This is a genomic window from Serinicoccus sp. CUA-874, assembly GCF_001942225.1.
Lineage (GTDB): Bacteria > Actinomycetota > Actinomycetes > Actinomycetales > Dermatophilaceae > Ornithinicoccus > Ornithinicoccus marinus.
Window position 1 is genome coordinate 1 of record NZ_MKJZ01000001.1, and the last position, 56,478, is coordinate 56,478.

At 72.7% G+C, this 56,478-nt stretch carries 45 protein-coding genes, 2 tRNA genes and 8 pseudogenes (1 of these 55 only partly in view); 32 read left to right on the forward strand and 23 right to left on the reverse strand.

The features are described 5' to 3' along the window. The first annotated feature begins 830 nt into the window (after positions 1-830). On the forward strand, positions 831-1,472 hold the full coding sequence (locus tag BJF80_RS00005; protein ID WP_143553911.1) for a transposase: 642 nt from the start codon (positions 831-833) through the stop codon (positions 1,470-1,472). A gap of 237 nt (positions 1,473-1,709) precedes the next feature. On the opposite strand, the gene BJF80_RS00010 is transcribed toward BJF80_RS00005, so the two are convergent. Together BJF80_RS00010 and BJF80_RS00015 are read right to left on the reverse strand one after the other, a co-directional pair. Next, positions 1,710-1,788 (reverse strand) — tRNA-Gln (locus BJF80_RS00010). 36 nt (positions 1,789-1,824) lie between these two features. Continuing rightward, complete coding sequence (locus BJF80_RS00015; protein WP_075810741.1) at positions 1,825-2,433, reverse strand: TetR/AcrR family transcriptional regulator; 609 nt, start codon at positions 2,431-2,433, stop codon at positions 1,825-1,827. A gap of 91 nt (positions 2,434-2,524) precedes the next feature. Between BJF80_RS00015 and glmU the strand changes: the two are divergent. The 4 genes and pseudogenes from glmU (at position 2,525) to pth (ending at position 6,651) form a co-directional block, all read left to right on the forward strand. Continuing rightward, positions 2,525-4,029: pseudogene (gene glmU / locus BJF80_RS00020) on the forward strand (bifunctional UDP-N-acetylglucosamine diphosphorylase/glucosamine-1-phosphate N-acetyltransferase GlmU). Next, positions 4,029-5,008, forward strand: a pseudogene (locus BJF80_RS00025) (ribose-phosphate diphosphokinase). The pseudogenes glmU and BJF80_RS00025 overlap by 1 nt, the downstream one beginning before the upstream one ends. A gap of 242 nt (positions 5,009-5,250) precedes the next feature. Then, positions 5,251-5,973: a 50S ribosomal protein L25/general stress protein Ctc gene (locus BJF80_RS00030; protein WP_321166324.1), complete on the forward strand. Its 723-nt coding sequence runs from the start codon at positions 5,251-5,253 to the stop codon at positions 5,971-5,973. A 78-nt stretch (positions 5,974-6,051) separates the two neighbouring features. Further along, a complete protein-coding gene (pth, locus tag BJF80_RS00035; RefSeq protein ID WP_075810742.1) occupies positions 6,052-6,651 on the forward strand; it encodes an aminoacyl-tRNA hydrolase in 600 nt (199 codons plus the stop codon). 33 nt (positions 6,652-6,684) lie between these two features. Here the strand turns inward: pth and BJF80_RS00040 are convergent. After that, positions 6,685-7,399: pseudogene (locus BJF80_RS00040) on the reverse strand (PspA/IM30 family protein). Positions 7,400-7,503: 104 nt separating this feature from the next. Continuing rightward, positions 7,504-9,594: a TPM domain-containing protein gene (locus tag BJF80_RS18635; protein WP_075810807.1), complete on the reverse strand. Its 2,091-nt coding sequence runs from the start codon at positions 9,592-9,594 to the stop codon at positions 7,504-7,506. A 189-nt stretch (positions 9,595-9,783) separates the two neighbouring features. Here BJF80_RS18635 and mfd point away from each other — a divergent pair. After that, positions 9,784-13,433: pseudogene (gene mfd, locus BJF80_RS00050) on the forward strand (transcription-repair coupling factor). Between the two features lie 174 nt (positions 13,434-13,607). On the opposite strand, the gene BJF80_RS00055 reads toward mfd, so the two are convergent. Continuing rightward, on the reverse strand, positions 13,608-14,054 hold the full coding sequence (locus BJF80_RS00055; protein WP_075810743.1) for a DUF6918 family protein: 447 nt from the start codon (positions 14,052-14,054) through the stop codon (positions 13,608-13,610). 54 nt (positions 14,055-14,108) lie between these two features. Here BJF80_RS00055 and BJF80_RS00060 point away from each other — a divergent pair, with 54 nt between their 5' ends. The 7 genes and pseudogenes from BJF80_RS00060 to BJF80_RS18990 all read left to right on the forward strand — a co-directional run bounded on the left by BJF80_RS00060 (position 14,109) and on the right by BJF80_RS18990 (position 19,642). Next, positions 14,109-14,648 carry a hypothetical protein gene (locus tag BJF80_RS00060; RefSeq protein WP_075810744.1) on the forward strand — a complete coding sequence of 180 codons (540 nt, stop codon included), beginning with the start codon at positions 14,109-14,111 and terminating at the stop codon, positions 14,646-14,648. A gap of 61 nt (positions 14,649-14,709) precedes the next feature. Further along, the gene (locus BJF80_RS00065; RefSeq protein ID WP_237767352.1) at positions 14,710-15,672 is read left to right on the forward strand and encodes a nucleoside triphosphate pyrophosphohydrolase; all 963 of its coding nucleotides are present in this window, start codon (positions 14,710-14,712) and stop codon (positions 15,670-15,672) included. A gap of 66 nt (positions 15,673-15,738) precedes the next feature. Beyond that, positions 15,739-17,019: a phosphopyruvate hydratase gene (eno, locus tag BJF80_RS00070; RefSeq protein ID WP_075810745.1), complete on the forward strand. Its 1,281-nt coding sequence runs from the start codon at positions 15,739-15,741 to the stop codon at positions 17,017-17,019. A 130-nt stretch (positions 17,020-17,149) separates the two neighbouring features. After that, entirely contained in the window at positions 17,150-17,689 is a 540-nt protein-coding gene (locus BJF80_RS00075; protein WP_075810746.1) for an FtsB family cell division protein, read from the forward strand. Between the two features lie 23 nt (positions 17,690-17,712). Beyond that, positions 17,713-18,363, forward strand: coding sequence for a DUF501 domain-containing protein (locus BJF80_RS00080; RefSeq protein WP_022924471.1), 651 nt, complete (start codon positions 17,713-17,715; stop codon positions 18,361-18,363). Continuing rightward, positions 18,360-19,317: pseudogene (locus BJF80_RS00085) on the forward strand (Ppx/GppA phosphatase family protein). The gene BJF80_RS00080 and the pseudogene BJF80_RS00085 overlap by 4 nt, the downstream one beginning before the upstream one ends. Positions 19,318-19,483: 166 nt before the next feature. Next, positions 19,484-19,642 (forward strand): hypothetical protein, encoded by a 159-nt coding sequence (locus tag BJF80_RS18990; protein ID WP_022924469.1) that lies wholly within the window; start codon positions 19,484-19,486, stop codon positions 19,640-19,642. 9 nt (positions 19,643-19,651) lie between these two features. Here the strand turns inward: BJF80_RS18990 and BJF80_RS00090 are convergent, their stop codons facing one another. The 3 genes from BJF80_RS00090 to BJF80_RS00100 all read right to left on the reverse strand — a co-directional run bounded on the left by BJF80_RS00090 (position 19,652) and on the right by BJF80_RS00100 (position 23,151). Next, positions 19,652-20,479 carry a uracil-DNA glycosylase gene (locus BJF80_RS00090; protein ID WP_075810747.1) on the reverse strand — a complete coding sequence of 276 codons (828 nt, stop codon included), beginning with the start codon at positions 20,477-20,479 and terminating at the stop codon, positions 19,652-19,654. 68 nt (positions 20,480-20,547) lie between these two features. Continuing rightward, positions 20,548-20,621, reverse strand: a tRNA-Leu gene (locus BJF80_RS00095). A 40-nt stretch (positions 20,622-20,661) separates the two neighbouring features. Further along, positions 20,662-23,151, reverse strand: coding sequence for a M14 family zinc carboxypeptidase (locus BJF80_RS00100; RefSeq protein WP_075810748.1), 2,490 nt, complete (start codon positions 23,149-23,151; stop codon positions 20,662-20,664). A 171-nt stretch (positions 23,152-23,322) separates the two neighbouring features. On the opposite strand from BJF80_RS00100, the gene BJF80_RS00105 reads away from it, so the two are divergent. Then, complete coding sequence (locus BJF80_RS00105) at positions 23,323-24,216, forward strand: Bax inhibitor-1/YccA family protein (protein ID WP_075810749.1); 894 nt, start codon at positions 23,323-23,325, stop codon at positions 24,214-24,216. A 26-nt stretch (positions 24,217-24,242) separates the two neighbouring features. After that, complete coding sequence (locus BJF80_RS00110; protein WP_075810750.1) at positions 24,243-24,566, forward strand: hypothetical protein; 324 nt, start codon at positions 24,243-24,245, stop codon at positions 24,564-24,566. A gap of 13 nt (positions 24,567-24,579) precedes the next feature. Here the strand turns inward: BJF80_RS00110 and BJF80_RS00115 are convergent, their stop codons facing one another. From BJF80_RS00115 to BJF80_RS00135, 5 genes are all read right to left on the reverse strand, one after another. After that, on the reverse strand, positions 24,580-25,569 hold the full coding sequence (locus BJF80_RS00115) for a DUF808 domain-containing protein (RefSeq protein WP_075810751.1): 990 nt from the start codon (positions 25,567-25,569) through the stop codon (positions 24,580-24,582). 132 nt (positions 25,570-25,701) lie between these two features. Next, on the reverse strand, positions 25,702-26,925 hold the full coding sequence (locus BJF80_RS00120) for an acetyl-CoA C-acetyltransferase (RefSeq protein ID WP_075810752.1): 1,224 nt from the start codon (positions 26,923-26,925) through the stop codon (positions 25,702-25,704). Between the two features lie 161 nt (positions 26,926-27,086). Further along, positions 27,087-28,058 carry an NAD-dependent epimerase/dehydratase family protein gene (locus BJF80_RS00125; RefSeq protein WP_075810753.1) on the reverse strand — a complete coding sequence of 324 codons (972 nt, stop codon included), beginning with the start codon at positions 28,056-28,058 and terminating at the stop codon, positions 27,087-27,089. Next, a complete protein-coding gene (locus BJF80_RS00130) occupies positions 28,058-30,775 on the reverse strand; it encodes an alpha/beta fold hydrolase (protein ID WP_075810754.1) in 2,718 nt (905 codons plus the stop codon). Before BJF80_RS00130 ends, BJF80_RS00125 begins: the two co-directional genes overlap by 1 nt. Before the next feature lie 22 nt (positions 30,776-30,797). Continuing rightward, on the reverse strand, positions 30,798-31,820 hold the full coding sequence (locus BJF80_RS00135; protein ID WP_075810755.1) for a 3-oxoacyl-ACP synthase III: 1,023 nt from the start codon (positions 31,818-31,820) through the stop codon (positions 30,798-30,800). A 158-nt stretch (positions 31,821-31,978) separates the two neighbouring features. On the opposite strand from BJF80_RS00135, the gene BJF80_RS00140 reads away from it, so the two are divergent. Both BJF80_RS00140 and BJF80_RS00145 read left to right on the forward strand, forming a co-directional pair. Then, on the forward strand, positions 31,979-32,878 hold the full coding sequence (locus BJF80_RS00140; protein WP_075810756.1) for a hypothetical protein: 900 nt from the start codon (positions 31,979-31,981) through the stop codon (positions 32,876-32,878). A gap of 189 nt (positions 32,879-33,067) precedes the next feature. Beyond that, positions 33,068-33,271, forward strand: a complete 204-nt coding sequence (locus BJF80_RS00145) for a hypothetical protein (RefSeq protein ID WP_075810757.1) — start codon at positions 33,068-33,070, stop codon at positions 33,269-33,271. On the opposite strand, the gene BJF80_RS18035 is transcribed toward BJF80_RS00145, so the two are convergent. Together BJF80_RS18035 and BJF80_RS00155 are read right to left on the reverse strand one after the other, a co-directional pair. Next, positions 33,268-35,760 carry a CDP-glycerol glycerophosphotransferase family protein gene (locus BJF80_RS18035; RefSeq protein WP_143553914.1) on the reverse strand — a complete coding sequence of 831 codons (2,493 nt, stop codon included), beginning with the start codon at positions 35,758-35,760 and terminating at the stop codon, positions 33,268-33,270. The two genes, BJF80_RS00145 and BJF80_RS18035, sit on opposite strands and share 4 nt — an antisense overlap. A 229-nt stretch (positions 35,761-35,989) precedes the next feature. After that, positions 35,990-37,324: a Gfo/Idh/MocA family oxidoreductase gene (locus BJF80_RS00155; protein WP_075810758.1), complete on the reverse strand. Its 1,335-nt coding sequence runs from the start codon at positions 37,322-37,324 to the stop codon at positions 35,990-35,992. A gap of 27 nt (positions 37,325-37,351) precedes the next feature. On the opposite strand from BJF80_RS00155, the gene BJF80_RS00160 reads away from it, so the two are divergent. Continuing rightward, positions 37,352-37,777 carry a hypothetical protein gene (locus tag BJF80_RS00160; RefSeq protein ID WP_143553915.1) on the forward strand — a complete coding sequence of 142 codons (426 nt, stop codon included), beginning with the start codon at positions 37,352-37,354 and terminating at the stop codon, positions 37,775-37,777. A 58-nt stretch (positions 37,778-37,835) separates the two neighbouring features. Continuing rightward, complete coding sequence (locus BJF80_RS00165; RefSeq protein ID WP_075810760.1) at positions 37,836-39,065, forward strand: glycosyltransferase; 1,230 nt, start codon at positions 37,836-37,838, stop codon at positions 39,063-39,065. Here BJF80_RS00165 and BJF80_RS00170 read toward each other — a convergent pair. The 3 genes and pseudogenes from BJF80_RS00170 to msrA all read right to left on the reverse strand — a co-directional run bounded on the left by BJF80_RS00170 (position 39,055) and on the right by msrA (position 41,577). Continuing rightward, a pseudogene (locus tag BJF80_RS00170) lies at positions 39,055-39,959 on the reverse strand (glycosyltransferase family 2 protein). The gene BJF80_RS00165 and the pseudogene BJF80_RS00170 overlap by 11 nt on opposite strands. Then, positions 39,956-40,813, reverse strand: coding sequence for a CDP-alcohol phosphatidyltransferase family protein (locus BJF80_RS00175; RefSeq protein ID WP_075810761.1), 858 nt, complete (start codon positions 40,811-40,813; stop codon positions 39,956-39,958). The pseudogene BJF80_RS00170 and the gene BJF80_RS00175 overlap by 4 nt, the downstream one beginning before the upstream one ends. A gap of 92 nt (positions 40,814-40,905) precedes the next feature. Beyond that, on the reverse strand, positions 40,906-41,577 hold the full coding sequence (msrA, locus tag BJF80_RS00180) for a peptide-methionine (S)-S-oxide reductase MsrA (protein WP_033418706.1): 672 nt from the start codon (positions 41,575-41,577) through the stop codon (positions 40,906-40,908). A 290-nt stretch (positions 41,578-41,867) separates the two neighbouring features. Here msrA and greA point away from each other — a divergent pair, with 290 nt between their 5' ends. Next, positions 41,868-42,359, forward strand: a complete 492-nt coding sequence (greA, locus tag BJF80_RS00185) for a transcription elongation factor GreA (protein WP_022924448.1) — start codon at positions 41,868-41,870, stop codon at positions 42,357-42,359. 33 nt (positions 42,360-42,392) lie between these two features. On the opposite strand, the gene BJF80_RS00190 is transcribed toward greA, so the two are convergent. After that, positions 42,393-42,857 carry a DUF4307 domain-containing protein gene (locus BJF80_RS00190; RefSeq protein WP_075810762.1) on the reverse strand — a complete coding sequence of 155 codons (465 nt, stop codon included), beginning with the start codon at positions 42,855-42,857 and terminating at the stop codon, positions 42,393-42,395. A 127-nt stretch (positions 42,858-42,984) separates the two neighbouring features. Here BJF80_RS00190 and mca point away from each other — a divergent pair, with 127 nt between their 5' ends. Both mca and BJF80_RS00200 read left to right on the forward strand, forming a co-directional pair. Continuing rightward, positions 42,985-44,061: a mycothiol conjugate amidase Mca gene (mca, locus tag BJF80_RS00195; protein ID WP_075810809.1), complete on the forward strand. Its 1,077-nt coding sequence runs from the start codon at positions 42,985-42,987 to the stop codon at positions 44,059-44,061. Further along, positions 44,058-44,264 (forward strand): hypothetical protein, encoded by a 207-nt coding sequence (locus BJF80_RS00200; protein ID WP_075810763.1) that lies wholly within the window; start codon positions 44,058-44,060, stop codon positions 44,262-44,264. Before mca ends, BJF80_RS00200 begins: the two co-directional genes overlap by 4 nt. 21 nt (positions 44,265-44,285) lie before the next feature. Here the strand turns inward: BJF80_RS00200 and trhA are convergent, their stop codons facing one another. Continuing rightward, on the reverse strand, positions 44,286-45,014 hold the full coding sequence (gene trhA, locus BJF80_RS00205; protein WP_075810764.1) for a PAQR family membrane homeostasis protein TrhA: 729 nt from the start codon (positions 45,012-45,014) through the stop codon (positions 44,286-44,288). Positions 45,015-45,155: 141 nt separating this feature from the next. Here trhA and BJF80_RS00210 point away from each other — a divergent pair, with 141 nt between their 5' ends. The 4 genes and pseudogenes from BJF80_RS00210 to BJF80_RS00230 all read left to right on the forward strand — a co-directional run bounded on the left by BJF80_RS00210 (position 45,156) and on the right by BJF80_RS00230 (position 49,561). Continuing rightward, positions 45,156-45,920 carry an isoprenyl transferase gene (locus BJF80_RS00210; protein WP_075810765.1) on the forward strand — a complete coding sequence of 255 codons (765 nt, stop codon included), beginning with the start codon at positions 45,156-45,158 and terminating at the stop codon, positions 45,918-45,920. A gap of 218 nt (positions 45,921-46,138) precedes the next feature. Further along, entirely contained in the window at positions 46,139-47,512 is a 1,374-nt protein-coding gene (phoH2, locus tag BJF80_RS00215; protein WP_075810766.1) for an RNA 5'-3' helicase PhoH2, read from the forward strand. A gap of 890 nt (positions 47,513-48,402) precedes the next feature. After that, positions 48,403-48,683 (forward strand): annotated as a pseudogene (locus BJF80_RS19490) (aggregation-promoting factor C-terminal-like domain-containing protein); the annotation flags it as partial. Positions 48,684-48,751: 68 nt separating this feature from the next. After that, positions 48,752-49,561, forward strand: a complete 810-nt coding sequence (locus tag BJF80_RS00230; protein WP_321166325.1) for a DUF1206 domain-containing protein — start codon at positions 48,752-48,754, stop codon at positions 49,559-49,561. Positions 49,562-49,635: 74 nt separating this feature from the next. Here the strand turns inward: BJF80_RS00230 and BJF80_RS20610 are convergent, their stop codons facing one another. Then, positions 49,636-49,770 (reverse strand): hypothetical protein, encoded by a 135-nt coding sequence (locus BJF80_RS20610; RefSeq protein ID WP_269087256.1) that lies wholly within the window; start codon positions 49,768-49,770, stop codon positions 49,636-49,638. A gap of 7 nt (positions 49,771-49,777) precedes the next feature. Continuing rightward, positions 49,778-50,734: a type I pantothenate kinase gene (gene coaA, locus BJF80_RS00235; protein WP_028130914.1), complete on the reverse strand. Its 957-nt coding sequence runs from the start codon at positions 50,732-50,734 to the stop codon at positions 49,778-49,780. Positions 50,735-50,832: 98 nt separating this feature from the next. Here coaA and glmS point away from each other — a divergent pair, with 98 nt between their 5' ends. From glmS to BJF80_RS00250, 3 genes are read left to right on the forward strand one after another with little or no spacing between them, the layout of a single operon-like run. Continuing rightward, positions 50,833-52,692 (forward strand): glutamine--fructose-6-phosphate transaminase (isomerizing), encoded by a 1,860-nt coding sequence (glmS, locus tag BJF80_RS00240; protein ID WP_075810770.1) that lies wholly within the window; start codon positions 50,833-50,835, stop codon positions 52,690-52,692. A 27-nt stretch (positions 52,693-52,719) separates the two neighbouring features. Beyond that, complete coding sequence (locus BJF80_RS00245; protein WP_143553916.1) at positions 52,720-53,103, forward strand: holo-ACP synthase; 384 nt, start codon at positions 52,720-52,722, stop codon at positions 53,101-53,103. 1 nt (position 53,104) lies between these two features. Next, positions 53,105-54,598, forward strand: coding sequence for a bifunctional ADP-dependent NAD(P)H-hydrate dehydratase/NAD(P)H-hydrate epimerase (locus tag BJF80_RS00250; protein ID WP_075810772.1), 1,494 nt, complete (start codon positions 53,105-53,107; stop codon positions 54,596-54,598). On the opposite strand, the gene BJF80_RS00255 is transcribed toward BJF80_RS00250, so the two are convergent. Further along, on the reverse strand, positions 54,595-55,032 hold the full coding sequence (locus BJF80_RS00255) for a Fur family transcriptional regulator (protein ID WP_075810773.1): 438 nt from the start codon (positions 55,030-55,032) through the stop codon (positions 54,595-54,597). The two genes, BJF80_RS00250 and BJF80_RS00255, sit on opposite strands and share 4 nt — an antisense overlap. A gap of 86 nt (positions 55,033-55,118) precedes the next feature. Between BJF80_RS00255 and BJF80_RS00260 the strand changes: the two are divergent. The 3 genes and pseudogenes from BJF80_RS00260 to BJF80_RS00270 form a co-directional block, all read left to right on the forward strand. Continuing rightward, positions 55,119-55,741: pseudogene (locus BJF80_RS00260) on the forward strand (superoxide dismutase). Beyond that, a complete protein-coding gene (locus BJF80_RS00265) occupies positions 55,738-56,007 on the forward strand; it encodes a hypothetical protein (RefSeq protein WP_075810774.1) in 270 nt (89 codons plus the stop codon). The pseudogene BJF80_RS00260 and the gene BJF80_RS00265 overlap by 4 nt, the downstream one beginning before the upstream one ends. A gap of 21 nt (positions 56,008-56,028) precedes the next feature. Further along, a protein-coding gene (locus BJF80_RS00270) for a VOC family protein (protein WP_075810775.1) crosses the window boundary here: on the forward strand, positions 56,029-56,478 show its 5' portion. It continues 9 nt past the right edge of the window; the window shows 450 of its 459 coding nt (coding positions 1-450); it begins with the start codon at positions 56,029-56,031; its stop codon lies beyond the right edge, outside the window.

Sequence of the window (56,478 nt, forward strand, 5' to 3'; positions counted from 1 at the left end):
GCGCCGCCACCACCGGCACCCGCCGACCGCTACACTGAACCCCGCCCAAGGTGGGGAAAATCAGTGAGCATCACTGAGGAACTTCGACGAGCCTCGTCACTACTGGGCACATAAGCGGATAGCCAACCTTTTGGCAGAGGGGGGCTTGAACCACCCCCATCCTTTGGGCGCCGATCCCGATACCGGCGTGGTCTCACCCTGCCCCTCGGACTGTCCGCAGGTGTTCACCCACGACGACTGGGGCACGCGCCTCGCGATCGCAGGAGTCGTGCCGTCCATGGTGACCGGGGCCATCGCCATCGACGCGACAGACCAGGAGTCGTGGGCTCACCCCCAGAGCTGGGACGACGACCCCGACGTCGAGCCCGGGCAGCTCCCCGCCCCGCAGGAAGTGAAGAAGCGCAAGTTGCGGAGCAAGGAGGGATGGCCCCGCATCGGCGCGGACGGTCGTAAGCAGCACACCCTCGACCCGGACGCCCGACAAGGCGTTCCGCACGAGCAAGAAGGGTCGAAAGGGGGAGGTGTTCACCGGGTACGACGTCACCCTCGGAGCCAGCACCCGCCTGTGCGCCACGCAGGGCTACGTCCTGCCTCTCATCCTGTGCCTGTCCGTCCGCCCAGGTGGCACTCACAAGGGTCGCAGCGGGATAGACGCGATCGACGCACTACGTTGAGCCGGGCTGACAGTGAGTAAAGTTGTCGCCGACCGGGGCTACACGTACTGCACTCACGACACCTGGGCCACCCCCCTACGGGACCGGGGGATCACTCAGACCCTGGACCTGCACAAGTTGCAGCGGGGGCGACGGCCCGGACCGATCGCCGGGACGGTGTGGATCGACGGGGCGCTGTACACGAGCGCGATCCCGGACGCACTCATCGACCTGCCGGCTCGCCCGCTGGTCCACGACTTCGAGGTCCTGGGAGCGTGGGCCGACCAACATGAGCCACGCCGGGCCTATCGCTTCATTCCGCTCAACAGCCCGACGCCCGACGGGTCGCAACGGTTCAAGGGGCCCGCTCTCTCCGGCAAGGTGCGGTGCCCGAACACGCCAGCCTCGATGCGGGGGGTTGGACCGCTGACCCGGTGTGAACGAGGGGGAGTGTGCGGTTGCGGCAACACCGTGACCATAGGGCCGACGGTCGAGGCCCGGGAGCGACAACGCTTCCCCTACGGGACCAAGGCATGGATAAGGGACTACGCCCGGCGGGAGCACGTCGAGTCCTGGAACTCGGCGATGAAGGGGCACCAGTCCCTCTTGCGACACGGGTCCATCCAGGTCTTCGGAACGGTGAAGACGGCCATGGCTGTCGGTATCGCTGCACTCGTCCATAACTTGTTGGCCATCCGGTCCCTGCGAGCTCGCGCATCCGCTGAGCCGCAGACATACAGCGAGGCGGACGAGGATCTCCCCCCGCTGTTCATCAAGCGTCGAGCCCCCAAGCCCGTAGCCAAGTCGCCGCCCGGCTGACCAGCCCGCTCCAGAGGCGCGCGCTATGCGTGCCCAACTTGTGCTGCCAAAATCGCGCCGTGCGGCCTCCCAGAGGTCGGATCGTCCCAGTTGCTGAGTCTTGGCCGCACGTTTTCGGCGGCTTTGGCGTCTCTGACCGCCTCACGTAGCCCCGGAGCTGCTCGCACCGCCCCCACTGGGAGGGTCACGGGGAACTTATGTGAACCCTGACTCGCCACTTATGTGACGGCGCCTGGGCTCCCCGGGCAGGAATCGAACCTGCGTCGCTAATCCTGATTCAAAGTCAGGCGGCCCCTACCAGCAGAGCAACCGGGGAACGTGCCGCAGCACCCCGCCAGCCTAACGGCCGGGCTCAGCTCTTGGCCCTGGTCCGCAGCGTCGGGCGGGCCTCCATGCCGGCGAGGCCGTTCCACGCGAGGTTGACCAGGTGCGCCGCGACGTCGTCCTTCTTCATCTTGCGCGAGTCGAGCCACCAGCCGCCCGGGATGGCGACCATGCCGACGAGCATCTGGGCATACAGCGGGGCGGTCTTGGGGTCCAGCCGCCGCCGCCTGAACTCCGCGGCGAGGATGTGCTCGACCTGGGTCGCGATGTCGCTGATGAGCGAGGCGAAGGACCCGGTCGACTGCCCGGGCGGGCTGTCCCGCACGAGGATCCGGAAGCCGTCGGTCGAGTGCTCGATGTAGTCCAGCAGCGCCATCGCCGCCGCCTCGAGCAGCGCCCGGGCATTGCCCTCGTGCGCGGTGAGCGCGTCGGTGATCTGTCCGAGCAGCGCCTGGATCTCGCGGTCGACGACGACGGCGTACAACCCCTCCTTGCCGCCGAAGTGCTCGTAGATCACCGGCTTGGACACCCCGGCCGCCTCGGAGATCTGCTCCACGCTCGTGCCCTCGAAGCCCCGCTCGGCGAAGAGCGAGCGACCCACCTCGATCAGCTGCTGCCGCCGCTGCGGGCCGGTCATCCGGTGTCGGGAGGTCTTCGTGCTGGAGCTCACCACCCCATCATGCCAAGGGCGGGTCGCGGCGCGATCCTGCACAGGTACAGTCGGTCCCGTGACGCCCCACCACCCCGCCGCCGTCATCATCCTCGCCGCCGGGCAGGGCACCCGGATGAAGAGCTCCATCCCCAAGGTGCTGCACCGCATCGGTGGTCGATCCCTCGTCGGGCACGCGATGCATGCCGCCCGCCAGGCCTCGCCGGAGCACCTCGCCGTCGTCGTCCGGCACGAGCGGGAGCGGGTCGCCGCGCACGTCGCCGAGGTCGACCCGGGCGCGATCGTCGCCGACCAGGACGAGGTCCCGGGGACCGGTCGCGCCTGCGAGTGCGGGCTCGGCGCCCTCCCCGACGGTCTCACCGGCACGGTGCTCGTCACCATGGGTGACGTGCCGCTGCTCTCCGGCGAGACCCTGCGCGAGCTGACCCGGGTGCACGAGGAGCGAGGCTCGGCCGTGACCCTCCTCTCCGCCGTCGTGGACGACGCCGGCAGCTACGGCCGCGTCGTGCGCGACGCGACGGCGAGCTCGCCGAGATCATGGAGTTCAAGGACGCGGTGCAGCGCCGCGACGCCGGCGACCCGGACTACGGCCACGTCGTCGACATCCGCGAGTTCAACTCCGGCATCTACGCCTTCGACGTCGAGGTGCTGCGCCGCGCGCTGGACCAGGTGGGGCAGGCCAACGAGCAGGGCGAGAAGTACCTCACCGACGTCATCAAGATCGCCCGCGAGGAGGGTCGCACCGTCGTGGCCCACCCGGTCACCGACCTCATGCAGACCGAGGGGGTCAACGACAAGGTGCAGCTCGCGGCCCTCGGCAAGGAGCTCAACCGCCGGGTCGTCGAGCGGCACATGCGCGACGGCGTCATCGTCGTCGACCCCGCCACCGCGTGGATCGACGCCGACGTCACGATCGGCCAGGACACCGTCGTGCGGCCCGGCACCCAGATCCTCGGCGCGACGACCGTCGGCGCCGAGGCCACGATCGGCCCGGACACGACGCTCACCGACTGCGAGATCGGCGACGGCGCGAGCGTCGTGCGCACCCAGGCCGAGCATGCGGTGGTGGGCGGCGACGCCACGGTCGGCCCGTTCTCCTACCTGCGCCCCGGCACCGTGCTCGGCGAGGGCGGCAAGATCGGCGCCTTCGTCGAGACCAAGAACGCCGACATCGGCCCGGGCGCCAAGGTCCCGCACCTCACCTACTGCGGCGACGCGACGATCGGGGAGGGCGCCAACATCGGCGCCGGCACGATCTTCGCCAACTACGACGGCGTCGCCAAGCACCGCACCACGGTCGGCCGGCACAGCTTCGTCGGGTCCGACTCGGTGCTCGTCGCGCCGGTCGACATCGCCGACGGGGCGTATGTCGCGGCCGGCTCCACCATCGAGGGCCGGGTCGGGCCGGGTCAGATCGCGGTCGCCCGCGCCCGCCAGCGCAACGTCGACGGCTGGGTGGCGCGGCGCCGCGCCGGGACCGCCACCGCGGCGGCCGCCGAGGAGGCGACCGGGACCGGTGGCGAGGGCATACCGCAGGACGAGCCGAGCACGGAGGAGAGCTGATGGGGATCCACAAGACGACCGAGAAGAACCTCATGGTCTTCTCCGGCCGGGCGCACCCGGCGCTCGCCGACGAGGTCGCCGCCGAGCTGGGCACCAATCTCGTGCCGATGCAGGCGCACAGCTTCGCCAACAGCGAGATCTACGTCCGCTTCGACGAGTCGGTCCGTGGCTGCGACGCTTCGTCATCCAGAGCCACGTCGCGCCGGTCAACGAGTGGATCATGGAGCAGCTCATCATGGTCGACGCGCTCAAGCGCGGCTCGGCCAAGCGGATCACCGTGGTGCTGCCGTTCTACGGGTATGCCCGCCAGGACAAGAAGCACCGCGGCCGGGAGCCGATCTCGGCCCGGCTCATCGCCGACATGTTCAAGACCGCTGGCGCCGACCGGCTGCTGACCGTGGACCTGCACACCGCCCAGATCCAGGGCTTCTTCGACGGCCCCGTCGACCACCTCATGGCCACGCCGATCCTGTCCAAGCACGTCAAGGAGAAGTACGGCGACCGCCAGCTGGCCGTCGTCTCCCCGGACGCCGGCCGGATCAAGGTCGCGGAGTGGTGGAGCAACAAGCTGGGCGGCGTGCCGCTGGCCTTCATCCACAAGACCCGCGACGTCACCCGCCCGAACGAGTCCGTCGCCAACCGGGTCGTCGGCGAGGTCGAGGGCCGCACCTGCATCCTCGTCGACGACATGATCGACTCCGGTGGCACGATCTGCCAGGCGGCGGAGGCGCTCATGAAAGACGGTGCCAACGAGGTGGTCATCGCCGCCACGCACCCGATCTTCTCCGAGCCTGCGGTCGAGCGGCTCGCGAAGTCCGTGGCGACCGAGGTCATCGTCACCAACACGCTGCCGCTCTCGGACGAGGCGCTGGCGATGGACAAGCTCACCCAGCTCTCGATCGCCCCCCTCGTCAGCCGCGCCATCCGTGAGGTCTTCGAGGACGGCTCGGTGACCTCCATGTTCGAGGGCCGCGCCTGACCTGCCGTTCTGGACATCGGTTTGCGGGGCCCGTCCCGCGAACCGATGTCCAGCACCGTGAGGACGCGGGATTTCGTGCGCCCCGTGCGTGGGCGATAGACTCCTCGGCGTTGCCTCGGCGAGGGACGCTGCACGGTGTCCGTCATCGACGAAGAGCTCACGGCTGACGCTGCCCCGCGCGGTGTCCCGCGTCGAGGCCTGACCCTGCACACCGCATACCCGCACGAAGAAGGTCTGACCGCATGGCTGACGAGCTGAAGATTCCCGCCGAGAAGCGCACCGAGTTCGGCAAGGGTGCTGCCCGCCGCATCCGGCGCGCCGACAAGGTGCCCGCCGTCCTCTACGGCCACGGCACCCCACCGCTGCACCTGTCGCTGCCCGGCCACGACACCATGCTGGCGCTGCGCCACAGCAACGCCGTCCTGACGCTGGACGTCGAGGGCGAGTCGCACATGGCCCTGGCCAAGGACGTGCAGCGCGACCCGATCAAGCGCTTCATCGAGCACGTCGACCTCGTCGTCGTGCGTGCGGGTGAGAAGGTCACTGTCGAGGTCGGCGTCCACATCGAGGGCGAGGCCGCCCCGGAGACGGTCGTCACCACCGACTACAACACGCTCGAGGTCGAGGCTCCCATCACGAGCATCCCCGAGTGGCTGGTCGTCTCGGTCGAGGGACTCGAGGCCGGCACCCAGATCCTGGCCGGCGAGGTCGAGCTGCCCGACGGTGTCACCCTGGTCACCGACCCGGAGGCGCTGGTCGTCAATGTCTCGCAGCAGGTGTCCGAGGAGGCCCTGGAGGCCGAGCTCGCCGAGGCCGAGGCCGAGGTCGGCATCGAGCAGGAGGAGTCCGACGACGACGCCGAGCTGCCGAGGGCGACGCCGAGGGTGGCGAGGCCGAGGGCGGCGAAGACACCGAGGCCAAGGACGACTGACCCCGTGGCGGGCGCTCCGGCGCCTGCGGCGTGATCGCGACGTGGCCGCGTCCGGGTGCTCCCGGGTGCGGCCACTGTCGCGTCACGGCCCTCGATCGGTGGAGGAGGAACGATGAGCGAGGCACCCTGGCTCGTGGTCGGCCTGGGCAACCCCGGTCCGAGGTATGCCGGTCACCGGCACAACATCGGTGCGATGGTGGTCGAGGCGATGGCGGCCTCGGCGGGGGCGAGCCTGCGCGAGCACAAGGCGGGCCGGGCCTGGGCCGCCGAGGTGCGGCTCGGGACGCTGCCGGAAGGACTGCCCGGCCCGCGTGCCGTGCTCGCCCGGCCCATGACCTACATGAACGTCTCCGGCGGCCCCGTCTCCGGGCTCACGAAGTTCTACAAGGTGCCGGTCGAGCAGGTGGTCGTCGTGCACGACGAGCTCGACATCGAGCCTGGGCAGGTCCGGCTCAAGCGGGGTGGCGGCGAGGGCGGGCACAACGGACTGCGCTCGATCAGCCAGTCCCTCGGCAGCCGGGACTACCTGCGGGTCCGCCTGGGCATCGGCCGCCCGCCCGGCCGCCAGGACCCGGCCGACTACGTGCTCTCCGACTTCCCGGCGCGCGACCGCATCGAGGTGGAGCTGCTCGTCGGCGACGGTGAGGACGCCGTCATCGACCTGGCCCAGCGTGGCCTGGAGGCCACCCAGCAGCGCTTTCACGTGCGCTGAGCCCAGACCCACCGGTCCGGGCGGGGGCTGGGCTCAGCCCGGGCTCTTGAGCTGCTGCAGCCGGGCCTCGATCTCGGCGTCCCCGCTGCTGCTCTCCAGCTCGGCGAACTGGTCCTCCAGGCTGGCCGACTGCGCCTCGGCCCGCCCGGCGACCATCGCCTCCTGCTTGCGGATGGAGTCCTCCCACCGGGACAGGTCGCTGCTCGGGTCCATGACGTCGATCGAGGACATGGCGTCCTGGACCTTCTCCTGCGCCTCGACCGAGCGGGCCCGGGCGACGAGCGTGCTGCGGCGCGACTTGAGGTCCTCCAGCTTGGTCTTCATGGTGACCAGACCGCCCTTGAGCTGCTCGACCGTCTCGTTCTGCTGGGCGATGGTCGGCTCGGCGTTCTTGACGTCGTTCTCGTGCTGGATCTGGCGGCCCAGGGCGACCCGCGCGAGGTTGTCGAACTTGTAGGCGCCGTCCGGGTCGCCGGCGCCGCGCATCTCCTCGGCCTTCGCGACGCGGCCGCCGCCTTGCGCCCCCACTCGGCCGCGGCATCGCGGTCGGTCTGCAGGTCGGCCTCGGCCATGCGCACGTTCGCGATGGTCTGCGCCACCGCCTCCTCCGCCTCGGCGATCGAGTTGGAGTAGTCCCGGACCAGCTGATCCAGCATCTTCTCCGGGTCCTCGGCGCGGTCCAGCAGCGCGTTGATGTTGCCCGTGCCAGCTGGCCCACCCGGCCGAGGATCGTCTGCTTCTGCGTCATCTGGTCTCATCCTTTCTCCGCCCGCGAGGTCGCGGGTCCTGCTGGTCTGATGTCGAGGGTATGACGTGCGGGCGCCACCTCCGGTTGCGCTGCACCAGGACTGCTCAGAAGCGGCCGCCAGAGAAGTTCCCCCCTCCGCCGCCACCGAAACCACCACCGCCGAAGCTGCCGCCACCGAATCCCCCGCCGCCGCCGAAACCGCCGCCGGAGAAGCCACCCCCGCCCCAGCCGCCACGGTGCCGGTGCGAGCTGCCGGCACCGGAGAGGATGCCACCGAGGATCACCGACCAGGGGTCGATGCCCCGGGACCGGCCCCGGGAGTAGGGCGAGCCGAACCCGCCGGACCCGCTGCCCCAGTGGTCGGTGTCGCGCTGCGCCTCGGTCAGCGCCCGCTCGCCGAGCTGCTCGGCGCGGGTGAGCAGGTCCATCGCGGCGGTCGGCGACTCCGACGCCCGGGTGACGGCGTCGTCGTAGAGCCGCAGGGCCTCGGAGATGCGGGTGCGCGCCGAGCTGTTCACCGCACCCCGCGCGGTGGACACCGTCTGGTCGATGCTGCGCAACCGTGCCCCGACCCGGCTGACGCGGGCCTCGAAGTCGCCGCGCAGCTTGGCCTGGTGGCGGTCGGCCTCGCGCAACGGCTCCAGCAGGGCGTCGAGGGCGTGCTCGGCGGCGTCCAGCTCGGCCAGCGCGCGCAGCGGATCCCCGCCGCGCCCGCTGCCCTGGGCCTGCTCGATCGCGGCGCGGGCCCGCTGGACGGCCTGGGCGATGGTCGGCTCGCCCCCGTGCGGGCGGGCGTCCTGCAGGTCGGCGGACAACGAGGCGATGCCCTCGGCGATCGCCTCGTCGGCGCCACGCAGCTGGGCGTCCGCCTCGGCGACCTGGTCCAGCAGCGCCGCGGCCTGTCCGATCGACTCCTCCGCGGCCCGGGCGGCCGCGACGGCGGAGGCCCGGTCGTCCCGCTCCAGCGACTGCCGTCCGGCGGTGACGAAGCCGTCGGCCGAGTCCAGCAGGTTGGTCGAGCGCTCCAGGTTGGCCCGCACCGTGGCCAGCGCCTGCTCGGGGTGACGCGCGCGCAGGCCGCTCAGCTCCTGCTCGGCGACGGGCAGCCGGTCACGGGTCTCACGGGCCCGGGTCTCGAGCTCGGCGAGGAACTGCGGGGCACGGTCCTGCAGCGAGCGGAGCCGCGCGAACTCCTCGGTCTGCGCGTCCAGCTCCTGCCGGGACTGCCCGGTCAGCTCCAGGATGCGGCCGAGCATGCCGCGCTGGACGCTCTCCGCCTCCTCCGAGTCGTCGTCGAGCTGCTGCCGCAGCGCGAAGGCCTCCCGGGCCGCGGCCCGCGCGCGCTCCAGCGCCGCGCTGAAGGCCTGGGTCTGCTGCTCGCCGAACTGCGCCCGCGCGAAGTCCAGCTCCTCGCCCGCCGAGCGCACGGCGTCGTCCATGCCGACCAGGGCCTCCGAGGCCTGCCGGTGCAGCTCGGGCAGGCTCGGGCCCTGCGCCCGGTCCGGCGCCTTCGCGCCCGGGTCCGGACGGCGCCGCACCCGCTGGACGACCATGGCGACCCCGCCGATGGCCAGCGGGGCGAAGAACAGCAGCGGGAAGGCGCCGCCCAGCCCGCTCCCGGAGGACTGCGGATAGACGTCCTCGCCGTCCGGCACGCTCACCCCGCCCGAGGACGGACCCTGCTCGTACTCCCGGGCGAAGCCGTCGACCGCGCCCTCGATCGCTCCCGCCCAGTCGTCCTGGGCCAGCCGCGGCTCGACGTCCTCGAGCCGGATGGTCTGCAGCTGTGCGTCGCTCAGCGTCTCCCCGATGTCGCCGAGCCCGTAGGCGCGCTGGTCGACGGCGACGGCGAGCACCAGGTCACCGGCACCCATACCGGACTCCTGCGAGGTGAGCTCGGCCCACTCCCGGCCGTCGATCGTGGACCCCGAGGTGTCGGTGAAGGTGTCGACATAGGCCACGAAGAGCTGCAGCCCCGTCTCCTCGCGCAGCGTCTCGATCTGCTCGGCCGCGCTCTGCTCCTCGGCGTCAGTCAGCGCGTCGACGGGGTCGAAGACAGCGTCCTCGAGGTAGGTCGGCTCCTCCGCCGCCGCCGGCACGGCGACACCGGAGGCGGCGAGCGCCAGGGCTGCGACGAGGACGTGGCGGGGACGCCGGTGGCGCCCCGCTCCTGCGCGATGTGTCGAACGACTCACGTGGCGATCCTGCCCGACCGCACCCACCCGCGCCACCTCCGACGCGCGGCGGGGCCGTCCCGGCGCGGTCGCCGCCCGCCAGAGCGTCGCGGCCCCCCGGTCGGCGCGCCGTACACTGATCCGGCAGCCGCGACCGGTCTCGCCCGCTGCACCCTCACCCTGTCTGACGCGCTCGCCAAGGAGCTGTTCATGTCGCTCGCGCCCCTCCTCGCCGCCGCTCGTGCCGAGGAGACCGTGTCGGGCGTGCTGGAGTCCGCCGGGGCGGGGACCGGTGTCCCCGCGCTGGAGGTGTCGGCCGCCCCCGGGCTGCACCCGAGCCTGGTCGCCCTGCTCGCGACGGCCGAGGCCTCGGGCCCGGTCCTGGCGGTGACGGCGACCGGCCGCGAGGCGGACGACCTCGTCGGGGTGCTCGGCGAGCTGCTGCCGGAGGGGCCCGACGTCGTCGCCGGCTTCCCCAGCTGGGAGACGCTCCCGCACGAGCGCCTCAGCCCCCGCTCGGACACCGTGGGTCACCGCCTCGCGACGCTGCGCCGGCTGGCCCACCCGGACCGCACGGGGGAGGACCCGCTCGCCGGGCCGGTCCAGGTGGTCGTCGCGAGCGTGCGCGCCCTGCTCCAGCCGATCGTCCGTGGTCTCGGCGACCTCGTCCCGGTCCGGCTCGCGGCAGGGGAGGAGCGCCCGCTCACCGAGGTCGCGAGGCGCTCGCGGCGGCGGCCTACACCCGGGTCGACATGGTCGAGCGGCGCGGCGAGTTCGCGGTGCGCGGCGGCATCCTCGACGTCTTCCCGCCGACCGAGGAGCACCCGGTCCGGGTCGAGTTCTGGGGTGACACGGTGGAGGAGGTGCGGTGGTTCAAGGTCGCCGACCAGCGCAGCCTGGAGATCGCGAGCCACGGCCTGTATGCGCCCCCGTGCCGGGAGGTGCTGCTCACCGACGCCGTGCGGGCGCGGGCCGCCGAGCTCGTCGACACCCTGCCCGGCGCGGGTGACCTGCTCGAGAAGATCGCCGAGGGTATCGCCGTCGAGGGGATGGAGTCACTGGCTCCGGCGCTCGTGGACGGCATGGAGACGCTCGTCGACGTGCTGCCGCAGGACTCGCGGGTCGTCGTGCTCGACCCGGAGCGGGTGCGCACCCGGGCGCACGACCTGGTGCGGACCAGCGAGGAGTTCATGCAAGCCGGGTGGGCGGCCGCGGCCGGGGGCGGTGCCGCCGTCCCCATCGACCTGCAGCAGCTGCTCGGGACGGCCTCGTCCTGGTCGCTCGCCGACATGCGCCGGCACGCCCTGGACGCCGGGGTGCCGTGGTGGACGCTCACCGCCTTCGCCGCGGACGAGTCGCTGGAGGAGTTCGTCGACGAGGGCGCGGTCGCCGACGAGCCGGACGAGGGAGCCGACCGGTCGCCCGCGGTGACGATCCCCTCCAGCCCGGTGACGGCATACCGCAGCGACGTCGACGCACTGACCACGGACCTGCGCGGCTGGCTGGCGCAGGGGCGTCCGGTCGTGCTCGCGCTCGACGGTGCCGGGCTCGCCCGCCGCGTCGGTGAGGTGCTGACCGAGCGTGAGGTGCCGCACCGGCTGCACGAGGGGGCCGACGGGCTGCCCGAGACCCTCGACCCGCAGCGGGTGACGGTGACCACCGGTCGGGTCGGGCGGGGCTACGTGCTCGGCGACGACGGTCTCGTTCTGCTCGGCGAGACCGACCTCACCGGCAACCAGGGCACCGGCGGCAGCACCAAGGACATGCGGCGGATGCCCTCGCGCCGGCGGCAGCAGGTGGACCCGCTCCAGCTGCGCCCGGGCGACTTCGTCGTGCACGAGCAGCACGGCGTCGGCCGGTTCGTCGAGATGGCGCAGCGGCAGGTGCAGGGCGCGACGCGGGAGTACGTCGTGCTGGAGTACGCCCCGTCCAAGCGGGGCCAACCGGGAGACCGGCTCTACCTGCCGACCGACCAGCTGGACCAGCTGACGAAGTACGTCGGCGGCGAGGCGCCCACCCTCCACCGGCTCGGTGGCGCGGACTGGCAGAAGACCAAGTCGCGGGCGCGCCGGCACGTCAAGCAGATCGCGGCCGAGCTCATCCGGCTCTACTCCGCGCGGCAGGCCACGCAGGGCCACGCCTTCGGCCCGGACAGCCCGTGGCAGCGCGAGCTCGAGGACGCCTTCGCCTACGCCGAGACCCCGGATCAGCTGGTCTCGATCGACGAGGTCAAGGAGGACATGGAGAAGACCGTGCCCATGGACCGCCTCATCAGCGGCGACGTGGGCTACGGCAAGACCGAGATCGCGGTCCGCGCCGCCTTCAAGGCGATCCAGGACGGCAAGCAGGTCGCGGTGCTCGTGCCGACCACGCTGCTCGTGCAGCAGCACCTGCAGACCTTCGCCGAGCGGTATGCCCAGTTCCCCGTCGTCGTCCGGGCCCTGTCCCGCTTCCAGTCCGACAAGGAGGCGCGCGAGGTCGTCGCGGGCATCGCCGACGGCTCGGTGGACCTGGTCATCGGCACCCACCGGCTGCTCGGCTCGACGGTGCGCTTCAAGGACCTGGGGCTGGTCATCATCGACGAGGAGCAGCGCTTCGGCGTCGAGCACAAGGAGCAGCTCAAGGCGCTGCGGACCAACGTCGACGTGCTCGCCATGTCGGCCACGCCGATCCCGCGGACGCTGGAGATGGCGATCACCGGCATCCGGGAGATGTCGACCCTGGCCACCCCGCCGGAGGAGCGGCACCCGGTGCTGACCTTCGTCGGCGGCTACGACGAGAAGCAGATCGCCGCCGCGATCCGGCGCGAGCTGCTGCGCGAGGGGCAGGTCTTCTTCGTGCACAACAAGGTGAGCTCGATCGAGAAGGTGGCCTCCCGGCTGCGCGATCTCGTGCCGGAGGCGCGCATCGAGACCGCGCACGGCCAGATGGGCGAGCACCGGCTGGAGCAGGTCGTCGTCGACTTCTGGGAGCGGCGCTTCGACGTGCTCGTGTGCACGACGATCGTCGAGACGGGCCTGGACATCTCCAACGCCAACACCCTCATCGTGGACCGGGCCGACGCCTTCGGGCTCTCCCAGCTGCACCAGCTCCGGGGCCGCGTCGGTCGCGGCCGGGAGCGGGCCTACGCCTACTTCCTCTACCCGCCGGAGAAGCCGCTCACCGAGACGGCCGTCGACCGCCTCCAGACGATCGCCGCCAACACCGACCTCGGTGCCGGCATGGCGGTCGCGATGAAGGACCTGGAGATCCGCGGTGCCGGCAACCTCCTCGGCGGTGAGCAGTCCGGTCACATCGAGGGCGTCGGCTTCGACCTCTACGTCCGACTCGTCGGCGAGGCCGTCGCCGCCTTCAAGGGCGAGGGGAAGGAGGCGCCGCCCGAGGTCAAGATCGAGCTGCCGGTCGACGCCCACCTGCCGCACGACTACGTGCCGGGGGAGCGGCTGCGGCTCGAGGCATACCGCAAGCTGGCACAGGTCGCCGACGAGGCCGAGCTGGAGCAGATCCGCGAGGAGCTGGTGGACCGCTACGGCCAGCCGCCGACCCCGGTGCAGACGCTGCTCGAGGTCGCGCGGCTGCGGACGGTGGCGCGCGAGGCCGGCATCAGCGACGTCGCGATGCAGGGGCAGATGGTGCGCTTCGCGCCGGTGGAGAACCTGCGGGAGAGCCAGCAGCTGCGCCTGACCCGGGTCTACCGCGGCACGATCATCAAGCCCGCGCTGCGGCAGATCCTCGTGCCCGCACCGAAGACGGCCGCGGTCGGCGGCAAGCCGCTGCGCGACCAGGAGATCCTCGACTGGGCCTCCCAGCTCATCCACGCGGTGCTGCTCGACGACTTCGCGGCGGTCGGCGCCCGCTGAGCCCGCAACTCGCGGAATCTGAACACGCCACACCAGTCACACCCGTACCTGAGCACGCTGACGCAGCCGGAGCGTAGGAAATAACCTTCGCTCCGCCTGCATAAGCGTGTTCAGGTCCGGCGGGGGCGTTGAGTCAGGGGGCGCCGGTCGAAGGCACCCAAGCCGGGTATTCGCTCAGGGGACGAAGGTCTCGAGCGTGGCGCCGAGCCGGGGGAGCGCCGCGACGACGTGCTCCTTCGCCTTGCCGCGGAAGGAGGCATACACCTTGCCGAGCGGGTTGCCCTCGACGCGCGCGGCGGCGGAGTCGGCGACCGCGAGCAGCTCATCGGCCACCTGGCCCGACCGTGCCGGGTCCGAGAGATAGCGGCCGAAGGCGACCTCGCCCTTCGCCTCGTAGTGCGGGTCGAGCGAGCGGGCCATGCCCGGGAGCAGCCGGTCCACGCCCTTGCGCACGTTGCTCTCGCTGGCCTTCTTCGCCCCGGCGAAGGCGGTCTTGAGCATCGTGCCGGAGATGCCCTTCTTGGTGGAGATCTCCGCGTCGGCCAGGACGAGGAGCGCGTCGACCACGCGGGGTCGTGTCCCCGGATCGAGGAGGGCGGTGCTCAGGGTGCTGGTGCTCATGGGCCGAGCATGCCAGGGGCCGCCCGAGGCGCGGGCCGTGCGATGATGAGCCGCGTGAAGCGCGCATACACCCTCCCCTCCGTCGCCGCGGTCGCCGCGCTGGCCCTCACCGGGTGCAGCAGCGGCCTCGGGATGACCGAGGGCGTCGTCATCGAGGGCACCGGCTACTCGGTGGCCGAGGTCCAGGAGGCCGCCGAGCAGCTCAGCGAGGTCTCGCCCGAGCCGGTGGCCGTGGCGACCGTGATCTACCAGGCGGGCGTCGCGCCGCTGCTCCACCGCTCCTTCAACGACACCAGCTACGAGGTGACCGAGAGCGACGCCCGGCGGGTGCTCTCCGAGGCGGGGCTGGAGGGCGAGGCCAGCGACCTCACGGTCCAGGCGGTGACCTTCCAGGAGTACGGCGCGCTCCTGGGCGACCAGGAGGCGCTCGCCGACGAGGAGCTCGCGCCGGTCATCGCCGAGCTGCAGACCCTCAGCGCGGAGGACATCGGCGCCCTCGAGGTCGAGGTCAACCCGCGCTTCGGGTCGTGGAGCGCCTCGGGCGACGGCGTGCTCCCGCAGGTGCCCGGGTGGATCAGCTCCCCGTCGGACTGAGCCTGCTGCTCACCTCCCCCCGGGTGCGCCGGGGCTGCTGTCGGCTGCCGCCTGGCAGGCGGTGCGCTGCGCCGACCACGTGCTCGCGGCCGATCCCGATGCCCCCACCCCGCGGGCGCTCGCCGCGGCCGGGATCGAGGTGAGGCCCGCCGGTCCCGACGCCACGCCGCAGCAGCGGGCCGCCGAGCTGCTCGCGCTCGACGGCGCGGTGGTCTGGGTCGGCTCGCCCGACGGCGACCCCGGCCTGGCCGAGGCGCTCGCCGTCCAGCTGCCGGAGGACGACCCGCCCGCCCTGGAGCTGCTCGTCGGGTCGTGGGACACCCCGGGCGCCCGGCTGCTGGACGCCGTCGCGGTGATGGACCGGCTGCGCTCGCCGGGTGGCTGCCCGTGGGACGCCGAGCAGACGCACGCCAGCCTCGTCCCCTACCTCGTCGAGGAGGCGCACGAGGCCGCCGAGGTCCTGGACGACCTCGACGCCGCCGTGGGGGACGCCCGGGAGCACGCGATCGACGAGCTCGGCGACGTGCTGCTCCAGGTCCTCTTCCACGCCCGGGTCGGCGCCGAGCACGAGGAGGAGCCCTTCGACGTCGACGACGTCGCCGCAGGGCTGGTCGCCAAGCTCGTCCGCCGCCACCCGCACGTCTTCGCCGACACGCAGGTCTCGGGGGCTGCCGACGTCGCGCACAACTGGGAGCAGATCAAGGCGCAGGAGTCCTCCGGGGCGCCCGCCCGCGAGCACCCGCTCGACGGCATACCCACCGGTATGCCCTCCCTCGCCCGCGCGGCCAAGGTCGCCTCGCGACTGGCGAAGGCGGGCGAGGGGGCAAGGCTCGACGAGCGGGTCGCATCGCTCGAGGCAGAGGGCGACCCCGGCGCGCCGCTCCTGCGGACAGTCCTCGACCTGCGCGCCCGCGGCGTGGATCCCGACCAGGCGCTGCGGCACACCCTCCGCCAGGTGGAGGCCGCGGCACGCCGGGGCGCCGATGGCCCCGGCCCGCCTCCCGAGAGCTCCGCGCGGCGCTAGGCTGGCCGACGACATACCGCCGGTGCTGCCGGTCGATCCCCAGACGCCCCCGCGAAAGGAGCGCACATGGCTGCCATCGATGCCATCATCGCCCGCGAGATCCTCGACTCCCGAGGCAACCCCACCGTCGAGGTGGAGGTCGGCCTGGACGACGGCACCGTCGCCCGCGCCGCCGTCCCCTCCGGTGCCTCGACCGGTGCCTTCGAGGCGGTGGAGCGCCGTGACGGTGACAAGAGCCGCTACCTCGGCAAGGGTGTGGAGAACGCCGTCGCCGCGGTGATGGACGACCTCGAGCCGCGGCTGCTCGGCTTCGACGCCTCCGAGCAGCGCCTCGTCGACACCGAGATGCTGGCCGCCGACGGCACCGGCAACAAGGGCGAGATCGGCGCCAACGCCATCCTCGGCGTCTCGCTGGCCGTCGCCAAGGCCGCGGCGGACTCCGCCGGGCTCCCGCTCTTCCGCTACGTCGGCGGCCCCAACGCCCACGTCCTGCCGGTGCCGATGATGAACATCCTCAACGGTGGCTCGCACGCCGACTCCAACGTCGACATCCAGGAGTTCATGATCGCCCCGATCGGCGCGCCGAGCTTCCGCGAGGCGCTGCGCTGGGGCACCGAGGTCTACCACGCGCTCAAGGGCGTGCTGAAGTCCCGCAAGCTCAACACCGGGCTGGGCGACGAGGGCGGCTTCGCCCCCGACCTGGAGTCCAACCGGGCCGCGCTCGACCTCATCATGGAGGCCATCAAGAAGGCCGGCTACACCCCCGGCTCGGACATCGCGCTCGCGCTCGACGTCGCGGCCACCGAGTTCTGCGAGAAGGGGAAGTACACCTTCGAGGGCAAGAAGCGCAAGGCCGCCGACATGGTCAAGTACTACGCCGAGCTCGTCGACGCCTACCCGCTCGTCTCCATCGAGGACCCGCTGGACGAGGACGACTGGGAGGGCTGGGCGCAGATGACCGCGCAGCTCGGCGACCAGGTCCAGCTCGTGGGCGACGACCTCTTCGTCACCAACCCCGAACGGCTGCAGCGCGGCATCACCGACCGCGCCGCCAACGCGCTGCTGGTCAAGGTCAACCAGATCGGCTCGCTCACCGAGACCCTGGACGCGGTCGCCCTCGCCCAGAGCAACGGCTTCCGCTGCATGATGAGCCACCGCTCCGGCGAGACCGAGGACGTCACCATCGCCGACCTCGCGGTCGCCACCAACTGCGGGCAGATCAAGACCGGGGCCCCGGCGCGCTCGGAGCGGGTCGCGAAGTACAACCAGCTGCTGCGCATCGAGGAGGAGCTCGACGACGCCGCGGTGTATGCCGGCGCCGGCGCCTTCCCCCGCTTCCGCGGCTGAGCCCGGTCCGTCGCCGCCCGGGCCGGCGTTCCGCTCGCCGCCCGGCGCGGCGTCCCCGCACCCGGTGACCACGGGCATACCCTGGCCACACCTGTCACACCCCTCCCGCCCGCACGCCCGAGGAGCATCTATGAGCACGGCCCGCGGCCCCCGCGACCGGCGCACCTCGCGCGCCGGCAGCAGGCCGACGGGTCCCGCGCGCCGCACCTCCTCGCGACCGGGTGGCCGGTCCCGTGCCGCGACGCTGCCCAGCGCGCGGCAGGCGCCGGTGCACGTGCGCCGGCTCATCACCCTCGGCGTGCTCCTCGTCGTCATGGCGCTCGTCGTCGCCCCCGCGCTGTCCGGCTTCCTGCGGCAGCGCGCCGACATCAACGCCCTGCACCAGGAGATCGAGACCGAACGCGAGGAGATCGCCGCGCTGGAGACCGAGCTGGAGCGCTGGGAGGACGACGACTACGTCGAGCAGCAGGCCCGTGAGCGGCTGCGTTTCGTCAAGGAGGGCGAGACCGCCTTCACGGTCATCGACGACACCGGGAGCGACTACACTGAGACGTTGCCAGGAATGGCCCCGGTGAGCGATGACGTGATTGCCGACAGCCCGTGGTACGGCCAGGTGTGGGAATCCGTGAAGATCGCGAACGAAGGGCTCCCCGAGACCACGGAGCCGTGAGCAACGGCCCCGCAGAGAAGGACATGAGCGAACTCGACCGCACCACGCTGGACGAGACCCCCACCGAGGAGGATCTCGAGGTCATCCGGCGCCAGCTCGGACGGGAACCGCGCGGCGTCGTGGCCATCGTGCACCGGTGCCCCTGCGGCTGCCCCACCGTCATCCGCACCGAGCCCCGGCTGCCGGACGGCACCCCCTTCCCCACCAGCTTCTACGCCACCTGCCCCAAGCTGACCGGCGCCATCTCCACCCTCGAGAGCGAGGGGCTGATGAAGCAGATGTCGCGGCGGCTGGCCGAGGACCAGAGCCTGCGCTGGGAGTATGCCCAGGCGCACGACGACTACCTGCGCCGCCGCGAGGAGCTCCTCCACGTCCCCGAGATCGCGGGCATCAGCGCCGGCGGCATGCCCAACCGGGTCAAGTGCCTGCACGTGCTCGTGGCGCACAGCCTCGGGGCCGGTCCCGGGGTCAACCCGCTCGGCGACGAGGCGATCGCGGCCCTGCCGACCTGGTGGGAGGGCGGCTGCTGCTCCGGCGTCTCGGCGGTCGAGGACGAGCGCTGCGACTCCTGCCCCAAGCACCACCCGCTGCCCGAGGCCGAGCAGGCCCACCCCGCGGCGCAGGAGGTCGCCGACGACGCGCCCCGCGGGCGCCAGGGCGGGTCCGCCGCATGACGCGCGTGGGTGCCGTCGACTGCGGCACCAACTCGATCCGGCTGCTCGTCGCCGACCTCGAGGCCGGCCCCGACGGGCCCGCGCTGCGCGAGGTGCACCGCGAGATGCAGATCGTGCGGCTGGGTGAGGGCATCGACGCGACCGGCGCGATCAGCGAGGCCGCGATGCAGCGGACGCTCGCGGCCGCGCAGGGGTATGCCGACCAGTGCCGTGAGGCGGGCTGCGAGCGCGTCCGCTTCGTGGCCACCTCGGCCTCGCGCGACGCCTCGAACGCGGCCGACTTCGTGGCCGGCGTCCAGGAGGCCTTCGCCGGCTTCGACGTGACGCCCGAGGTCGTGAGCGGCGAGGAGGAGGCGGCGCTGTCCTTCGCCGGGGCCACCGGGCCGCTGCGGGGGCACGGTGCCCCGGGCCCCTACCTCGTCGTCGACATCGGCGGGGGCTCGACCGAGTTCGTCCTCGGGGACGAGGCGGGCACGGGGGTTGCCGCCGCTCGCTCGGTGGACATCGGCTGCGTCCGGCTGACCGAGCGTCACCTGCGCGACGACCCGCCGAGCGAGGACCAGGTCTGGGCGGCCCTCTCCGACATCGTGCGCGCGGTCGACGAGGTGGCCTCGACGGTCGACCTCACCGGGGTGGGCACGCTGGTGGGGCTGGCGGGGTCGGTGACGACCGTGACCGCGCACGCGCTGGACCTGCCGGCATACCGGCGCGAGGCCATCCACGGTGCCGAGCTCGAGGTCGACCGCGTGGTCGACGCCTGCACCGACCTGTTGCTGAGCCCGCGGTCGCGACGGCGCGAGCTGCCGTTCATGCACGAGGCAGGGTCGACGTCATCGGGGCCGGAGCCTGGTGTGGCGGACCGTGGTGCAGCGGGTGGCGCACGACTCCGGGCTGGCGACCGTGCGTGCCTCGGAGACCGACATCCTCGACGGCATCGCCCTCTCCCTGGCCTGAGTCGTCCACACCTCGCGCGCCGGACCCGGTCCTGACCCAGGACCGACCGTCCTCGTGACGGCGTGTCCGAGGGGTCCTCGGCACTCATACTGCCGAGGGCCCCTCATCCATGTGCAGCCGTCTCTGGCACGGCCCCCCGGTCCTCGGCACCCCCGGAGGACGAATCATGCCGGACACCCACCAGACCTGGCAGGTCGAGCACCTGCCCCACGACCTGAGCTGCCTGAGCTGCACCCACCCGGTGCATACCTACCTGCCGTGCGGCGAGGGATGCGACTGCCCACCGGTCGTCATGCCGGGCGCCGCGGCCGCCACCGCTGCGTGAGCCGTGCCCTCACAGGCGGGCGACGACGTCGTCCAGCATGGTCTCGGTGAGGCGGCCGGTGAAGGTGTTCTGCTGGCTGACGTGATAGCTGCCGACCAGCCGGATCTCCCGACCCGAGCCGGTGGTGAGCCGCGCCTGCGCGCCGTGGCCGAAGCGCGGCTTGGGACGTGGCACCTCCCACCCGAGGGTGCGCGCGGCGACGAGGAACGCGTCCCACCCGATCCCGCCCAGGGCGAGGACCGAGCGCAGGCTCGGCTCGGCCAGGGCGAGCTCGCGCTGCAGCCAGATCCCGCAGGTATGCCGCTCGGCCGGCGTCGGCGCGTTGTCCGGTGGGGCGCAGTGGACCGCGGCGGTGATGCGGACGGTGCCCAGGGTGAGGCCGTCCCCCGCGTGCGTGGACGAGGCCTGGCTGGCGTAGCCGGCACGGTGCAGCGCGGCATAGATCCAGTCTCCGGAGCGGTCCCCGGTGAAGATGCGCCCGGTCCGGTTGGCCCCGTGCGCCGCGGGCGCCAGGCCGACGACGAGGACCTGCGGGTGAGGGTCGCCGAGGCCCGGCGCAGGACGCCCCCAGTAGGGCTGGTCGGCGTAGGCGGCCCGCCGCGTGCTCGCGACCTCCTCACGCCACGTGACCAGGCGCGGGCAGGCGGCGCACACGCTGACCCGGGCGTCGAGGGTGGCCAGGTCGCGGGCCCTGGCGGCCAGCCGGCGCACCCCGCCCTCGGAACGCGCGACGCGGGTGCCGGGGTCGGCCGGGTCCTGCGGCCAGCCCGTGCCGGGCGGGACGGGCGAGGGGAACTCGTGGCCGGTGACCGGGTGCGGGTCGGTGCGCGCGGGCATACCCCCATCCTGCCGCCCCACGCCCACGGCGCGGAGCGCAGGAGTCGTCGCCACCGATCTGCGACAGGTGCCCCCGGCGGGACTCGAACCCGCACTGCGCCCATTTTAAGTGGGCTGCCTCTGCCGATTGGGCTACGGGGGCAGGATCCGGACGCCGGACGCCTGATGGAGGGCCGCCCGGCCTACCGACCGGCGCCGGTCCAGAATACGGCGCGGGCGACGAGGGCGAACTGGCCCTTGGGGTGGGCCCGGAAGAGCGGCTCGCTGCCGAGGAGCACCGCGCGGGAGTCCTCGCCGTCGTGGCTGATCGCGAGCGGCTGACCCGCGCCGGCCTCCGGGCCGCCCTCACCGCTGGGCGTCGGCCTCCAGTGCCCGCTCACCACGGGGTCCGCACCGAGTCGCTGGTCCACCCGCACGTCGTCGCCCAGGTCGGAGAACCAGACGGGGGAGTAGACGAAGGTGTGAGGTGTTGCGCCGGAGGCGACCGGACTCTCCTGGTCGTTGTCCACCCGGACGACACCGTTGGCGTCACCGCGTCCGCGCACCGGCGTCGCCTCGATCACGCCGAGGGAGTTGGCCAGGCTGGTGCCCGCCACACCGCGCCCCACGAGACCGCCCCCGTCCGCGACGAAGTCCCGCAGCTCGGCACGGGCCTCCTCGTCGAGGTCGTCCCAGGCGAGGCCGCTGGAGACATACAGCGCGTCGAGCTCGGTCAGGTCCATCCCGTCGTTGAGCGACTCGGTGCTCACCTCGCGCGCGGTCAGACCCATCTCGCCGAAGGCCCACCGCTCCTCGGCGCTGCCGGCCACGCCGACCGTCCGGGCCGAGGGGTCCAGCGGCTCGCCGGAGGCCCGCCGGGGCGCCGCGTCGAGCTCCACCCCGAACCGGCGGACCACGTTGCCCGCGGCCCAGGGATAGCCGCGCGGCACGAGCACCCGGCCGTCCTCGAGCAGCTCCAGCGGGACGCCCTGCTCCAGCAGCAGGCTCACGGCCTGCACGTCGGCGGGGTCGGTCATCGGCAGCGTCCAACCGCTGCGGCTGCGGGGCAGCGAGCCCTCGAGATCCACCTCGTCGACGACACGACCCCGGATCCGCAGCGGGTCGCCCTCGGGCACGGTCAGGACATCGGCACCCCAGAGCAGCCCGTGGCTCCACCCGGAGATGTCGTACATCGCGTCTACCCGGTCGGAGATGTCGGTGCCCCGGCCGAGCAGCGTGTTCGCCATCCCGCGCTTGGCCTGGTGCATGTCGACGACATAGCTCCCCGCCGGGTAGCTGCGGCCCGACAGCGTGACGGAGCGCGTCAGCCGCGTCACCTCGACGTCGTTGGCGAGCAGGTGCTCGACCAGCCGGGCGGTGGCCGGGGCCGACCGCTGCTGGTCGCCGACGGGGATGACGTAGGCGCGCGGGTAGGTCGTGGTGTAGACGTCCTCGGGCCCGATGACCCCGTCGAAGAGACCCTCCTCGACCGGCGTCTGCGGCTCGCCGGCCTCGCCCCGCCGGAAGATCTCGATGTGGTCGGCGAGCAGCTCGTCACGGTGCGTGGCGGCATACTCCAGCGTCGCGGTGACCGCCGCGTGCGCGATGTCGGTGTTGATCCGCGAGCGGCGCTCGAGCTCCTCCACGGGCAGGTCGTAGGAGGAGTTGTTGACCCGCAGCGGCACCTCGATCGTGTGCGCGACGGCCCCGTGCAGCGCGGCGTACTGCGGGGTGAAGATCGGCGGCCAGTCATCCCAGCCCTCGTCCCAGTCGCGCAGCGGCACCTGGACCGGCTCGACCCCGTCGTCGGCGTCGTAGCCGAGCCCGTTGATCGCCTCCTCCATGCCGAGGCCGTTGGGATAGGCGTGCTCGATGAAGAGGTCGTACTCGTAGTTCTCCCCGTGCGGCGGGGTCGTCGGCTCCACCAGGGTCCCGTTGACGTAGCCGTGCAGGTCGAGCATGAGCGCGGGCTGCGTCGCGATGAGCGCGTCCCGCACCGCGATCGTCTCCGGCTGGGTGGCGGTGACGAAGTCGCGGTTGAGGTCGAAGCCGGCGCTGTTGCGGCGGGTGTTGCCGTGCCGGCCGTCCGGGTTCATCGTCACGACGAGGTGGATGCGCGAGCGCTCGAGAAGATCCACGACCTGGGGGTCCTCGCTGGTCGCGTAGTCCTCCACGAGCCGCAGGGCTGCGTCGGTGCCCTCGAACTCGTTGCCGTGGATGTTGGCGTTGACGAAGACGGGGAGCTTGTAGCGCTTGCTGAGCTGCCGGTCGCGGGCCGCCCGGGCGGGGTCGTCCGTGATGAGGTCGCGCAGCCGCTCCTGCTGCCGGGCCTGGCCCCGGGTCTCGGGCGCGGTCAGGGTGACGAGGACGACGTCGCGGCCGCCCCCGGTCTGCGTGATGACCTCGGCGGAGACACGGTCGGAGCCGGCCATCGCGGCGTTCAGCCGCCGCGAGACGTCGTGGTATGCCGTCAGCCCGGGTTTCAGCGCCGCGTCGGTGTCGTCGACCGGCGGCTCGGGCAGCGGCTCCTGGCGCGGGTAGGGGGTGCCGTCGCCCGGGTGGGTGGTGACCGGGGCCGTGACGACGGCGCCCGAGGATGCGGCTCCAGCCGTCGCGGGGACACCGAGCAGCCCGGCGGACATCGCCAGGGCCAGGGCGCCGGTGAGAGCGCGGGTGCCGGTGCGGCGCGGCATACCACTCCTTCGGACGGGAGCCGCCAGGATAGCCGCACCCGGTGACACGGACCAGATCGATGCCGCGAGCGTGATGAGCGCGCGGAATCCTTCTGTCGGCCCGCGCGTTTATGCTGGTGACACCTGACATCGCGGTCGCTCGACCGCGGTGCCGAACGACTTGGAGGTTCCATGGCCGTCAACCCGGTCTTCAACCGCATCGACAAGGAGGCCGCCCAGGGCGGGTATGCCGGCTTCGGCCAGCAGTCCGGCGGCTACGCGCAGCAGGGGTACGGCCAGGCGCAGGGCGCACCGCCCATGCCGACCGGCTACCAGCCCGGCCCGAGCGAGACCATGTCCGAGCAGCAGTTGCAGGACATGTACGACCAGGCCCCTGCCGGCCCCGCGCAGACCGGTCGCCTCACCCTCGACGACGTCGTCGTCAAGAGCCTCATGCTCTTCGGCGTCGTCGTGGCGGTCGCCGCCGCGACCTGGATGTTCGTCGGCCCGCGACCTGAGGTCGCCATGCCGATCTGGCTGGTCGGCATGTTCGGCTCGCTGGCGCTGAGCTTCGCCATCGGCTTCAGCAGATCAGTCAACGTCGGGCTCATCCTCGCTCACGCCGTGCTCCAGGGGCTGTTCATCGGCGCGGTCAGCGTGACCTTCAACGACATGTACGAGGGCGTGGTGACGACCGCCGTCATCGCGACGGTCGCGACCTTCGCCGGCATGTTCATCGGCTGGAAGGCCGGCTTCATCAAGGTGACGAGCAAGAGCCGACGCATCTTCGGGATGTTCGCCATGGGCTACCTCGTCTTCCTGCTCGTCAACCTCGCCGCATCGTTCATGGGCTTCGGTGAGGGCTGGGGCATCTACAGCGGTCCGCTCGGCGTCCTCGTCTCGCTGTTCGGCGTGGGGCTGGCCTCCTACTCCCTCGCCGTCGACTTCGACTCGGTGGACCGCGCGGTGAGCGGTGGCGCCCCGGAGAAGTACTCCTGGCTCCTGGGCCACGGCCTGGTCGCCAGCCTGGTGTGGCTCTACATCGAGTTCCTGCGGCTCTTCGCGATCCTGCAGAGCAGCGACTGATCGACCCTGGTCACCCCGTGACAGGTATGCGGCCCGCCGGCAGTTCCTCTGCCGGCGGGCCGTCTGCGTCCCGTGCTGCCGACACCGAGCTGGAGCGGGTCGCGCTGCGCTGGGCGCAGCTCCCGGTGGACCGCGCGCTCCGGGCATACCCGGCACTGCGGCGACTGGTGCAGGAGCTCGCGGACGAGACCGCCCGCGTGACCGGTCAGCCGCAGGAGGGCGTCCCCGACCTCGGTCCGGCCGTGGTCATCGACCAGCTGCGGGTGATGATCTACGACCGCCGCGAGGCGGGCCTTCCCGACGAGGCTGTGCGTGAGCGCCTTCGCGCCGTGCGGCGCTCGCTTCCCTGATCGTTCGACGCTGTCAAGGGCTGTCGGCGCCGGCGTGCGCGGCGCCGCTGTCGCTCCCGTGGTCCTCGTCCTTGCCGCCGAACGGCAGGACCGAGACGATGCCGACGATGAGCAATCCGACGAGCAGGCCGAGGATCGCCGAGAAGAAGGTGTTGGTCAGCCAGGTGAGGAATCCGGCGATCGCGGGGATGAGCCCGGCGACGACCTCCTCGGCGTGGTGCACGAACTCGTAGATCGGGTGGAAGCCGAGCTCGTCGATGCCGACGAGCAGGATGTGCCCGCCGACCCAGAGCATCGCGACGACACCCACGATGGACAGGGTCCGAAGGACGATCGGCATCGCTTTGACCAGGCCGCGCCCGAACTTCTGGATCCCCTCGGACTCGCGCTGCGACAGGTTCAGCCCGATGTCGTCCATCTTGACGATGAGCGCGACGGCGCCGTAGATCAGGGCCGTGATGGCGAGGGCCACGACGACGAGGGCGATCGCACGGTTGAGCAGCGGCTCCTCGGACACCTCGTTGAGCGCGATGACCATGATCTCGGCGGAGAGGATGAAGTCGGTGCGGATCGCCCCCGAGGTGACCTTCTGCTCCGCCTCCGGACCCTTCTCGACGGCCGGCTCGTCGTGCGACGCGTCGTGCCCCACGCCCAGCCACTCCAGCACCTTGTGCGCGCCCTCGTAGGAGAGGTAGCAGCCGCCGACCATGAGGATCGGCGTGAGCAACCAGGGGAGGAAGACGCTGAGCAGCAGCGCCGCCGGCACGATGAAGAGCAGCTTGTTGCGGATCGAGCCGATCGCGATCGTCTTGATCATCGGCAGCTCGCGGCTGGGGTCGACGCCGCTGACGTAGCGCGGCGTCACCGCCGCGTCGTCGATGATGACGCCGGCCGCCTTGGAGCCGGCCCGGCCGGCCGCAGCGCTGATGTCGTCCACGGACGCGGCGGCGACGCGGGCGATGGCCGCGATGTCGTCGAGCAGTGCAGCGAGGCCAGCGGCCATCGGGTCACCTCACAGGAAGCAGCGGATCGGTCCGCGTCAGGCTACCTGCCGGGGCGCGCGTCTGCCGCATACCGCGCGGCCGGTCCGCCGCAGACTGCGCGGCCGGTGGGCGCATACCGTGCGGCCGGTCGGTCAGGAGAGGCGCTCGATCACCATCGCCATGCCCTGGCCGCCGCCGACGCACATGGTCTCCAGCCCGAACTGCCCGTCGTGGGTCTGCAGCGCGTTGATGAGCGTGGTCGAGATGCGGGCGCCGGTGGAGCCGAAGGGGTGCCCCAGCGCGATGGCGCCGCCGTGGACGTTGAGCTTGTCCTCGTCCATGCCCAGCGCGTCGGCCGAGCCGAGGACCTGCACGGCGAAGGCCTCGTTGATCTCGTAGAGGTCCATGTCGCCGATGCTCATGCCCGCACGCTCCAGCGCCTGCGTGCTCGCCTCGATCGGCCCCAGGCCCATGATCTCCGGGGAGAGCGCCGAGACGCCGGTGGAGACCACGCGCGCCAGCGGGGTCAGGCCGAGCTCCTTGGCCCGGGTGTCGCTCATGACGACCAGGGCCGCAGCGCCGTCGTTGAGCGGGCAGCAGTTGCCGGCGGTGACCGTGCCGTCCTCGCGGAAGACCGGCTGCAGCTGGCTGACCTTCTCCAGGGTGACCCCGGCACGCGGGCCGTCGTCGGTGCTGACCACCGTCCCGTCGGCGAGCGTGACCGGCGCGATCTCGCGGGCGAAGACACCGTCGGCGATGGCCTTCTCGGCGCGGTTCTGGCTGCGGACGCCCCACTCGTCCTGGCGCTGCCGGGAGATGCCGAGGGAGGTGGCGACGTTCTCGGCGGTCTGGCCCATGGCGATGTAGACGTCGGGCAGGCCGCCCTGCTCGCGCGGGTCGGTCCAGGTCTCGTTGCTCGCGGCCATCGCCTCGGTCCGGGCGACGGCGTCGGCGAAGAGCGGGTTGCGCCACGACTCCTTGCCACCGCCGGCGCCGGAGAAGTCGGCATACCGCGACACGCACTCGACCCCGGCGCTGATGAAGACGTCGCCCTCCCCGGCCTTGATCGCGTGCAGCGCCTGCCGGGTCGTCTGGACCGAGCTGGCGCAGAAGCGGTTGACGGTCGAGCCGGGCACCCCGTCCAGGCCCAGCAGCACGCTGACGACGCGCGCCATGTTGAAGCCGTGCTCGCCCCACGGCTCGGCGCAGCCGAGGTAGAGGTCCTCCACGGTGGTCGGGTCGAGCTCGGGCACCTGCTCCAGCGCGTCGTGGATGACGCCGGCGGCCAGGTCATCCGGCCGCGCGGTCGTCAGCGACCCCTTGAAGGCGCGACCGATGGGGGTGCGGGCGGCGGCGACGATGACGGCCTCGGGCATGGGTCCTCCTTGACGCGAGCGGTATGCCGTGAGTCTAGGTGAGCGCCGCGGCGCCGCCGGGGGAGAGGTCCCGGCGGTGCCGCTCCCGACGTGCGCGACTGCACCGGTTGTGTGCTCAGAACCGCTGATGTGGCGACATGACCGCTGCAGTCGCGCAGAGCTCAGAGGCGAGTGAGGCCCTCGTCGACGCTCACCCGCGGGCGCCAGTCGAGCACCTCGCGGGTGTGCCGTTGGTCGAACCAGTGCGCGGTTGAGAGCTGCTCGGCCAGGAAGCGGGTCATCGGCGGCTGGGTGATGGTCGGCAGGCCGGGGACCCGCTCGGACAGCGCGGTCACTCCCTCGACCGCCGCCCCGAGGCCCCAGGCCAGGGGGGTGGGCAGGCGCAGCCGCGGCGCCGGTGCCCCGACCGCGCGGCAGATGTCACCGACGAGCTCGCCGATCGGCCGCGGCTCGCCGTTGGTCACGACCAGGGCCTGGCTGCGCGCGACGTCGATGCTGTCCAGTGCAGCGACCAGGGCCTCGGCGGCGTTGTCGACATAGGTCGTGTCCACGAGCGCGGTGCCCGGGCCGACCAGCGCGAGCCGGCCCTGGTGGGCGCGCTGCGCGATGCGGCCGACGAGCTGGGTGTCGCCCGGCCCCCAGACCAGGTGCGGCCGCACGGCGGTGACCGCGAGGTCGGGGGAGTCGGCCTCGAGGGCGAAGAGCTCGGCCGCGGCCTTGGTCCGGGCGTAGTGCCCGCGGGCGCGCATCGGGCTGGCGGGGGTCGCGCCCGCCCCGGCCAGCGAGTGGCCGCTGTGCGCGACCGAGGGAGAGCTGACCTGCACGAGCCGGCCACCGCCGTGGCCGCGCAGCGCCTCGATGACCCGGCGGGTGCCGCGCACGTTGACGTCGACGAAGTCGCGCCACGGGCCGACCACGTCCACCTTGGCCGCCAGGTGCACCACCGCGTCCTGCCCCCGCACCGCGCGCTCCACGGCGTCAGGGTCGCGGATGTCGCCGAGCGACTCGCGGTGCCGGCCCCCGGCGGTCCGGCGCTGCATGACGGTCACGTCCCAGCCGTGGTCGGCGAGCAGGTCGGCGGTCGCGCCCCCGAGCATCCCGCTCGCACCGGTGACGAGCACCCGCCCGCCCATCAGCGGCTCCTGCGCCGGGGTGCCCGGGCGCGACCCCGGCCGGCGAGCACGTCGCGCAGCCGGTCGGTCGTCCGGCGACCGTGGAGGATCCCCTCGGCCCAGTCCGCGAGGGCGCCGCGGTCGACCTTGCTCGCGTGCCGGACGTCCACCGGGAGCCAGTCGCGCACGAGCACGGCAGCCACCGGGACGCCTGCCGCGGCCCGCGCCCGTGCGGCGAGGTCCGGGCCGGCCAGCGCCCCGGCGCCAGCAGCGGCCCCGGTGACGCGCGCGAGAGCCCCGCCCCGGTGACCCGGCACGAGCACGAGCACGACGAGCTGCGCGCCGGTCGGGCCGACCCCGACGACGGCGACGTCGACCAGCCCGGGAACCTCCCGCACCCGGTCCTCGACGGGGTAGGGGGTCACCGGTCCGTCAGCCGTCGTGAGCACGTGGGCCAGCCGCCCCTCCACCCAGAGCCGACCGTCCTCGTCCAGGTGTCCCACGTCGCCGGTGCGGTGCCAGCCGGTCGGCCGGTCGCTGTGCTCCTGCGCGGCCCAGCGGCGGTCGTAGCGGTCCTTGACGTGCGGGCCGCGCACGACGATCTCGCCGACCACACCGGTTCCTGTCCCGAGCTCCTCCGTGGGTATGCCGTCCGTCCCCAGTGCGGCCACACCCACCTCGACGCCCGGCACGGGTCGTCCCACGCAGACCCCGTCCTGCGCGGTGAGCTCGTCGGTCGCGGTCGCGGTGGGGTCGTGCGTGGCGACGGGAAGCGCCTCGGTCATCCCGTAGGGCGTCTGCGTCTGCGCACCGGGCAGCACCTCCTGGACCTCGCGCAGCAGGTCCGGCGGCACCGGCGCGCCGGCGGAGAGCACCAGCCGCACGCCGCCGAGGACCCCCCGCTGGTCAGCGGTGAGCGACCCGGCGGTCGCGACGACGTTGCGCAGGGCGGCCGGTGCGGCGAAGACCATCGTCGCGTCGACCGCGGCGACCGCCTCGGCCAGCCCGGTCGCCGTCAACGTGTGGGGAGCCGTGACGTCCATGTCCGGAACGGCGCTCGACAGCCCCAGCGCCGGGCCGTAGAGCGCGAACGGCGCGAACGCCGCGACGAAGCGCTCGCCCGGGCCGAAGCCGAAGGTCTCCCACAGCAGCGCGACCTGGGCGCCCAGGCCGCGCCGGGTGTAGACGACCCCCTTCGGCGGGCCGGTCGCACCCGAGGTGAACAGGATCGCCCCGTCGGCCTCGTCGTCGAGCCGGTCCGGGAGCGGGTCGGTCCCGCCGCGGCCCTCGTCCGCCAGCGCGTCCAGGCCTCCCCCGTCGGTGCGGATCCGTGACCCCGGGACCCGGGTCGCCGCCGCGAGAGCCAGCGCACGGCCGATGCCGACGACGTGCGCCGGCCCCGCGCCGGACAGCGCCGAGGCGAGCCGCCGCAGCCCCAGCCCGGCGTCCGCGACGACCACGACGGCGCCGAGGCGCCACACGGCATACACGACCGTCGTCAGGTCCACCCCGGGTGGCACGAGCACGGCCACGCGGTCACCCGGCTGCACGCCTCGGGCCGCCAGACCCTGGGCCACGGCGTCCACCCGCTCGTCCAGCTTGCCGAAGGTCACCCGCCGCTCGCCCTCACCGAGCTCGACGATCGCGACCTCGTCCGGTCTGCTCAGGTCGACCCGGACCGGCACCACGGCCGCACTCCCACCCGGAGCCGTCCCCTCGGCCCCGACGTCGTGCGAGGCCCGTGCCCCGTCCCCGCCGGCCCGTCGCCGCACCCAGTCCCAGACGACCCCGACACCCCCGGGGGAGTCCTCCAGGACGAGGTGCGACGCGGTGGGGTAGACCTGCACGTCGGCGTGCGGCAGCCGCCGCAGCAGGTCCTCCAGGTAGCGCTGCGAGAAGACCGGGTCGCGGGTGCCCCAGACCAGCAGCGCCGGCACGTCCAGCGTCGCCGTGCCGGCGGCGATGTCGTCGAGCGTCCTCCGGCTGGGGTGGTCGGGCTCGAAGGGGATGTCCCGGACGAAGTCGGCGACGGCGTCGCGGCGCGCGGCGCTCGCGTAGGGCGCCGCGAAGGCGTCGCGCACGTCGCGGGCCAGCGCGGGCCGGGACAGGGCGGTCGTCGCCCGGACGAAGGCGGGGGTGGTGCGGCACGCCTGCGCGAGCAGCATCGGGGCACGCGCGAGCCGGATGACGGCCGGCGCCGCGTGCTCGACCGGCTGGTGGACGGCGGTGTTGGTCAGCACCACGGCCGCGAGCTGCTCCCGGTGCGCCAGGGCCCAGCCCAGGCTGACCGGTCCGCCCCAGTCGTGGGCCAGCGTGACCACGGGTCCGGTGAGCCCGAGGGCGTCGGTGAGACCCCCGAGGTCGGCGACGCGCTGGCCCAGCGTGCGGGGGGTGCCGGGGCGCTCGGACCAGCCCATCCCGAGCTGGTCGACCGCGACCACGCGCCAGCCGGGAGGTGCCTGCGCCAGCACCCGGCGCCACAGGTAGGACCACGTCGGGTTGCCGTGGACCGCGAGGACCGTCCCGACGGGCTCGACCCCCTCCGCCTCGAGCGCGGGGCCGTTGTCGAGCACGTGCCACCGCCGGGTCCGCCCCTCGGCGTCCCGGGCCAGCACGACCCGTGACCAGTCGCGCTCGAGCCCGGGCAGCGGCGCGGACGGGAGACCGACCCGGTCGTGCGCGGCGCGGCGCGCCGGATCCTCGATCCGGTGGGTGGGGGAGGGGTGCGGCACGGCCACGCTCAGCTGGGCTCGGCCCGGGTCACCAGTCGATCTCGAGGCAGGTCATGTTGAGCCCGGAGCCGATGCCCATCATGAGCACCCGGTCCCCGCGCTCGAGCGCGTCCGCCTCCTTCGCGAGGGTGATCGCGACCGCGGCGGGACCGACGTTGCCGTAGGTGGGGAAGGTCAGGGGGATGCGCGCGAGGTCGATGCCCAGCGCCTCGGCGGTCTTGCTGGTATGCACCTGCGAGACCTGGTGGACGATGTAGCGGTCCATCTCCTGCCAGTCGAACTCCTGGGCCGCGTCGCGCCACAACTCGCCGGCCAGCCCCATCCCCGCCACGAGGAGCCCCTGGGCGTCGGTGCGCATCTCGGTGAAGTCGCCGACGCAGAGCTCGTGGTGCTCGGTGGCCGCGCGCGTGACGCCACCGACCACGCGGTGTCCTTCCGGGTGCTCGCTGGCCCGGCCGAGCAGCATCGCCGCCGCGCCGGAGCCCAGGGTGAGGGTGGCGAACTGGCTGACGATGTCCTCCGCCGTCGCGTCCGGGCCGGAGAGCCGCTCCAACGTCCGCTCCTGCGGGATGCGCGAGCCCTCGCCGCAGACGACCAGGGCGTAGTCGATCTGGCCGGCGTCGATCATCGTCGCGGCCAGCTGCATACCGTTGACGAACCCGAGGCAGGCGTTGGTGAGGTCGAAGTTGAGGCACGCCGAGGGCAGCCCCAGGTCGTGGTGCACCGACACGGCGATCGACGGCTCGAGGTGCTCCCGGCTCACCGAGGTGTTGACGAGCAGTCCCACCCGGCTCGCGTCGACCCCGGCCTCCGCCAGCGCCTCCTGCGCGGCCTGGACCGCGCCGTCGACGAAGCTCTGGTCCTCTGGCCACCATCGACGCTCGGAGATCCCTGCCAGCTTGGCCAGCATTCCCGGGCGCAGCCCGTTGCGGGGGTAGGAGTCACCGATGACCTCGTCGAACTCGGCGGAGGTCTTGACGATCGGGGCGTCGACGGCGGTGACGGAGAGCACAGCGGTGTCGCTGTGCCGGAAGGTGGCGTTGCCGGTCACGTGGTGGTTCCTGCGTTCTGGCGAAGGGAAGACGGACAGAGTCCCCATTCGACCACAGCACCGGCGCCGGGGAAGAACCGAAGGCGCCGCTGTGCCACGATGGGGAGCACCATCCACCTCCCGCCGCCCGGCGGGAGCCGCCGGAAAGCGAGACCGACATGAGCAGCACGCGGACGAGGCTGGGCGCGATCCTCAGCGCCGGAGTCCTGGGGCTGGGGCTGAGCGCCTGCGGCGGGGACGAGAGCAGTGACTCCTCGGGCGCGGCCGGCGAGTCCTCCGGCACCGAGACCTCGCGGGAGAGCAGCGCCGGGCAGGAGGACGAGAGCGAGGACGCAGCCGCGTCCGACGGCGACGCCGGTGGTGAGGACGACGCGGACGCCGCCGCGGACGGCGAGGAGATCCCCGTGGAGGAGTTCCTCGCGATGATGCAGGAGCCGGGCGAGGAGACGCTGTCCAGCTACACCCTCACCATGACCATGGACGCCTCCGGTCAGTCGATGGACGCGGAGGGGGCGGTCGACCTCTCCGGCGACCAGCCGGTCATGCAGTTCACCATGGCCGTGCCCGAGCTCGGCGACATGGACATGATCACCACCGGCGGCGAGGTCTACTTCGCGATGCCCGGCGTCACCCCCGACGGGATGTACGTCCGCGGTGGCGAGGACCTGCTCGGTCAGGCCGCCGCCATGGAGGATCTCGACGTCTCCTCGCAGTGGGAGGCGTGGGAGCAGGGCGCGCAGAGCGTGGTCCTCGTCGGCGAGGAGGACGTCGACGGCACCGAGATGCGGCGCTATCAGGTGACCCTCGATCCCGAGGCGGCCGCGGCCGCGTCCGGGGAGGCCGCCACGACGACCGCGCCGGGTATGCCGGAGACCGTCGTCTACGACGTCTGGCTGGACGACGACAACCTCATGCGTCAGCTCGCCTTCGACATGGAGGGCGTGTCGGCCGAGATGATGATGGACAACTGGGGCGAGCCGCAGGAGATCGAGGCCCCCGCCGAGGACCAGATCATGGAGATGAGCGAGCTCGGCGGGCAGCCGGGCAGCGAGGGCTGACCCCCCGAGCAGCAGGAGGGCCACGACCGGAAGACCGGTCGTGGCCCTTCTGCGACCTCCGGCCGACCCTGGTGCGACCGCCGCGTGAACGCCTCGTGAACCCTCGCCGGGAACCCCCGATCTGGGCCGTCAGCGGCTGCGCGGCACGGCAGACTGACGGTGTCGTCGAGCCGAGGTGAGGAGAACGACATGGCGTCAGGCTGGACCCCCGTGCGGGTCGTCCGCTGGCCCGCGCAGCAGCAGGACCGTGCGTGGTGCGCCCAGCGGGCGATCCCCTGCCTGCTGCTCGTCGACGACGGGGCAGCGGCCCCCGAGCCCGGGCCGACGGAGTCGGTGCTGCCGCAGACCGCCGACGAGCACTGCATCGCGGGAGCCGTCGACGAGCTGTCCTAGGCGCCCTCGAAGAGGCGGGCGACGACCCGCTCGGCGCTGTGCCCGTCGTCGAGGTGGTTGAAGCGCTCGACCCACCGGGCGTAGCGCTCGGCATACCGCTGCGTGTCGTCCATCTCCCGCAGCGCCGTCACCACCTCCTCCTGGGTGGCCACGACCGGGCCCGGTGCCTCCTCGCCGAGGTCGAAGTAGACCCCGCGGACGTCGTCGCGGTACTCGTCCAGGTCGGGGACGTAGAAGATCATCGGGCGCCGGGTGACGGAGTAGTCGAACATCACCGAGGAGTAGTCGGTGATGAGCGCGTCGGCCGCGAGGAACAGCTCGGTGATGTGTGGGTAGGTCGTCACGTCGACGACGCCGGGCAGGTCCACGCTGCGGCCGTGGCCGACGGTGCGGGAGTGGCCGCGCAGCAGGACGACGTAGTCGTCGCCGAGATCGGCGGTGAGCCGCTCCAGGTCGAGGAAGACCACCATGCCCGCGGCGTTGTCCCGCCAGGTGGGGGCGTAGAGCACGGCCTTCTGGTCGGGTCGGATGCCGAGGCGCTCGCGGATCTGCTCCCCGGACCCCCCGGTGAGGGCGTCGTTGCGGGGGTAGCCCTCCTCGTAGAAGACGCCCTCCCAGGCGTAGGCGCTGCGGAAGATCTCAGTGCTGTGGTGGTTCTGGCTGAGCAGGACGTCCCACTTGTCCCGCTCGCGGACCAGGGCCTCCCGGGTCGATGCGTCGGCGTTCGGGCGGTCCAGGCCGATGCGCTTGAACATCGACCCGTGCCACGTCTGCAGCACCGTCTGGAAGGGCTGCGGGGTGAACCGGCGGCGCAGCCAGTCGTTGGCGATGAGGAACCGCGAGCGGGCCCGCGCGTCGAACCAGGCCTGGGTGCCCTCGACCACGGCGACCGCGCCCTCGGGGACGGGCACCGACAGGTCCGTCACGCCCCAGTAACGCACCCAGTCCGGGTGCTCGCGCGCGATGACCGCGTCCAGGGCGTGCGGGTTGCAGGTGGCCAGGCGGCCGTAGAAGGACTCGAGGTAGACCGATCGCTGCGGCTCGTGCGGACCGGCGAGGTAGGCCGCGTCCATCCGGCGCTGGTGGAACGACCCCAGCTCGTCGGCGGCGCGGGTCAGGCCGACGCGCAGCCGCAGCGATCGCCCCTTGCCGATCTCCCACCGCAGCCGCGCCTGCTCGACCGGCAGCTTCTGCGGGGTGCGCGCGACCACGTCGGGGGCGGCCATGACCCGCACGGAGCCGCCCGAGGAGTCTCGTCCCCGCAGGGTGTAGCTGCCGGTGCGCGGCAGCCGGGCAGGGCCGCCCCATCGTGGCTGCAGCAGGTCGACCTCGGCCTCCCAGGTCCCGTCCGGGCGCAGCTCCACGGCCGCGGGCAGCACCTGGCGCCGGCCGGCGAAGGTCAGGTCCAGGTGCTCCAGCTCCCCGCCCCAGGTGCCCCGCAGGCGCACTCGCGGTGCCTCGCCGTGCTCGATCTCGGTCCCGGTGACGACGAGGTGGGACCGCGGGTCGGCGAGGTAGAGCGCGCCGCCCGAGCCCGCGTAGGCGAGCAGGCCGGACCCACGTGCCTGCACCGGCATCTCCTGGTCCAGCGCGGTGGCGACGACGTGCTCGGTGTCGTGCGTGTCGACGACGACCACCCGGTAGGTCTGGGCGACGCGACGCTGCCCTTCCCGGGCGTCGTCCGGCCCCGCCGCGGTCGTCGTGTCGGACTGCTCCGAGCCGGCCTCCTCCGCGGCGGCCTCGGAGCCGTCCTCCCCGGCTGCCGCCCTCGGGCCGGGGGCCGGGGAGTCCAGCGCGGCCTCCTCCGTCTCCGGGGCGAGCAGGTCTGTCTCCGTGGGGAGGACCACCCAGGTCTCGGGCACCTCCGCGCGCAGCCGGAGCACACCGTCGTCCCGCCGGTCCACGTCGACCGGGCGCCGGGCATACCGGGAGACGAGCTCGACCCGCTCCGCCCTGATGCCGCGCAGCTCCACCTCGGCCCGGACCTCGCGCCCGTCGATGCCGACCTCTCGGGCGAGTGCCGGCGGCACCACCCGGGCGAAGAACAGCCCGCGCCGCCGGACCCACCTCGGCACCACCTGGACGCCACCGGGGAAGGTGCGCGCGCCGAGCATCAGGGCCGAGCTGGCGCGGTGGCGGTACTTCAGCGTGCCTGATGCGGTTCGGCCGTCCGCACCGGTGACCCGGACGTGGACCTGCCACGGGCGCGGGTCCTCGTCGGCGAGGACGGCGGCGAGATCCATGCGCGCCACGAAGGCGGTGTTGGCGTAGTCGAACTCCCCCTGGGTGGCGAAGGCGTTGACCTCCATCTCGTGCACGGACGTGACGTCGGCGCGCACCCGCAGGCGCGTCCCTCCGCGCCGCGCGACGACGACCTCGACCTGGGGCGGGGAGGTATGCCCGTAGCCGCGCTCGTAGGCCCAGCCGCGGATCTCGTAGGTGGTGCCGTCCAGCCAGCGCGCGCCCCACAGGGTCGCGACCCACCCCACCTGACGGTGGTGACGGTGTTGACGGCTGCCCGGGCCCCCTGCCGCCCCAGCACGTAGGCCCGCTGCAGCAGCTCACTGTCCGAGGAGCGGGCGCGGGTCAGCTGCCGCCGCAGGAGACGCCGGGCGCGACGCTCGGTCTGCGTCCTGGCCCGCAGCGCGGTCGCGCGGGCGCGCTCAAGCGGCGAGGGGCGCGGCGGCTCCTGGTCGGGACCGACCGGGGGCAGCGCCATCAGGTGAGGACCCGGGCGTCGGTGCGCGCACGCTCGATGACGTCGGCGATGGCGACCGACTCGGCGGCCCGCAGCTTGTAGGACTCGGAGGTCTCGTTGCGGATCAGCCAGGCGAACTCGGCGAGCTCGTAGCGCAGCCCGTCGCCGTCGAACTTGTAGTAGTACTTCTTGTTGTCCCGGCTGTCCTCGAAGCGGGCCTCGAAGTACTCCGTCTTCCACCACGGCGCCGGCACGTAGAGGTAGCCGGCGCTCCCCGCGACGACGAGGTCACCCTCGGCCTTGACCCCCAGCCCGGTCCGGGCGGTGGCCTCCCCGTGCCGGAAGGTCACGTCGATCTTGGAGTAGACCTCGACAGGGGATGCCTCCGGCTGCAGCGAGGTGGTGCGCACGTCGGCGATCTCGGTCCCGAGCAGCTTGACGACGGCGACGAGCGGATAGCTGGCGAGCTCGGAGATGCTGCCGCCCGCCGGGGCCTGGAGCTCCCGGCCCTCGTCGACGAGCTTGGTGAAGGTCGCGTCGACCGAGCGCACCTGGCCGATCGCGCCGCTGCGGGCCAACGCCACCATGCGCTGGAAGCCGGGGGCGAAGGCGGTCTTGATCGCCTCCATGAGCACGACGCCGCGCTCCTTCGCCCGGGCGAAGAGCTCCTCGGTCTCGGCGCGGGTGAGCGTCATCGGCTTCTCGCACAGCACGTGCACGCCGGCGTCCAGCGCGCGGCGGGTGAAGTCGGCGTGGGTGTCGTGCGGGGTGGCGACGTAGACCGCGTCGACCGCCTCGAGCAGCGTGTCGTAGTCCTCCACGGCACGGTTGAGCTCGTGCTCGGCGGCGAAGTCCTGCGCCGTGCTGTGCGTCCGGTTGTGCACCGCCTCGACGCTGACGCCGCTGACGAAGCGAGCCTCCTGCACGAAGCGGTGCGCGATCCGGCCCGCCCCGACGACCCCGACCTTGATGACCCCCGCCTCGTTGCGCAGCTGGGTGCTGGAGACCCCCTTGGTCCGCTCGAGGTAGACGACGTCGCAGTAGTCCCGCAGGTAGTCGAAGCGCCCCAGCCAGTCCGAGCCGATCGCGAAGACGTCGACCTGGTGCTTCTGGATGTCCTGGACCTTCTGGCCCTCGTACTCCTCGATGATGATCTTGTCGGCGAGGCCGCTGTCCTCGACGTTCTTGATCCGCGTCATCAGGCTCTGCTGCACGTTGAGCTTGCCCCGGGCGTCGTCGTAGTTCTCCGTCGTCACGCCGACGATGAGGTAGTCCCCGAGCGCCTTGGCGCGCTCCAGCAGGCGACGGTGGCCCTCGTGGAACAGGTCGTAGGTGCCGTAGGTGATGACACGCACTCTGGGTTGCCTCCTCGTGGTGGACTCATGCGAGTATGCCTGCTGATGGCGAGAAGACTGAGATCCACGCCGCGCCGGGTGCTCGACCGGCTGCGGCGGTCCGGGCGCCCGGACCGGGTCGGGGGTGAGGACCCGTCGCAGGCCCCCCGGCCCGTCGTCCGCCGCGACCCGGTCCCCGAGCTCGCGCCACCGCCGGACGTCCAGCATGTCGTGCTCGTCGAGGGCATCCCCATGGAGTTCGGAGGGCGCACCGCCTCCATCCTGGCCAAGTGCCGCACCCTCTACGAGCAGGGTGGGCTCCGCTCCGTCGTGCTGGTGCGCAACCACGCCCACACCCTGCCCCGGGCGATCGAGGGGATGCGTCGCCGCGGGCAGCTGGGCGAGGGCGTGGAGGTGCGCTGGCTGATGGACGCCTACCCGGACGCACCGAAGCGGTGCCGCCCGCAGCGGTGACGCGGGAGCCGAGGGCGACCTGGAGGCATCGGGGTGGGTCCGTCGGGGCCGCAACCTCGTGCGCTACGCCGAGGACGGGACGCCGCTGGTGCTGCGCAGGTTCGTCGAGGGGGCGCTGGAGCACGAGGACCACTTCGATGCCGACGGGGAGCGGATCCGGCGGGAGGAGTACGACCGGGAGGGCAGGCTCCGCCGGACCATGCTCTGGGACCCGGGCGAGGCGACGGCGAGAGAGCACGTGTTCCATCGGCGCAACGGCGGCCCGATGTATGCGCAGACCTTCCGCCCGCCCAAGCGCCCCGGCGGGAAGCCACAGGAGGAGTCGGTCACCTTCTTCGACGAGGACGGGAACGTCGAGTCGAGGCAGGACGGCACCCTGACCCCCGTGGTGCATCGCGCGCTCGACGCGCTCAGCGGGGGGCATCCCACCATCGTGGCGGTCGAGGCGCGGCAGGCCGACGACGACGTCCTCGGCTACCGGCGCGACCACGTCCGGACGGTCTTCGTCGCCCACAACTCCCATCTGAGGTCCACCTCGAGCTCGCTGGACGACCTGCGCTCCACCTTCCGCAAGCTCTTCCGGCACCTGGACACGATGGGGGCCATGGTGTTTCTCACCGACAGTCAGCGGGCGGAGGCGGAGGCCCTGGTGGGCCGGCGTGACAACGTCTGGGTCATGCCGCACGCCGCACCCGGTGCCGCCACCCATACCGAGGTCGAGCGGGACCCGCGGCTCGTCATCATGATGGGCCGGCTGGCCAGCCAGAAGCGCACGGACCACGGCATCCGGGCCTTCGTCGAGGTGCTGGAGCAGCACCCGGACGCCCGGTTGGAGATCTATGGCGAGGGGGCCCGGCGCGCCGAGCTGCAGCAGCTCATCGAGGAGCTCGGGGTCCGGCACGCGGTCAGCCTCGAGGGCTTCACGAACCAGCCGGGGCGGGAGTACCGCCGGGCGACGCTGTGCCTGCAGTCCAGCAGGTTCGAGGGCGCTCCCATGGTCTTCGTGGAAGCACTGCGGCAGGAGTGTCCGATCGTCAGCTACGACATCCGCTACGGGCCCGCGGACATCGTCGACCACGGGGTCAACGGATTCCTCGTCCCGGACGGCGACATCCCGGGCCTGGCGCAGCGCACGGCCCAGGTCCTCGGCGACCCAGAGCTGGCTGCCTCGCTGCGGGCCGGCTGCGCGGGCGTCGACGGGCGTTTCGGGCAGGAGGCGTTCGCGGCACGGTGGTTCGAGCTCTTCCGTGCCCTGGACGCCGACATGCCTGACTCGGTCAGACGATGAGGAAGCGGCCGTGCCGGGCCATCCGCGCGACCGCACGCCAGGTGAGGCGGGTGCGGTCCTCGCCCGGCTCGAAGGGGTCGCTGCGCCAGCCGTGCACCCAGCCGGACCACCACGAGGCGAGCCCGTCACGCTGCGCGGCCCAGCGCACCAGCTGGATCCCGGTCCAGCTGCCGACGTAGGCCACGGCCAGCGGCCGGGGCAGGTTGCGCCGGGCCAGCCATACCCGGTTGCGGGCGTTCTTGAAGAAGTAGTCCGAGTGCCGGCGCGGGTCGACCACGGGGTGACCGGTGCGCAGCGAGGGGACGTAACGGACCCGGTAGCCGGCCGCCCACACCCGCCACGCCAGCTCGATGCCCTCGTGGGCGTAGAAGAAGATGCCCGGCCACCCGCCGGTCGCCTCGAAGGCCTCCCGGCGCATCGCCACGGTCATCTCGACCACGCTGAAGACGTCGGCTCGGTATGCCGCTGGCGCGCCCCGAGGCGAGGGATCCACCGGCCCGGGTGCGCCCCGTCGCTCACCTCGGGGTCCTCGATGAGCGGCTGCACCAGGCCGACGTCGGGGTGCTCGCGCAGGTAGCCCGCCGTCCGCAGCAGCACGTCGTCGTCGATGAGCCAGGCGTCGTCGTCGAGGAAGAAGAGGAACTCGCCGTCCACGTGCGGCACGCCGGCGTTGCGCCCCGCGGGGATGCCGATGTTGGTCGGCAGCGCCAGCGTCTTGACCTCGTCGGGGAGGCCGGTGGGGTTCCAGGCGTTGCCGACGACCACCACGTCGAGCTCCACCCCCTGCTGGCGCTGCAACGACTTCAGCCCGCGCGCCAGCTCCTCGGGGCGGCGGCCCTGGGTCAGGACGACGACGCCGAAGCTGGGACGGCCGCTGGAGGTGCCCCCGGTCATCGGGCGTCCTCTCGGCGCAGCCGGGGCGAGGCGAGGATCGCGGCGAGGTGGCCCGCGGTGACCGGGAGGATGACTGCGGCCATGACGAGCACCTGCCAGCGCGCGGCCTCCAGCTCGGCACCGGCGAGGGCGCCGACCACCGCGACCGCCAGCGTGACCAGAGTCATCTCGATCGAGTGGAACATCCGGTGGAAGGGCACCAGCCGCGCCGCTCGGCGTAGCACCCCCAGCACGCTGCCTGCCGGCACGGCCCGGGCCTGGGTGGTGTCCGGCAGCCGGTCCAGACCGGCCGCCGCCCGCGAGGCGTGCACCATCTCGTTGAGCGCCTTGTTGAGCAGGAGCCCGGCGGCCAGCAGCGCGCCGAGGAAGGCATACCGCCACGTCGTGGCCGGATCCGTCTCCTGCCCACCGACGACCCCGGCCGCCCGCCAGCCGAGGGCCAGCGCGATCGCCCCCTCGACGGTGTAGTGGCCGACCTTGTCCAGGAAGACGCCGACCGGCCCGGACAGCCCCTTCCACCGGGCGACCTCCCCGTCCGAGCAGTCCAGCAGCATCTGCAGCTGCGCGAGGAGCGCGCCGAGGAGCGCTCCCCAGAGGCCGGGGATCAGCAGCGCGCCGGCGGCGGCCCAGCCGGCCACCATCATCAGCCAGGTCACCCCGTTGGCCGTCACCGGCGTCGGGATGAGCGCGCGGGTCAGGTGCGGCGACACCCGACGGAGGTAGAGATCCCCGGTCCAGTGCTCGGCGCTGCCGCGCCCCAGGACCTCGGGCGGCTGAGCCACGGCGCGTACCTGCGCCAGCGTGGGCCGCCGGGGCCGGGAGTCGAGCGGGCTGGCGGCCGACGGGTCAGCCATGGACCACCTCTCGTCGCCGGTCACGGGATCTGACCCGCAGGAGTCTAGGGGGTGGACGACCGGGTCACCCTCGGGCGAGGCCGACGCCGCCCTCAGTCGGGCGGCGCGATGCTCGTCTGGGCCGGGAGCTCGTCCTGCGGGACCAGGCCGACCGGGCAGGTGTAGCCGTTCGGGCCGTGGTTGCAGTAGCCGCCGGGGTTCTTGTGGAGGTACTGCTGGTGCACGTCCTCGGCGTAGTAGAAGGGTCCGGCCTCGGAGGCGGGCAGCAGCTCGGTCGTGATCGGTCCGTGCCCGGCGTCACGCAGGACCTCGCCGAAGGCGTCGGCGGTCGCCCGGGCCGCGCGCTCCTGCTCGGGGGTCGTCCAGTAGATCGCCGAGCGGTACTGCGTGCCGATGTCGTTGCCCTGCCGGTTCGCCGTCGTCGGGTCGTGGTTCTCCCAGAAGGCCTTGAGCAGGGTCTCGGGATCGGTCGCGCGACGGTCGTAGACGACCAGCACCGACTCGGTATGCCCGGTGCGCCCGGTGCACACCTCGCGGTACGTGGGGTTCGGGGTGGTGCCGCCCTGGTAGCCGGCCGCGGTGGTGACCACGCCGGGCAGCTGCCAGAAGATCCGCTCGGCTCCCCAGAAGCAGCCCATCGCCACGGTCATCACCTCCGAGCCCTCGGGCCACGGCTCGTGCATCGAGGTGCCGAGGACCACGTGGCGCTCGGGGATGTCGGGCAGGGGGGTCGCGCGGCCGGGAAGGGTGGCGTCGTGTCGCATCACCCCAGTGTCCCACCCGCGGCGACCGAGGGCCGACCGTGCCGCCCCATGCCGCCGAGGTGGCTCGCGGTGGGCCCGGGATCGAGGCGCGGTCGCCGTGTGAGGTCCACGCGTGAGGTCGACTCAGGGGTGCAGGCGGGCTAGACTTGTCGCTCGATCCACGGTCCGGGCCTTGTTGGCCCGGACCGTGTGTTTGGGGAGAGCCGCACCGCCTGGCGCGGCACCCGGCGCACGATCGCCGGCCGCGGCTGGACGCCGCCGGCCACGCGAAGGCATACCGAGGAGACGCAGTGACCGAGACCACAGCAGCCAGCTACCTGACCCAGGAGGCCTACGACCGCCTGCAGGCCGAGCTGACCCAGCTCAAGGACGAAGGGCGCTCGGAGATCAGCAAGCGCATCGAGGCGGCCCGGGAGGAGGGCGACCTCAAGGAGAACGGTGGCTACCACGCCGCCAAGGAGGAGCAGGGCAAGATGGAGGCCCGCATCCGCCAGCTCGAGCACCTGCTGCAGAACGCCGTGGTGGGGTCGGCCCCGACCGAGAAGGGCGTCGTGCAGCCGGGGACCGTCGTGACCGTGGAGATGTTCGGCGACAGCGAGACCTTCCTGCTCGGGTCCCGGGAGATCATCGACGAGGGAAGCGACCTCGACGTCTACAGCGAGCAGTCCCCGCTCGGGGCCGCGCTCCTGGGCGGCCGGACGGGCGAGACGGTCAGCTACGAGGCGCCCAACGGCAAGACCGTGGAGGTCAAGATCCTGGAGGCCACGCCCTACCAGCCCTGACCTCCCGCGCGACCGCCTCGGGGCGTCCTGCCGTCAGCGGCGGGGCGCCCCGTCGGCGTACCAGCACTCCTCGACGTAGCCGGTGACGGCCGGCGAGGCGGTGGTCACGCTCTCCACGTGCCGGCTCGGGGAGCTCTGGGCCGCGGGGACGCGCACCTCGGTCCGCCCGACGACCACGTGCGAGGTGGCCTGCGCCTCGAGCCGGCACACCGCCTCGCGCGAGGGGTCGCGCCGCAGGTCGAAGCGCACGTCCACCCGGCTGTCGGAGACGACCTCGAAGCCGGTGTCGACCCAGTGCACCCGCCCCACGGTGGCGGACAGTCCCCAGATCACGGCCATGAGGCTCATGACGACCACGGCCAGCACGCCGACGACCCACCACCGGCGGTCGCCGCGCCGGCCGCGCTCCTGCGCCTCGGCACGCTCCTCCTCCGCGTCCCAGTCCCGGACGCCGTCCGGGCGCGGCGGCTCGGCGGGACCGGTGTTGCTGGCGGTCATGTGCGGCTGCCCTCCGAGGGGGTGAGAGGATGGCGGGGTGCCCGGAGCGGCACCACCACCATTGTCCGGCACGGTCCGGTCGGCCATGACGCCGACCCGTGCCGGCTCCGACGCGGAAGGAATGCCGATGGCCACCTCGGGTCCCGGGCTGCGCCTGCTCGCGGTGCACGCACACCCTGACGACGAGTCGAGCAAGGGCGCTGCCACGACGGCGCACTACGTCGCCCAGGGGGTCGACGTGCGCGTCGTGTCCTGCACCGGTGGGGAGCGGGGGGACGTGCTCAACGAGAAGCTCAAGGACGACCCGCACATCATCCGCGACATCGCCCAGGTCCGGCGGGACGAGATGGCCCGGGCGGCGCAGATCCTCGGTGTCAGCCACACCTGGCTGGGCTTCGTCGACAGCGGCCTGCCCGAGGGTAACCCGCTGCCGCCGCTGCCGGAGGGGTGCTTCGCGCTGGAGCCGCCGGAGGTGACCACCGAGGCGCTGGTCCGGGTGATCCGGGAGTTCCGGCCGCACGTGCTCACGACCTACGACGAGAACGGCGGCTACCCGCACCCCGACCACATCATGACGCACACGGTGACGATGGCGGCCTTCGAGGCGGCCGGCGACCCCGAGGCATACCCGCACGCCGGCGAGCCCTGGCAGCCGCTCAAGGTCTACTACAGCGGCTGGGACCCGCAGCGGATGATCCGGCTGGACGAGGCCATGGTCGAGGCCGGTCACGAGCCTCCGTTCGCCGACTGGCGCAAGCACCTCGGGAGCCGGCCGCGCCGCGTGCTCACCACCCGCGTGCCGTGCGGGGAGCACTTCTCGGTGCGCGACGACGCGCTGCGCGCGCACGCGACCCAGGTCGACCCGGAGGGGCCCTGGTTCCGCGTCCCGCTGGAGATCCAGCAGCGGGTCTGGCCCACCGAGGACTACGAGCTGGCGCGCTCGCTGGTCCCCGTGACACTGCCCGAGGACGACCTCTTCGCCGGCCTGCGCGACCTCGACGGTGGGCTGGACGCCCGGTGCCGTCAGGTGCCGCAGCGCGACGAGACCGGGGCGCTCGTGCTGGCGCACCGGGGCGAGCCGCCGCTGCCGCCGCTGGAGCAGGATGCGGTCGGTGAGCGGAAACAGGACGCCGTTGCCGACATGGGGGACGCTGACGGAGACGGTGCCGACGACGTGCGCCGCGACGAGGGGCACGACCGGTGAACTCGACCGGCGTCGAGATCACGGCCGGGCTCGGGGGCTTCCTCGTCCTCTTCGGGCTGGCCCTGGCCGTGTGGTTCCTCGGCCGCGACCTCACCCGCCGGCTGCGGCGGATGCGGCGGGCGGAGGAGGCCCGGCTGCGGCAGGAGAGCCCAGCCGAGCAGGGCGACGCACCGGACCGGCCCGAGGACGACCCGCTCGCCTGAGCGCCGCCGTGCTCTAGGTGCTCAGGCCGCGGGCACCGAGTCCATCGACAGGCTGAGATAGGCCGCCAGCCAGTGCGCGGCGAAGGCCGCCACCGTGAAGGCGTGGAAGACCTCGTGGAAGCCGAACCACCGAGGTGAGGGGTCCGGGCGCCGCAGGCCGTAGACGACGGCGCCCAGGGTGTAGAACAGGCCCCCGAGCCCGATGAGCCCCACGACGACCGGGCCGCCGCTGCGCCACATCGGGACCAGGAAGAAGATCGCGACCCAGCCCAGGGCGATGTAGACCCCGGTGTAGAGCCACCGCGGCGCCCCGACCCAGAAGACGCGGAAGAGGACCCCGGCGAGCGCCCCGGACCAGACGACCCAGAGCAGCAGCCTGGTCTGCGGCGACGGGAGGAGCAGCACCGCGAAGGGGGTGTAGGTGCCGGCGATGATGAGGAAGATGTTGGCGTGGTCCCAGCGCTTGAGCACGTGCGCGACCCGAGGACTCCACCGACCGCGGTGGTAGACCGCCGAGGTGCCGAAGAGCAGGACGGCGGTGATCGCGAAGACGAGTGCGGCGGCGCCCGCCGGGGCGCTGGGGGCGAGCGCGACGAGCACAGCTCCGGAGACCACGGCCACCGGGACCATCACGAGGTGCAGCCAGCCACGGAGGTGGGGCTTGACGCGATCCTTCACCTGGTCCGTCACCTGGCCGACGAAGGAGCCCAGGGTGCCGGTCGCCTCGGTCGTGTCACGGGGGGTCGACATGCCTTCAGGCTAACCTACGCAACCGTAGGTTACGAAACCGTAGGTTCGGTCCCGCCGAGGGTTCCACGACTCTGGGCGACGCTTCCACCGCCCCGGACGCGGGCGCAGCGGATCTCCAGGGGTGGCCGGTAGGTTGAGGCCATGCCGACGCCGAGGGACCTGGTCTACCGGGCCTACAACTCATCGCTGCGCCGGCACCTGCCCGCCGAACGGCTCCCACGTCACATCGGGGTCATGCTCGACGGCAACCGCCGTTGGGCCCGGCGGCGAGGGGCGCAGACCGCGGACGGGCACCGTGCGGGGGCGGAGAACATCGCGCCCTTCCTGGGGTGGTGCGAGGAGGCCCGGGTCGAGGTCGTGACCCTCTGGCTGCTCTCGACGGACAACCTCAACCGTGCCGCGGGGGAGCTCGAGCCGCTGCTGACCATCATCGAGGGGGTGGTGCAGCAGCTCGCCTCGACCGGGCGCTGGCGCGTGCGGGTCGTCGGTGCCCTGGACCTGCTGCCTCAGGAGACCGCCGACCGGCTCACCGAGGCCGCTGCGCTGACCGACGACATCGACGCCATGGTCGTCAACGTGGCGATCGGCTACGGCGGGCGCCGGGAGATCGCCGACGCCGTGCGCTCGCTCCTCCGGGACGCCGCCGCGTCCGGAGCCTCGCTCGAGGAGGTCGCCAGCACGGTGACCGTGGAGGACATCGCCGGGCATCTCTACACCCGCGGCCTGCCGGACCCCGACCTGGTGATCCGCACCTCGGGCGAGCAGCGGCTCGGCGGCTTCCTGCTGTGGCAGAGCGCGCACAGCGAGTTCTACTTCTGCGAGGCCTTCTGGCCCGACTTCCGCAAGGTCGACTTCTTGCGCGCGCTGCGGGCCTACGCCGAGCGCGAGCGGCGCTTCGGCAGCTGAGCGACACGCCGCCGCAGCGCGCAGGCAGGACCTGGCTCCCGGCATACCGTCGAGGCAGACGCGGGGCACCCCCGCCCCGCCTCTCGGGAGGCCCACCACATGGAGCTCTGGCTCTGGCGGAGGGCCGGTACCGGCCCACGTCGTGGCGTGGCCCGGTCCCGGACCGCCCACCGCCTGCGACGCGCAGCCCACCGGCGCGCGTCCCCCTGGGAGTCAGCATGAGCATCAGCCGTCCCGTCTCGACCGCCGACCTGCTGGACGAGGCCGTCACCCCCTTCGACGCACTGCCGGAGACCGGCCGCAAGACCTACGTCCTGGACACCTCCGTGCTGCTGTCCGACCCGCGGGCGCTGCTGCGCTTCGCCGAGCACGAGGTCGTCCTGCCGGTGGTGGTCATCTCCGAGCTGGAGGGCAAGCGGCACCACCCGGAGCTCGGCTACTTCGCGCGCCAGGCGCTGCGGATGCTCGACGACCTGCGGGTCGCCCACGGCACCCTGAGCGAGCCGGTGCCGGTGGGGCAGGCCGGGGGCAGCCTTCGGGTCGAGCTCAACCACACCGACCCGACCGCCCTGCCCGCCGGCTTCCGGCTCGGGGACAACGACACCCGGATCCTCGCCGTGGCGGCCAACCTGGCCGGCGAGGGCCAGGACGTCACCGTCGTCAGCAAGGACCTTCCGATGCGGGTCAAGGCGTCGTCGGTCGGTCTGGATGCGCAGGAGTACCGCGCCGAGCTCGCGGTCGACAGCGGCTGGACCGGCATGGCCGAGATCGAGGTCGACGACGAGCAGATGCGCCAGCTCTACGACACCGGCCGGCTGGAGCATCCCGGGGCGGCGCAGATGCGCACCCACACCGGGCTGACCATCCTCGGCGCCTCGGGCAGCGCCCTGGGCCGGGTGGCGCCCGACCACACCGTGCGTCTGGTGCGCGGTGACCGGGACGCCTTCGGTCTGCACGGCCGCTCGGCCGAGCAGCGCATCGCGCTGGACCTGCTGCTCGACCCCGACGTCGGCATCGTGAGCCTCGGTGGACGCGCGGGCACCGGCAAGAGCGCGCTGGCGCTGTGCGCCGGGCTCGAGGCGGTCATGGAGCGTCGCCAGCACCGCAAGGTCATCGTCTTCCGTCCGCTCTACGCCGTCGGCGGCCAGGAGCTGGGCTACCTGCCGGGCAGCGAGAACGACAAGATGGGGCCCTGGGCGCAGGCGGTCTTCGACACCCTCGGCGCGGTGGTCTCCACGGAGGTCGTCGAGGAGATCCTCGACCGCGACATGCTCGAGGTGCTTCCCCTCACCCACATCCGCGGTCGCTCCCTGCACGACGCCTTCGTCATCGTGGACGAGGCGCAGAGCCTGGAGCGCAACGTGCTGCTCACCGTGCTGTCCCGGATCGGCCAGAGCTCCCGGGTCGTCCTCACGCACGACGTGGCCCAGCGGGACAACCTGCGCGTCGGGCGCCACGACGGGGTGGCCGCCGTGATCGAGGCGCTCAAGGGGCATCCGCTCTTCGCTCACGTCACGCTGCACCGCAGCGAGCGCAGCCCGATCGCCGCCTTGGTGACGGAGATGCTGGAGGGCCCGGAGGCGCTGCTGTGACGGGCGTGCCGTAGGGTGAAGTCACAGACGTCACACCGGCCTCATGTCGGTGTGACCTTCACCACGTCTTGTGCTGAGGGTTTGACGTGAGGCCGTGCTGCCCGGCACGGTAGTGGGGTTACATCACGTTTTGGTAACGCCGCGCGGGCCCCGATCGTCCCTGTGATCCACCCCCCTGAGGGCCCGGCAGCCATGAGCGAGAGCGGCGAGCCGTCCGAGTGAGGAAGACCTGCCCCATGAGCCATGCCCCCATGACCGATGACCAGAAGGCCCGCCACACGCGAGGCCGCCGGATGAGCCCCGCGGCGATCGCCGTGACGGCCTCGATCGCCGCCGGATCGCTCGGCCTGGCGACCTACGCGGCCACCGCGGGCTCCGGCGCCCCCGCCGCCGAGGGCCACAACGAGGCGCTGCGGGCCTCGGTCGGCCAGTTCTCTCCGACCGTCGCTGCCGACGCCGTCGCCGCGCTGAGCGAGGTCGCCGGCGAGGAGTCGACCGGGATGTTCGCGCAGCTGCGCGAGGTGCGCGCCGACCAGGACGCCGCCCTGAGCGTGTCGACCGGCATCCGGGACGAGAGCCTGTCCACCGTGCAGGACGCCTCCGACGCCGTGGTGAAGGCGCGCGCCGAGGAGCGCCGTGCCGAGGCCGAGAAGGCCGCCCGTGAGGCCGCGGAGAAGGCGGCGCGCGAGGCCGAGGCCGCCGAGGCCGCTGCCGCGGAGCGCGCGGCCGAGCAGGAGCAGGCCGCCTCCCGTGACCAGGAGCGCGCGGCCGCGGAGCCGGAGCCGGAGCCCGTGGCGCAGCCCCAGCCCGAGCCGGAGCCCGAGCCCGAGCCGGAGCCCGAGCCCGAGCCGGAGCCCGCCCCCGTCTACAGCGGTGACGCCCGCGGCATCGCGCAGTCCATGCTCGGCAGCTACGGCTGGGGCATGGACCAGTGGAGCTGCCTGGACTCGCTGTGCAGAAGGAGTCCGGCTGGAACCACACCGCGATGAACCCCAGCTCGGGCGCCTACGGCATCCCGCAGTCCCTCCCGGGCAACAAGATGGCCTCGGCCGGTGCCGACTGGCAGACCAACCCGGCCACCCAGATCGAGTGGGGCCTGGGCTACATCTCCGGCCGCTACGGCTCGCCCTGCGCCGCCTGGGCCCACTCCCAGGCCGTGAACTGGTACTGAGCCGGTCCCGGCATACCTGACAGCACCCCCGGTCGCGCCGCGGCCGGGGGTTTGTCATGCTCTGCCGCGTGAGCAACGACATCCTGGACGAAGGATCGCGCCGGGCACGTCAGGTGGCGGACCACCCGTGGCTGGAGAAGGTGGCCAGGGTCGGCTTCGCGGCCAGCGGGCTCATCCACCTGGTGCTCGGATGGATCGCCGGCCGGGTCGCCCTCGGCAGCGGCGGGGAGGCGGACACCAGCGGCGCCATCGCGACGGTGCGTGAGGCCCCGGCCGGTCCGCTCCTGCTCTGGATCTGCGTCCTCGGCTTCGTCGCGCTCGCGCTCTTCCAGCTGCTCGACGGGATCCTCGGTGGTGGCGAGACGGGGGCCCGTGTCAAGGCCGCGGGCAAGGGCGTCCTGTATGCCGCTCTCGGCGTGATCTCGGTCCGGTTCGCGGTCGGTGGGGGCAGCTCGGGCGGTCAGGAGTCCAGCACCGACATCACCCAGCGGTTGATGGAGATGCCCGCGGGTCGCCTCCTCGTCGGCGCGGTGGCGCTCGGTGTCATCGCCGTCGGCGGCTACCACGTCTACAAGGGCTTCACGAAGAAGTTCCTCGAGGACCTGTCCGCCACCGGTGGCGGCAGCCTCGGCACCGGCGTGACGGTGGCCGGCATGATCGGCTACGTCGCCAAGGGAGTGGCCCTGCTGGTCGTCGGCGGCCTCTTCGGCCTCGCGGCGTGGCAGGCCGACCCGGACGAGGCGCAGGGGATGGACGGCGCCCTCAAGACGCTCGCCGAGCAGCCCTTCGGCACCGTCCTGCTCCTCCTCGTCGCGGTGGGCCTGGCGCTCTACGGCGTCTACAGCTTCGCCCGCGCCCGGTATGCCCGGATGGACTGACCCCTCCACCACCCTGAGCAAGGAAGCCTGCTCCGGACAAAGCAATATCGCCTGTGTTGCGAAGACATCTTTGCTCAGGTCGAGATGGAGTCCGGGCCGGCGTGAGGGCCGGGGGCGAGATCGCCGACGCCCAGGGTGGTCATCGAGAGCGCGACATAGCTCAGCGTGCTGGCCACCCAGAAGGGGCGGAAGGTCGTGGGGAGGGCCACGGCTCGCTCAGAGGCGACGGAGCCGGACGCGGTCGACGCTGTGGTCGGCGCCCTTGAGCAGCACGAGGGTGGCGCGGCTGCGGGTGGGGAGGATGTTGTCGACGAGGTTGGGGGCGTTGATCGTGTCCCAGATGTTCTCCGCGATGTCCACGGCGGCGTCGTCGGTGAGCGAGGCATACCGGTGGAAGTGCGAGTCCGGGTCGGCGAAGGCGGTACGCCGCAGCTCGAGGAAGCGGTCGACGTACCACCGCTTGATGTCCCCGACGTGGGCGTCGACGTAGACGGAGAAGTCGAAGAAGTCGCTCACCGCCAGACCGGGGCGGCCGTCGTCGTGCGGGCGCGGCGGCTGCAGGACGTTCAGTCCTTCGACGATGAGGACGTCCGGCCGGCGCACCACGATCTGCTCGTCGGGCACGATGTCGTAGACGAGGTGGCTGTAGACCGGGGCCCGCACCTCGGCCCTGCCTGCCTTGACCTCGCTCACGAAGCGCAGCAGCGCCCGCCGGTCGTAGGACTCGGGGAAGCCCTTGCGCGGCATGAGGTTGCGGCGGGCCAGCACCTCGTTGGGGAAGAGGAAACCGTCGGTGGTGACCAGGTCCACCTGCGGCGCGGACTCCCAGCGCGAGATGAGCTCCTTGAGGATACGGGCGGTCGTCGACTTGCCCACCGCCACCGAGCCGGCGACGCCGATGACGAAGGGCGTCCGCTCGTGCCCCTCGTCGAGGAAGTCGCTCGTGACCTGGTGCAGCCGCCCGGTCGCCCGTTCGTAGAATGACAGCAGCCGGCTGATGGGCAGGTAGACCTGCTCCACCTCGGCGAGGTCGAGGCGCTCCCCGAGACCCCGCAAGCGCTCGACGTCGGCGGCGTCCAGCCGCATCGGGTGCTCCTCGCGCAGCCGGGCCCAGTCACCCCGGTCCAGCTCGACATACGGGGACGGTATGCCCGAGCTTCCCTGCGCACCCATGACGGGCATTGTGCCAAGCGCGGCGGCGCGAGGCGGACGGGCGTGCCGTGCCGCGGCAGATGCCGTGGGGGCGGGGGCGGACACGTAGGCTTGCCCCCATGTGCGGAATCGTCGGATATGTGGGTCCTCGGACCAGCGAGAAGGCCCTCGACGTCGTCATGGAGGGACTCGGGCGGCTGGAGTACCGCGGCTACGACTCGGCCGGTGTCGCCGTGGTCGAGCAGGGCGGTGTGGGCACGCGCAAGCGGGCCGGCAAGCTGACCAACCTGAGCCAGGCCCTGGTCGAGGCGCCGCTCCCGGAGACCGCGACCGCGATCGGGCATACCCGGTGGGCCACCCACGGGGGCCCGACCGACGCCAACGCCCACCCGCACCGAGGGGGGTCCGGCAGCAAGCTGGCGCTCGTCCACAACGGGATCATCGAGAACTTCCACGCGCTGAAGCAGTCGCTGCTCGCCGACGGGGTCGACTTCTCCTCCGAGACGGACACCGAGGTCGTCGCGCACCTGCTCGACCGCGCCTTCGCGGGGTCCGTCGACCTCACCGAGGCCATGCGCGAGGTCGTCGGCACGCTCGAGGGCGCCTTCACCCTGCTGGCGGTCCATGCCGACCAGCCGGACGTCGTCGTCGGGGCCCGCCGCAACAGCCCGCTCGTCGTCGGGCTCGGGGAGGGCGAGAACTACCTGGGGTCCGACGTGGCCGCCTTCATCGGGCACACCCGGCAGGCGCTGGAGCTGGGACAGGACCAGATCGTCACGATCACCCCGGACTCCTGCTCGGTCGTCAACTTCGACGGCTCGCCCAGCGAGGGCAAGGCCTACGAGGTCACCTGGGACGCCGCCGCCGCGGAGAAGGGCGGCTACGAGACCTTCATGGAGAAGGAGATCCACGAGCAGCCGCACGCGGTGGGTGACACCCTGCTCGGGCGCACCGATGCCGAGGGCAACCTCATGCTCGACGAGCTGCACATCCCGGTGGAGGAGCTCCGCGCCGTCGACAAGATCGTCATCGTGGCCTGCGGCACCGCGTCCTACGCCGGCATGGTCGCGAAGTACGCCATCGAGCGGTGGACCCGCATCCCCGTCGAGGTCGAGCTCGCCCACGAGTTCCGCTACCGCGACCCGGTCATCGACGCGCGCACGCTGGTCGTGTCGATCTCCCAGTCGGGTGAGACGATGGACACCCTCATGGCGGTCCGGCACGCCAAGGAGCTGGGCGCCAAGACGGTCTCGATCTGCAACACCCACGGCTCGACGATCCCGCGGGAGTCCGACGCCGTCCTCTACACCCACGCCGGTCCGGAGATCGCGGTCGCCTCGACCAAGGCCTTCCTGGCCCAGATCACCGCCTCCTACGTGCTCGGGCTCTTCCTCACCTCGCTGCGCGGCGAGTCCTACGGCCGCAGCGCCGCGGAGATCATGGCCGAGCTGCAGGGCATCCCGGACAAGATCGAGCAGCTGCTGGGCACCATGGACCGGGTCGAGGAGATCGCCTACTTCATGGCCGACTCCCGGTCGGTGCTCTTCCTCGGCCGGCACGTCGGCTACCCCATCGCGATGGAGGGGGCGCTCAAGCTCAAGGAGCTCGCCTACATCCACGCCGAGGGCTTCGCCGCCGGGGAGCTCAAGCACGGGCCGATCGCCCTCATCGAGCCCGGTCAGCCGGTCTTCGTGGTCGTGCCCTCCCCGGACAGCGAGCACGGGCTGCACGGCAAGGTCGTCTCCAACATCCAGGAGATCCGCGCCCGCGGTGCGCGCACCCTGGTCATCGCCGAGGAGGGCGACGACGACGTCGTGCCCTTCGCCGACGAGGTCATCCGGGTGCCGCGGACCTCGCCGCTGCTGGCGCCGCTGCTCACCGTCGTCCCGCTGCAGGTCTTCGCGCTGCACCTGTCGACCGCCAAGGGCCTGGACGTCGACCAGCCGCGCAACCTGGCCAAGTCGGTCACCGTCGAGTAGGCGGGGTCGTGGGCGTGCGGACCGGTGGTGCCCGGTGATCGTCGCGTCGGGATCGACGTCGTCGACATCGCGCGCTTCACCGCGCGGCTGGACGCCAACGCCCGGCTCGGTGAACGGCTCTTCACAGCCCAGGAGCTGGGCCTGCGCCCCGAGTCGATGGCGGCCCGCTTCGCCGCCAAGGAGGCGCTGGCCAAGGCGCTGGGTGCCCCGGTGGGGCTGCGCTGGACCGACGCGTGGGTGGAGCGCGACGAGGCCGGCCGCCCCCACCTGCGCACCGAGGGCACGGTCCGCGCCCGGGCGGACCAGCTCGGCGTCACCCGCCTGCACGTCTCGCTCTCGCACGACGCCGGAGTCGCCTCGGCCGTGGTGATCGCCGAGGCCGACCCCGGCCCCACCCCCACAGGAGGCTGACATGCTCCAGGCGTATGCCGTGTCCGACGTCCGGGAGGCCGAGGCCCGGCTGCTCGAGGAGACGCCCGACGGCGAGCTGATGCGCCGCGCCGCCCGGGGTCTGGCCGATGTCGTGCGCGCCCGCTGCGAGGAGCGCGGGGCGCGCCGGGTCGTGGTGCTGGCCGGGCCGGGCAGCAACGGCGGCGACGCCCTGCACGCGGGCGCGATGCTCGCCGGCGAGCACGACGTGGAGGTCGTGGCGCTCGCGCCGCAACTGCACGCCGGCGGCGAGGAGGCGGTGCGCTCGGCCGGGGTGACCATCCACGATACGGAGCCCGACGGTGAGGAGCTGCCGGCGGCGGTGCGCGAGCTGATCGACTCTGCGGAGGTCGTCGTCGACGGCCTGCTCGGCATCGGGGGACGCCCGGGGCTGAGCGGCATGATGCGGGCCACCGCCGAGGCGGTGCCGAGGACGGCATACGTCATCGCCGTCGACCTGCCCAGCGGCGCCGACCCCGACGGTGTCGCCGCCCCGGAGCACTGCGTGGTCGCCGACGAGACGGTGACCTTCGGGGTGCGCAAGCCGGTCCACCTGCTGCCGGCGACCGCGCCGGTGGTCGGCGAGGTGACGCTGGTCGACATCGGGCTCGAGGTGGGGGCCGCGCCGGTGGTCGAGCGGGTGGAGCACGCCGACGTCGCGGGCCTGTGGCCGGTCCCGGCGGCCGGCGACGACAAGTACCGGCGCGGGGTGCTCGGCGTCATCGCCGGCAGCGAGGAGTTCCCCGGGGCCGCAGTGCTCTGCACGACCTCGGCGCTGGAGGCCGGGGTGGGCATGGTGCGCTACCTCGGGCCGGAGCGTCCGGAGGGCCTCGTCCTGGCCGCCTGCCCCGAGGTGGTCCCCGGCCGGGGCCGGATCCAGGCGATGGTCATGGGCTCGGGCGTGCCGGTGACCGACGGGGAGACCTCCGACCGGCGCCAGATCCAGTGGTTCCGCCAGGCGCTGGCCAGCGAGGTCCCGCTCGTGGTCGACGCCGGCGCGCTGCAGCTGCTCGGCCACTGGCAGCGCACCGGTCACCTGCGCTGCGAGGCGCCGACGCTGCTGACGCCGCACGCCGGCGAGCTCGCGAGCCTGCTCAGCGAGCTGCGCGAGGAGGAGGTCTCGCGCGAGGACGTCGAGGCCGACCCGGTCCGGCACGCCCGGCGCGCCGCCCGCTCGACCGGTGCCGTCGTGCTGCTCAAGGGAGCCGTGACCGTCATCGCCGACCCCGACCCCCGGGTGCCGGTGCGCACCCAGGCGGACGGGCCGCACTGGCTGGCGACCGCGGGCGCGGGCGACGTCCTCGCCGGGCTGTGCGGAGCGCTCATGGCGGCCGGGGTGGAGCCGCGGGACGCCGGGGCGCTCGCCGCCCTCGTCCACGGGTTCGCAGCGCACCGGGCCAACCCCGGTGGCCCGGTCCGCGCCCTCTCGGTGGCCCGTGCGGTCGGGCCCGCCGTCGCCGCGCTGCTGACCGGCTAGTCCCGCGCGCACTCCGGGCAGGTCACCGACAGCGCGGTATGCCCGAGGTGCGGTTCGTAACCGTTGTCGCGCAGGTAGTCCGCGACCGGCGCCACGACCTCGGTCGGCAGGTCGACGACGCTGCCGCATCCGGAGCACGCCGCGTGGACGTGCGGGCGGCCGGACACGGCGGCCGAGAAGTGGAAGGTGGGTTCGCCGTGGTCGACGTGGACGTGGCTCAGCACCCCGGCCGCGCACAGGCTCTCCAGGGTCCGGTACGTCGTCGAGAGGTGCGGTGCGTCCTCCTCGCCCAGGGCCGCGTGGATCTGACCGGCCGTCGGGTGACCGCCGAGCCGGGCCAGGGTCCGCAGGATGTGCTCGCGCGGTCGGGTGAGGCGGCCGCCGCCGCCGCGCACCATGGTGCGGGCCCGGTCCACCAGCTCCTCCTCGCGCATACCCCCAGTGTGCCCGACGCCTCCGGTCGCCAGATGCGAGTCGTTCGCATTAAGGTCGAGGAACCACACGACACCAAGGAGCAGGCATGGCCGACTACACCCTCCCCGACCTCGACTACGACTACGGCGCGCTCGACCCGCACATCGCCGGGGAGATCATGGAGCTGCACCACTCCAAGCACCACCAGCCTACGTCGACGGGGCCAACACGGCCCTGGAGAAGATGGCCGAGGCCCGCGAGAAGGACGACTTCGCGACGATCGGCCTGCTCGCCAAGAACCTCGCCTTCAACCTCGGCGGGCACGTCAACCACTCGGTCTTCTGGCAGAACCTCTCCCCGGACGGCGGTGACAAGCCGGAGGGCGACATCGCCGCCGCCATCGACGACGCCTTCGGCTCCTTCGACGCCTTCCGCGGGCAGTTCACCGCGACGGCGACGTCCATCCAGGGCTCGGGGTGGTCCATCCTGGCGTGGGACAGCCTCGGCCAGCGGTTGGTCCTGGTCCAGCTCTACGACCAGCAGGGCAACCTGGCGATGGGCATGGTCCCGCTGCTCATGCTCGACATGTGGGAGCACGCCTTCTACCTGCAGTACCGCAACGTCAAGGCGGACTACGTGAAGGCCTGGTGGAACGTCGTGGACTGGGCCGACGTGCAGCGCAGGTTCGACGCGGCGCGCACGAGCACGGCGGGCCTCATCACGCCATGACCGAGCGCGACCTCCTTCCCCTGGTCCACGACGCGCAGCAGGTGGCGGGACTGCTGGCGGCACGCCGCCGCGGGCAGGAGGCCGAGGAGGACCTCGCCCTGCTGCTCCGGGAGACCGACGCGAAGGCCCTCGCCGGCGGCGCGATGCTGCTGGCCGACGTCGCCGTCGGGCTGCTCAGCCACCTGACAGGGGAGGACTACCAGCAGTGCGTCCGTCGCCTCACGGTGGACCTGGAGAGCGCGGTTGCCGGAGGAGGGTCGGGCTGACCTGCTTGCTAGGTTGACCGTATGGATCAGCGTCTGTCCCTCGTGACCCTGGGTGTGAGCGACCTCGAGCGTGCCCGATCGTTCTACCAGGCCCTGGGCTGGACGCCCGGGCCCTCGCCCGAGCACATCGCCTTCTTCCAGGCCGGCGGCATGGTCGTCGCCCTCTGGGAGCGGGCCGCGCTCGCCGTCGACTCGGGGATCGACATCGACTCCGACACCGACGACACCCCCGGCAGCGGCGACGCCTGGGGCGGCAAGGTCCTCGGGGTCAACCTGCCCACGACCGCGGACGTCGACGACCAGATGAAGGACGCCGAGGCGGCGGGCGCCGAGGTGCTGCGCGCGCCCAGCACCCGCTTCTGGGGCGGCTACTCGGGCGTCTTCACCGACCCGGACGGTCACGTCTGGGAGATCGCCCACAACCCCTTCTGGACCGTCACCGGGGACGGCCGGACCATCCTCGGCGACGGC

Excerpts from the sequence above, each read along its gene's own strand:
- coaA (WP_028130914.1), bottom strand. The coding sequence starts at position 50,734 with ATGGGTGCGCAGGGAAGCTCGGGCATACCGTCCCCGTATGTCGAGCTG.
- trhA (WP_075810764.1), bottom strand. The coding sequence starts at position 45,014 with ATGTCGACCCCCCGTGACACGACCGAGGCGACCGGCACCCTGGGCTCC.
- BJF80_RS00140 (WP_075810756.1), top strand. The coding sequence starts at position 31,979 with ATGAGCAGCACGCGGACGAGGCTGGGCGCGATCCTCAGCGCCGGAGTC.
- BJF80_RS00175 (WP_075810761.1), bottom strand. The coding sequence starts at position 40,813 with ATGGCTGACCCGTCGGCCGCCAGCCCGCTCGACTCCCGGCCCCGGCGG.
- BJF80_RS00030 (WP_321166324.1), top strand. The coding sequence starts at position 5,251 with ATGGCTGACGAGCTGAAGATTCCCGCCGAGAAGCGCACCGAGTTCGGC.
- BJF80_RS00090 (WP_075810747.1), bottom strand. The coding sequence starts at position 20,479 with ATGCCCGCGCGCACCGACCCGCACCCGGTCACCGGCCACGAGTTCCCC.
- BJF80_RS00055 (WP_075810743.1), bottom strand. The coding sequence starts at position 14,054 with ATGAGCACCAGCACCCTGAGCACCGCCCTCCTCGATCCGGGGACACGA.
- BJF80_RS00080 (WP_022924471.1), top strand. The coding sequence starts at position 17,713 with ATGAGCGAACTCGACCGCACCACGCTGGACGAGACCCCCACCGAGGAG.
- mca (WP_075810809.1), top strand. The coding sequence starts at position 42,985 with ATGGCCACCTCGGGTCCCGGGCTGCGCCTGCTCGCGGTGCACGCACAC.
- BJF80_RS00015 (WP_075810741.1), bottom strand. The coding sequence starts at position 2,433 with ATGACCGGCCCGCAGCGGCGGCAGCAGCTGATCGAGGTGGGTCGCTCG.
- phoH2 (WP_075810766.1), top strand. The coding sequence starts at position 46,139 with ATGAGCATCAGCCGTCCCGTCTCGACCGCCGACCTGCTGGACGAGGCC.
- BJF80_RS00190 (WP_075810762.1), bottom strand. The coding sequence starts at position 42,857 with ATGACCGCCAGCAACACCGGTCCCGCCGAGCCGCCGCGCCCGGACGGC.
- eno (WP_075810745.1), top strand. The coding sequence starts at position 15,739 with ATGGCTGCCATCGATGCCATCATCGCCCGCGAGATCCTCGACTCCCGA.
- BJF80_RS00145 (WP_075810757.1), top strand. The coding sequence starts at position 33,068 with ATGGCGTCAGGCTGGACCCCCGTGCGGGTCGTCCGCTGGCCCGCGCAG.
- BJF80_RS00210 (WP_075810765.1), top strand. The coding sequence starts at position 45,156 with ATGCCGACGCCGAGGGACCTGGTCTACCGGGCCTACAACTCATCGCTG.
- BJF80_RS00115 (WP_075810751.1), bottom strand. The coding sequence starts at position 25,569 with ATGGCCGCTGGCCTCGCTGCACTGCTCGACGACATCGCGGCCATCGCC.
- BJF80_RS00105 (WP_075810749.1), top strand. The coding sequence starts at position 23,323 with ATGGCCGTCAACCCGGTCTTCAACCGCATCGACAAGGAGGCCGCCCAG.
- BJF80_RS00250 (WP_075810772.1), top strand. The coding sequence starts at position 53,105 with ATGCTCCAGGCGTATGCCGTGTCCGACGTCCGGGAGGCCGAGGCCCGG.
- BJF80_RS18990 (WP_022924469.1), top strand. The coding sequence starts at position 19,484 with ATGCCGGACACCCACCAGACCTGGCAGGTCGAGCACCTGCCCCACGAC.
- glmS (WP_075810770.1), top strand. The coding sequence starts at position 50,833 with ATGTGCGGAATCGTCGGATATGTGGGTCCTCGGACCAGCGAGAAGGCC.
- BJF80_RS00255 (WP_075810773.1), bottom strand. The coding sequence starts at position 55,032 with ATGCGCGAGGAGGAGCTGGTGGACCGGGCCCGCACCATGGTGCGCGGC.
- BJF80_RS00160 (WP_143553915.1), top strand. The coding sequence starts at position 37,352 with ATGCGAGTATGCCTGCTGATGGCGAGAAGACTGAGATCCACGCCGCGC.
- pth (WP_075810742.1), top strand. The coding sequence starts at position 6,052 with ATGAGCGAGGCACCCTGGCTCGTGGTCGGCCTGGGCAACCCCGGTCCG.
- BJF80_RS00265 (WP_075810774.1), top strand. The coding sequence starts at position 55,738 with ATGACCGAGCGCGACCTCCTTCCCCTGGTCCACGACGCGCAGCAGGTG.
- BJF80_RS00075 (WP_075810746.1), top strand. The coding sequence starts at position 17,150 with ATGAGCACGGCCCGCGGCCCCCGCGACCGGCGCACCTCGCGCGCCGGC.
- BJF80_RS00100 (WP_075810748.1), bottom strand. The coding sequence starts at position 23,151 with ATGCCGCGCCGCACCGGCACCCGCGCTCTCACCGGCGCCCTGGCCCTG.
- BJF80_RS00110 (WP_075810750.1), top strand. The coding sequence starts at position 24,243 with ATGCGGCCCGCCGGCAGTTCCTCTGCCGGCGGGCCGTCTGCGTCCCGT.
- BJF80_RS00125 (WP_075810753.1), bottom strand. The coding sequence starts at position 28,058 with ATGGGCGGGCGGGTGCTCGTCACCGGTGCGAGCGGGATGCTCGGGGGC.
- BJF80_RS00120 (WP_075810752.1), bottom strand. The coding sequence starts at position 26,925 with ATGCCCGAGGCCGTCATCGTCGCCGCCGCCCGCACCCCCATCGGTCGC.
- msrA (WP_033418706.1), bottom strand. The coding sequence starts at position 41,577 with ATGCGACACGACGCCACCCTTCCCGGCCGCGCGACCCCCCTGCCCGAC.